Source organism: Rhodococcus sp. 14-2470-1b (assembly GCF_002259415.1).
Taxonomy (GTDB): domain Bacteria; phylum Actinomycetota; class Actinomycetes; order Mycobacteriales; family Mycobacteriaceae; genus Rhodococcoides.
Genome location: NZ_NPFY01000011.1, coordinates 57,672 through 112,979, shown reverse-complemented (window position 1 = coordinate 112,979; position 55,308 = coordinate 57,672). Strand labels below are relative to the sequence as shown.

At 65.2% G+C, this 55,308-nt stretch carries 59 protein-coding genes (2 of these 59 running past the window's edge); 20 read left to right on the top strand and 39 right to left on the bottom strand.

The genetic code is table 11. The features are described 5' to 3' along the window. Nucleotides 1–768 carry the 5' portion of a helix-turn-helix domain-containing protein gene (locus tag CH293_RS07600; protein ID WP_094719855.1) on the bottom strand. 99 nt of this gene lie to the left of the window's left edge, so the window shows 768 of its 867 coding nt (coding positions 1–768); its start codon is at nucleotides 766–768; its stop codon lies beyond the left edge, outside the window. A gap of 90 nt (nucleotides 769–858) precedes the next feature. Beyond that, nucleotides 859–1,308 carry a MarR family winged helix-turn-helix transcriptional regulator gene (locus CH293_RS07595; RefSeq protein WP_037111871.1) on the bottom strand — a complete coding sequence of 150 codons (450 nt, stop codon included), beginning with the start codon at nucleotides 1,306–1,308 and terminating at the stop codon, nucleotides 859–861. Nucleotides 1,309–1,374: 66 nt separating this feature from the next. On the opposite strand from CH293_RS07595, the gene CH293_RS07590 reads away from it, so the two are divergent. Then, nucleotides 1,375–1,962, top strand: a complete 588-nt coding sequence (locus tag CH293_RS07590) for a hypothetical protein (RefSeq protein WP_094719854.1) — start codon at nucleotides 1,375–1,377, stop codon at nucleotides 1,960–1,962. Between the two features lie 40 nt (nucleotides 1,963–2,002). On the opposite strand, the gene CH293_RS07585 is transcribed toward CH293_RS07590, so the two are convergent. Together CH293_RS07585 and CH293_RS07580 are read right to left on the bottom strand one after the other, a co-directional pair. Next, complete coding sequence (locus CH293_RS07585; protein WP_094719853.1) at nucleotides 2,003–3,496, bottom strand: alpha/beta hydrolase; 1,494 nt, start codon at nucleotides 3,494–3,496, stop codon at nucleotides 2,003–2,005. Nucleotides 3,497–3,514: 18 nt separating this feature from the next. Beyond that, a complete protein-coding gene (locus CH293_RS07580) occupies nucleotides 3,515–4,153 on the bottom strand; it encodes a hypothetical protein (RefSeq protein WP_255122757.1) in 639 nt (212 codons plus the stop codon). A gap of 112 nt (nucleotides 4,154–4,265) precedes the next feature. On the opposite strand from CH293_RS07580, the gene CH293_RS07575 reads away from it, so the two are divergent. Continuing rightward, nucleotides 4,266–4,868, top strand: coding sequence for a TetR/AcrR family transcriptional regulator (locus tag CH293_RS07575; RefSeq protein ID WP_094719851.1), 603 nt, complete (start codon nucleotides 4,266–4,268; stop codon nucleotides 4,866–4,868). Between the two features lies 1 nt (nucleotide 4,869). Here the strand turns inward: CH293_RS07575 and CH293_RS07570 are convergent, their stop codons facing one another. The 5 genes from CH293_RS07570 to CH293_RS07550 form a co-directional block, all read right to left on the bottom strand. After that, the gene (locus CH293_RS07570) at nucleotides 4,870–6,297 is read right to left on the bottom strand and encodes an FAD-dependent monooxygenase (protein WP_094719850.1); all 1,428 of its coding nucleotides are present in this window, start codon (nucleotides 6,295–6,297) and stop codon (nucleotides 4,870–4,872) included. Beyond that, nucleotides 6,290–7,261: an arsenic resistance protein gene (locus tag CH293_RS07565; protein ID WP_094719849.1), complete on the bottom strand. Its 972-nt coding sequence runs from the start codon at nucleotides 7,259–7,261 to the stop codon at nucleotides 6,290–6,292. Before CH293_RS07565 ends, CH293_RS07570 begins: the two co-directional genes overlap by 8 nt. 44 nt (nucleotides 7,262–7,305) lie before the next feature. Beyond that, nucleotides 7,306–8,070: an ABC transporter ATP-binding protein gene (locus CH293_RS07560; protein ID WP_019665682.1), complete on the bottom strand. Its 765-nt coding sequence runs from the start codon at nucleotides 8,068–8,070 to the stop codon at nucleotides 7,306–7,308. Next, nucleotides 8,067–9,032: an iron ABC transporter permease gene (locus tag CH293_RS07555; RefSeq protein WP_094720082.1), complete on the bottom strand. Its 966-nt coding sequence runs from the start codon at nucleotides 9,030–9,032 to the stop codon at nucleotides 8,067–8,069. The genes CH293_RS07560 and CH293_RS07555 overlap by 4 nt, the downstream gene beginning before the upstream one ends. A 101-nt stretch (nucleotides 9,033–9,133) precedes the next feature. Beyond that, on the bottom strand, nucleotides 9,134–10,195 hold the full coding sequence (locus tag CH293_RS07550) for an ABC transporter substrate-binding protein (RefSeq protein ID WP_094719848.1): 1,062 nt from the start codon (nucleotides 10,193–10,195) through the stop codon (nucleotides 9,134–9,136). Nucleotides 10,196–10,333: 138 nt separating this feature from the next. On the opposite strand from CH293_RS07550, the gene CH293_RS07545 reads away from it, so the two are divergent. Further along, nucleotides 10,334–11,599, top strand: a complete 1,266-nt coding sequence (locus CH293_RS07545; RefSeq protein ID WP_241483864.1) for an MFS transporter — start codon at nucleotides 10,334–10,336, stop codon at nucleotides 11,597–11,599. A 79-nt stretch (nucleotides 11,600–11,678) separates the two neighbouring features. Here CH293_RS07545 and CH293_RS07540 read toward each other — a convergent pair whose 3' ends face one another. Continuing rightward, nucleotides 11,679–11,984 carry a hypothetical protein gene (locus CH293_RS07540; protein WP_141217156.1) on the bottom strand — a complete coding sequence of 102 codons (306 nt, stop codon included), beginning with the start codon at nucleotides 11,982–11,984 and terminating at the stop codon, nucleotides 11,679–11,681. Between the two features lie 20 nt (nucleotides 11,985–12,004). On the opposite strand from CH293_RS07540, the gene CH293_RS07535 reads away from it, so the two are divergent. Beyond that, a complete protein-coding gene (locus CH293_RS07535) occupies nucleotides 12,005–12,493 on the top strand; it encodes a DUF6226 family protein (RefSeq protein WP_094719846.1) in 489 nt (162 codons plus the stop codon). Nucleotides 12,494–12,497: 4 nt separating this feature from the next. Here the strand turns inward: CH293_RS07535 and CH293_RS07530 are convergent, their stop codons facing one another. The 3 genes from CH293_RS07530 to CH293_RS07520 form a co-directional block, all read right to left on the bottom strand. Beyond that, nucleotides 12,498–13,049 (bottom strand): hypothetical protein, encoded by a 552-nt coding sequence (locus tag CH293_RS07530; RefSeq protein WP_094719845.1) that lies wholly within the window; start codon nucleotides 13,047–13,049, stop codon nucleotides 12,498–12,500. A gap of 141 nt (nucleotides 13,050–13,190) precedes the next feature. Beyond that, nucleotides 13,191–13,964, bottom strand: coding sequence for a hypothetical protein (locus CH293_RS07525; protein WP_094719844.1), 774 nt, complete (start codon nucleotides 13,962–13,964; stop codon nucleotides 13,191–13,193). Between the two features lie 39 nt (nucleotides 13,965–14,003). Continuing rightward, on the bottom strand, nucleotides 14,004–14,987 hold the full coding sequence (locus CH293_RS07520) for an ABC transporter substrate-binding protein (RefSeq protein WP_094719843.1): 984 nt from the start codon (nucleotides 14,985–14,987) through the stop codon (nucleotides 14,004–14,006). A 106-nt stretch (nucleotides 14,988–15,093) separates the two neighbouring features. Here CH293_RS07520 and CH293_RS07515 point away from each other — a divergent pair, with 106 nt between their 5' ends. Next, nucleotides 15,094–15,765: a glycoside hydrolase family 25 protein gene (locus CH293_RS07515; protein WP_255122756.1), complete on the top strand. Its 672-nt coding sequence runs from the start codon at nucleotides 15,094–15,096 to the stop codon at nucleotides 15,763–15,765. Here the strand turns inward: CH293_RS07515 and CH293_RS07510 are convergent. The 3 genes from CH293_RS07510 to CH293_RS07500 all read right to left on the bottom strand — a co-directional run bounded on the left by CH293_RS07510 (nucleotide 15,749) and on the right by CH293_RS07500 (nucleotide 18,733). Continuing rightward, nucleotides 15,749–16,333: a hypothetical protein gene (locus CH293_RS07510; protein WP_255122755.1), complete on the bottom strand. Its 585-nt coding sequence runs from the start codon at nucleotides 16,331–16,333 to the stop codon at nucleotides 15,749–15,751. The genes CH293_RS07515 and CH293_RS07510 overlap by 17 nt on opposite strands. A gap of 30 nt (nucleotides 16,334–16,363) precedes the next feature. After that, nucleotides 16,364–17,626, bottom strand: coding sequence for a hypothetical protein (locus CH293_RS07505; protein WP_255122754.1), 1,263 nt, complete (start codon nucleotides 17,624–17,626; stop codon nucleotides 16,364–16,366). An 87-nt stretch (nucleotides 17,627–17,713) separates the two neighbouring features. Beyond that, a complete protein-coding gene (locus CH293_RS07500; protein ID WP_094719839.1) occupies nucleotides 17,714–18,733 on the bottom strand; it encodes an ABC transporter substrate-binding protein in 1,020 nt (339 codons plus the stop codon). A gap of 112 nt (nucleotides 18,734–18,845) precedes the next feature. On the opposite strand from CH293_RS07500, the gene CH293_RS07495 reads away from it, so the two are divergent. Continuing rightward, nucleotides 18,846–19,310, top strand: coding sequence for an SRPBCC domain-containing protein (locus CH293_RS07495; RefSeq protein ID WP_020110572.1), 465 nt, complete (start codon nucleotides 18,846–18,848; stop codon nucleotides 19,308–19,310). Nucleotides 19,311–19,416: 106 nt separating this feature from the next. On the opposite strand, the gene CH293_RS07490 is transcribed toward CH293_RS07495, so the two are convergent. Next, nucleotides 19,417–19,935 (bottom strand): phenolic acid decarboxylase, encoded by a 519-nt coding sequence (locus tag CH293_RS07490; RefSeq protein WP_037111846.1) that lies wholly within the window; start codon nucleotides 19,933–19,935, stop codon nucleotides 19,417–19,419. A 60-nt stretch (nucleotides 19,936–19,995) separates the two neighbouring features. On the opposite strand from CH293_RS07490, the gene CH293_RS07485 reads away from it, so the two are divergent. After that, on the top strand, nucleotides 19,996–20,433 hold the full coding sequence (locus CH293_RS07485) for a MarR family winged helix-turn-helix transcriptional regulator (RefSeq protein WP_094719838.1): 438 nt from the start codon (nucleotides 19,996–19,998) through the stop codon (nucleotides 20,431–20,433). An 8-nt stretch (nucleotides 20,434–20,441) separates the two neighbouring features. Here CH293_RS07485 and CH293_RS07480 read toward each other — a convergent pair whose 3' ends face one another. Beyond that, a complete protein-coding gene (locus CH293_RS07480) occupies nucleotides 20,442–21,074 on the bottom strand; it encodes a hypothetical protein (RefSeq protein WP_094719837.1) in 633 nt (210 codons plus the stop codon). A 178-nt stretch (nucleotides 21,075–21,252) separates the two neighbouring features. Between CH293_RS07480 and CH293_RS07475 the strand changes: the two genes are divergently transcribed. The 3 genes from CH293_RS07475 (at nucleotide 21,253) to CH293_RS07465 (ending at nucleotide 25,899) form a co-directional block, all read left to right on the top strand. Then, nucleotides 21,253–23,940 carry a LuxR family transcriptional regulator gene (locus CH293_RS07475; protein WP_094719836.1) on the top strand — a complete coding sequence of 896 codons (2,688 nt, stop codon included), beginning with the start codon at nucleotides 21,253–21,255 and terminating at the stop codon, nucleotides 23,938–23,940. Nucleotides 23,941–24,032: 92 nt separating this feature from the next. Further along, nucleotides 24,033–25,439: a carotenoid oxygenase family protein gene (locus CH293_RS07470; protein ID WP_094720081.1), complete on the top strand. Its 1,407-nt coding sequence runs from the start codon at nucleotides 24,033–24,035 to the stop codon at nucleotides 25,437–25,439. A 37-nt stretch (nucleotides 25,440–25,476) separates the two neighbouring features. Then, a complete protein-coding gene (locus CH293_RS07465) occupies nucleotides 25,477–25,899 on the top strand; it encodes a hypothetical protein (RefSeq protein ID WP_094719835.1) in 423 nt (140 codons plus the stop codon). A 10-nt stretch (nucleotides 25,900–25,909) separates the two neighbouring features. Here CH293_RS07465 and CH293_RS28135 read toward each other — a convergent pair whose 3' ends face one another. Both CH293_RS28135 and CH293_RS07460 read right to left on the bottom strand, forming a co-directional pair. Then, a complete protein-coding gene (locus tag CH293_RS28135) occupies nucleotides 25,910–26,065 on the bottom strand; it encodes a hypothetical protein (protein WP_167336912.1) in 156 nt (51 codons plus the stop codon). A 99-nt stretch (nucleotides 26,066–26,164) separates the two neighbouring features. Then, nucleotides 26,165–27,370, bottom strand: a complete 1,206-nt coding sequence (locus CH293_RS07460) for a citrate synthase (RefSeq protein ID WP_255122753.1) — start codon at nucleotides 27,368–27,370, stop codon at nucleotides 26,165–26,167. 102 nt (nucleotides 27,371–27,472) lie between these two features. On the opposite strand from CH293_RS07460, the gene CH293_RS07455 reads away from it, so the two are divergent. The 5 genes from CH293_RS07455 (at nucleotide 27,473) to CH293_RS07435 (ending at nucleotide 33,163) form a co-directional block, all read left to right on the top strand. Next, the gene (locus tag CH293_RS07455) at nucleotides 27,473–28,603 is read left to right on the top strand and encodes a citrate/2-methylcitrate synthase (RefSeq protein ID WP_094719833.1); all 1,131 of its coding nucleotides are present in this window, start codon (nucleotides 27,473–27,475) and stop codon (nucleotides 28,601–28,603) included. A 54-nt stretch (nucleotides 28,604–28,657) separates the two neighbouring features. Continuing rightward, entirely contained in the window at nucleotides 28,658–29,317 is a 660-nt protein-coding gene (locus CH293_RS07450; protein ID WP_037111834.1) for a response regulator transcription factor, read from the top strand. Between the two features lie 13 nt (nucleotides 29,318–29,330). Further along, entirely contained in the window at nucleotides 29,331–30,713 is a 1,383-nt protein-coding gene (locus tag CH293_RS07445; RefSeq protein ID WP_037112215.1) for a HAMP domain-containing sensor histidine kinase, read from the top strand. 121 nt (nucleotides 30,714–30,834) lie between these two features. Continuing rightward, entirely contained in the window at nucleotides 30,835–32,196 is a 1,362-nt protein-coding gene (locus tag CH293_RS07440) for an MFS transporter (RefSeq protein ID WP_094719832.1), read from the top strand. Nucleotides 32,197–32,221: 25 nt separating this feature from the next. Beyond that, nucleotides 32,222–33,163 (top strand): TAXI family TRAP transporter solute-binding subunit, encoded by a 942-nt coding sequence (locus CH293_RS07435; RefSeq protein ID WP_094719831.1) that lies wholly within the window; start codon nucleotides 32,222–32,224, stop codon nucleotides 33,161–33,163. Between the two features lie 44 nt (nucleotides 33,164–33,207). On the opposite strand, the gene CH293_RS07430 is transcribed toward CH293_RS07435, so the two are convergent. From CH293_RS07430 to CH293_RS07415, 4 genes are all read right to left on the bottom strand, one after another. Continuing rightward, nucleotides 33,208–33,432 carry a hypothetical protein gene (locus tag CH293_RS07430; protein WP_094719830.1) on the bottom strand — a complete coding sequence of 75 codons (225 nt, stop codon included), beginning with the start codon at nucleotides 33,430–33,432 and terminating at the stop codon, nucleotides 33,208–33,210. Then, the gene (locus tag CH293_RS07425) at nucleotides 33,399–33,602 is read right to left on the bottom strand and encodes a zinc-ribbon domain-containing protein (protein WP_037111830.1); all 204 of its coding nucleotides are present in this window, start codon (nucleotides 33,600–33,602) and stop codon (nucleotides 33,399–33,401) included. The genes CH293_RS07430 and CH293_RS07425 overlap by 34 nt, the downstream gene beginning before the upstream one ends. Before the next feature lie 66 nt (nucleotides 33,603–33,668). Then, nucleotides 33,669–35,111, bottom strand: coding sequence for an HNH endonuclease signature motif containing protein (locus CH293_RS07420; protein WP_094719829.1), 1,443 nt, complete (start codon nucleotides 35,109–35,111; stop codon nucleotides 33,669–33,671). 46 nt (nucleotides 35,112–35,157) lie between these two features. Then, on the bottom strand, nucleotides 35,158–37,098 hold the full coding sequence (locus tag CH293_RS07415) for a heavy metal translocating P-type ATPase (protein WP_255122752.1): 1,941 nt from the start codon (nucleotides 37,096–37,098) through the stop codon (nucleotides 35,158–35,160). Nucleotides 37,099–37,159: 61 nt separating this feature from the next. Between CH293_RS07415 and CH293_RS07410 the strand changes: the two genes are divergently transcribed. Beyond that, the gene (locus CH293_RS07410; protein ID WP_037111825.1) at nucleotides 37,160–37,537 is read left to right on the top strand and encodes a metalloregulator ArsR/SmtB family transcription factor; all 378 of its coding nucleotides are present in this window, start codon (nucleotides 37,160–37,162) and stop codon (nucleotides 37,535–37,537) included. Here the strand turns inward: CH293_RS07410 and CH293_RS07405 are convergent. From CH293_RS07405 to CH293_RS07370, 8 genes are all read right to left on the bottom strand, one after another. Then, on the bottom strand, nucleotides 37,520–38,857 hold the full coding sequence (locus tag CH293_RS07405) for an FAD-dependent oxidoreductase (RefSeq protein ID WP_037111824.1): 1,338 nt from the start codon (nucleotides 38,855–38,857) through the stop codon (nucleotides 37,520–37,522). The two genes, CH293_RS07410 and CH293_RS07405, sit on opposite strands and share 18 nt — an antisense overlap. A 25-nt stretch (nucleotides 38,858–38,882) precedes the next feature. After that, entirely contained in the window at nucleotides 38,883–39,284 is a 402-nt protein-coding gene (locus CH293_RS07400; protein WP_037111821.1) for a low molecular weight phosphatase family protein, read from the bottom strand. Then, on the bottom strand, nucleotides 39,281–40,342 hold the full coding sequence (gene arsB, locus CH293_RS07395) for an ACR3 family arsenite efflux transporter (RefSeq protein WP_037111819.1): 1,062 nt from the start codon (nucleotides 40,340–40,342) through the stop codon (nucleotides 39,281–39,283). The genes CH293_RS07400 and arsB overlap by 4 nt, the downstream gene beginning before the upstream one ends. Then, nucleotides 40,339–40,707, bottom strand: coding sequence for a helix-turn-helix transcriptional regulator (locus CH293_RS07390; protein WP_094628667.1), 369 nt, complete (start codon nucleotides 40,705–40,707; stop codon nucleotides 40,339–40,341). Before CH293_RS07390 ends, arsB begins: the two co-directional genes overlap by 4 nt. A gap of 49 nt (nucleotides 40,708–40,756) precedes the next feature. After that, nucleotides 40,757–41,026, bottom strand: a complete 270-nt coding sequence (locus tag CH293_RS07385) for a metal-sensitive transcriptional regulator (RefSeq protein WP_019665717.1) — start codon at nucleotides 41,024–41,026, stop codon at nucleotides 40,757–40,759. A 43-nt stretch (nucleotides 41,027–41,069) separates the two neighbouring features. Continuing rightward, a complete protein-coding gene (locus CH293_RS07380) occupies nucleotides 41,070–41,483 on the bottom strand; it encodes a DUF302 domain-containing protein (RefSeq protein ID WP_020110588.1) in 414 nt (137 codons plus the stop codon). Between the two features lie 26 nt (nucleotides 41,484–41,509). Continuing rightward, nucleotides 41,510–43,666 carry an MMPL family transporter gene (locus tag CH293_RS07375; RefSeq protein ID WP_094719828.1) on the bottom strand — a complete coding sequence of 719 codons (2,157 nt, stop codon included), beginning with the start codon at nucleotides 43,664–43,666 and terminating at the stop codon, nucleotides 41,510–41,512. Between the two features lie 189 nt (nucleotides 43,667–43,855). Beyond that, the gene (locus CH293_RS07370; protein WP_094719827.1) at nucleotides 43,856–45,217 is read right to left on the bottom strand and encodes a serine/threonine-protein kinase; all 1,362 of its coding nucleotides are present in this window, start codon (nucleotides 45,215–45,217) and stop codon (nucleotides 43,856–43,858) included. Between the two features lie 147 nt (nucleotides 45,218–45,364). Between CH293_RS07370 and CH293_RS07365 the strand changes: the two genes are divergently transcribed. Then, entirely contained in the window at nucleotides 45,365–46,627 is a 1,263-nt protein-coding gene (locus CH293_RS07365; protein ID WP_255122751.1) for an EAL domain-containing protein, read from the top strand. Between the two features lie 22 nt (nucleotides 46,628–46,649). Here CH293_RS07365 and CH293_RS07360 read toward each other — a convergent pair whose 3' ends face one another. From CH293_RS07360 to CH293_RS07335, 6 genes are all read right to left on the bottom strand, one after another. Further along, nucleotides 46,650–47,117: an NUDIX domain-containing protein gene (locus CH293_RS07360; protein ID WP_094719826.1), complete on the bottom strand. Its 468-nt coding sequence runs from the start codon at nucleotides 47,115–47,117 to the stop codon at nucleotides 46,650–46,652. A 31-nt stretch (nucleotides 47,118–47,148) separates the two neighbouring features. Next, nucleotides 47,149–47,445, bottom strand: coding sequence for a WhiB family transcriptional regulator (locus tag CH293_RS07355; protein WP_094720079.1), 297 nt, complete (start codon nucleotides 47,443–47,445; stop codon nucleotides 47,149–47,151). An 81-nt stretch (nucleotides 47,446–47,526) separates the two neighbouring features. Continuing rightward, entirely contained in the window at nucleotides 47,527–48,765 is a 1,239-nt protein-coding gene (locus CH293_RS07350) for an MFS transporter (RefSeq protein ID WP_141217155.1), read from the bottom strand. A gap of 83 nt (nucleotides 48,766–48,848) precedes the next feature. Next, nucleotides 48,849–49,736: a fumarylacetoacetate hydrolase family protein gene (locus CH293_RS07345; RefSeq protein ID WP_094719825.1), complete on the bottom strand. Its 888-nt coding sequence runs from the start codon at nucleotides 49,734–49,736 to the stop codon at nucleotides 48,849–48,851. A gap of 4 nt (nucleotides 49,737–49,740) precedes the next feature. Continuing rightward, entirely contained in the window at nucleotides 49,741–50,484 is a 744-nt protein-coding gene (locus CH293_RS07340) for a DUF4286 family protein (protein ID WP_094719824.1), read from the bottom strand. Next, nucleotides 50,484–51,539, bottom strand: a complete 1,056-nt coding sequence (locus CH293_RS07335) for an NAD(P)-dependent oxidoreductase (protein WP_217900747.1) — start codon at nucleotides 51,537–51,539, stop codon at nucleotides 50,484–50,486. Before CH293_RS07335 ends, CH293_RS07340 begins: the two co-directional genes overlap by 1 nt. A gap of 123 nt (nucleotides 51,540–51,662) precedes the next feature. Here CH293_RS07335 and CH293_RS07330 point away from each other — a divergent pair, with 123 nt between their 5' ends. The 3 genes from CH293_RS07330 to CH293_RS07320 all read left to right on the top strand — a co-directional run bounded on the left by CH293_RS07330 (nucleotide 51,663) and on the right by CH293_RS07320 (nucleotide 54,338). Next, a complete protein-coding gene (locus tag CH293_RS07330; RefSeq protein ID WP_141217154.1) occupies nucleotides 51,663–52,805 on the top strand; it encodes a CdaR family transcriptional regulator in 1,143 nt (380 codons plus the stop codon). A 44-nt stretch (nucleotides 52,806–52,849) separates the two neighbouring features. Continuing rightward, complete coding sequence (locus tag CH293_RS07325; RefSeq protein ID WP_094719823.1) at nucleotides 52,850–53,182, top strand: hypothetical protein; 333 nt, start codon at nucleotides 52,850–52,852, stop codon at nucleotides 53,180–53,182. A 91-nt stretch (nucleotides 53,183–53,273) separates the two neighbouring features. Beyond that, the gene (locus CH293_RS07320) at nucleotides 53,274–54,338 is read left to right on the top strand and encodes an ABC transporter substrate-binding protein (protein WP_094719822.1); all 1,065 of its coding nucleotides are present in this window, start codon (nucleotides 53,274–53,276) and stop codon (nucleotides 54,336–54,338) included. On the opposite strand, the gene CH293_RS07315 is transcribed toward CH293_RS07320, so the two are convergent. After that, nucleotides 54,335–55,308, bottom strand: the 3' portion of a protein-coding gene (locus CH293_RS07315; RefSeq protein ID WP_255122750.1) for an APC family permease. It continues 397 nt past the right edge of the window; 974 of the gene's 1,371 nt are visible here — the last part of the coding sequence; its start codon lies off the right edge, out of view; the stop codon is at nucleotides 54,335–54,337. The genes CH293_RS07320 and CH293_RS07315 overlap by 4 nt on opposite strands.

The following is a 55,308-nucleotide window of genomic DNA, read 5'->3' as shown; positions in this document are numbered from 1 at the left end:
GTAGGGGTTGGAAGGGAACCATTCGCTGAACGCATCGGCCCAGAGTTGTTGCAGTGCAGACTGAAAGTTCTCCGACGCCTGCGCCTCGAACACCACCCATTTCGACGGCGCCACCCGGAGCGAGTCCCACTCCGGATGGTGCGTCGACGACGCCACCGCGAAGTAGTAGTCGAACAGGCTCCCGTCTTCTCGATCCGGCTCGAATCCGTCACTGACGAACAAGATCTCGGGTAACTCCGGGACGTCGGCGACCGCTTCGAGCGCCTGCCCGGTTCCGGGTTTCAGGCTCTGGTGGAACTCCGTCATCGCAGTGTTCTCGCCCTGATACTTCAAGGGGATTCGCGTTTTTCTACCGACGATGTGGAATTCCGGCAGGTCGACTATTCGGTATCGCATGGTGCTCCGTCCTTCGATGGTCAGGTGAAATGTCACCGCTTGCTGCGAACGAAGGACTGCACCCGGCCTGCGTGCCGCCGATGGCGTCAGGCCGTTCATCTGGCGGAACGCCCGAGTGAAGGCGTCCGACGACGAGTATCCGTACTTGGATGCGACGTCGAGAATTCCGACACCGTCGAGAATCTCCGCCGTTGCCAACGTCATTCGGCGGGCTCGGATGTAGTGCGACAGCGGCATGCCTGCCAGCGCCGAGAAGACGCGTCGGAAGTGATACTGCGAGGTGAGCGTGATCCGCGCAAGCTCCGTCGCGTCGATCTCACCCGCCAAGTTGTCCTCGATGTAACCGAGAGCATCGTTCCACCGACCGAGCATGCCGTCCTGCCTTCCTTCGTTCTGACCGAAACGATAGGAGTGCTCCCAGTGTGGATTCTCGACTTTCCGTGCCGTGAACTGTCGGTGATGCTACCAATGCCAGGCGTCACCGCCGACGTTCTCGATGGTCTGCTGCAGCACTCGAATGGTCGTCGCGAAGTCCTCCGGGCTGACCCCCTGCATCCGTTCGGTGTGTAGGTCGCGTTGGACGTCGGCGGCGTCGCGGAACTTGTCGGCGCCCGCGTCGGTGAACGTCAGCCTGGTGTCTGTTTGCGTCACCCACCCCTTGTGCGTTGCGGAGTCGATGGCGTCGACGATCGCCTGTGGGGTGTCATTGTGGCCGATCAGCTCGATTGTCGCATCACGATCGACGCCTCCCGGGTGCAGAGAAAGTTGGTGCAGAAGCCACCATTCGGGTTGTGCCACATCGATGTCGCGGAGCGCGCCCTGGGTCCGGGTGCGGATCGCTTCACCTGCGCGGACGGTCCAGAATCCTATGGGTTGCTTTTCCGGCGGTTGCATGTCCCGTGTCGTGTTCATGTAGTCGACGGTAGAAGCTCGAGTGCACTCGAGGTCAAACGCTGCGTCAGGATGCATACTCGTGAGATGGCAGACGAGTTCACGTGGTCGCAGTTCTCGTCGATCGTGCTGATTTTCGTCTGTGTGCCGACCGTGATCGGCGGTTGTGCGGTGTGGTCAGCGCTGTGGTCGGAGAGGGCACGATTCGCCGGGCAGACGGGTAGTGGACGAGTGGGAGTGTGGGGCACCGGTTCGATTGCGTTCGTCGGTGGGTTCGTGGCGTGCACCGGATGGCTGAGCTGGTCGGCCGACTACAGGGGAGAGATCCGAGGGCCCGGATTGCCCGCGCCGAACCAGTTTCCGACGTGGCAGGTAGTAGCCTGCGGCGCAACGGTTGTCGGAGTGTGTTTCGGCGCAGCACGGCTCTCCAGGTGGGCCCGTGCCGGCGGGTTGGTCGCTGCCCTGGGCACCGCAGGGGGATTCACGACTGCATTTGCGGTCAGCGCGAGCACCGATTCGACAGGGCAGGCAGGCGTGGGAGTGTTGCTGTCCCAGGTCGGCTGGCTTGCGGCGCTGGTGGTTCTGATGCTGGTTCGCGCGAAGATCCTGACGCGCAATTCACGTACGCACCAGGGACCTACGCGTCGCACCGGTACCAGTGGGTGCGACGCGTAGGTCGGGTCCGCGAATCGAGCGTGGGGATTCGTAGCCCGAGTCAGCAGCTGACGTCGTCGTTCGGCATGACCCCGTCGACCAGGTAGTCGGTGATGACGTCCTGGGCGCATTGGTTCTGCCCGAGAGCGTAGACGCCATGGCCGCTGCCGTCGGCGGTGAGCAGTCGTGAGCGGTCGCCGAACATCTCGTTGATTCGTTCGCCGTTGCTGAACGGGGTGACCGGGTCACGCTGGTGCTGTGCGACGAGGATGTTCGTCGGACCGTCGGCCTCCACGGGTACGGGTGGTTCGGTGTGCTCGAGCTGCCAGTACGCGCAGGGCATGATGTTCGCGGCTGCGGCGCCGAACAGTGGGTTCTTCTCGCGGTCTTCTTCGATTGCCTGCTTGTAGACCTCCGGGTCGCGGGGCCATTCGACGTCGTTGCAGGTGACCGCCAGGAAGACCGACCAGGTGTTGTCGAATGCGGACGCTCCTTGTCCGACGGGTGGGCCCTCGGAGGGGAGTGTGTCCAGCGCTGTCCTCCACATCTGCGCCGTCGCGTCGTACGAGGCCGGGTTGTACAGCGCCACGAACATTCCGAGCCGGAAGCTGCGGCCGTCGAGTCCCTCGACAGGTTCGCGATCCAGCTTGTCGGCGATGGTGAAGTACGTCTGCCGTACTTCCTCCGGCGTACTGCCCAATCGGTACTGCTCGTTGCGCTCCGCTGCCCACTTCGCGAAATCGGGGAAGGTGTCCTCCATGCCTTCGGAGTAACTACGCATACCGTCGCGGTCGAGGTGTGTGTCACCGATGTTGCTGTCCAACACTATTCGGTCGGTCTTGTCCGGGAACAACGATGCGTACGCACCCCCGAGGGCGGATCCGTAGGAGTACCCGAGGAAATTGCCTTTCTCGTCTCCGAGTGCTTGGCGGATGCTGTCGAGGTCGCGCGCCATGTTGGCCGTTGTCACGTGCTTCATGCGGCCGTCGTCGCCTTCGGCGCAGTTCTCGGCGACGCGCCTCGCTACGGTGTTCTGTTCTTCGAATGCGCTGTCGTCGTAGGCATACGGTGGAACTGCCCCGCGATACTGGATGTCGTCGGTTATTCCGCAGTTGATGGGCGACGAGTGTCCGACTCCGCGTGTGTCGATGCCGATGAGGTCGTAACTGTCCAGTGTCTCCTGTGGTATTCCGCGTTCGACGAGGAACTTGGGTTGGTCCAGTCCGGTGCCGCCGGGCCCGCCGGGATTGAGCATGAGCGAGCCGCGTCGCTCGTCGGGATTCGTCGACGCGAGCTTGGAGATGGTGAGGTCGATCCGTTCGCCGTCCGGGTCATCGTAGTCGAGAGGTACGGGCACTGTCGCGCACTGCAATCCGGTGCTGTCGAAGCCGTCGGGGCAGGCCGCCCACGTGATCGGTTCGTTCTGTGCAGTCCAGTCGTATGAGGCCGAGGCGGGAGGTGGGAGTGCGTCCGTGTCCGGGGTGGAGGACGCCGAACAACCGGCGATCACCGCTCCGGACGCCGCGAGGATCAATGCTGGGCGAATCACTTTCATGGTGTGTTTCCTTTCGGTTCAGTTGGCCGCTGCGTCGAGCAGCCAGTGGTAGCGCAGGCGAAGGCCGCGCTCGATGCTGGCGACGGCGGTGGCAAGGGTGAGCGTGATGTTCAGCCACACCGGCAAGCTGACGGGTGAGGTGAAGACTCCGAGGGAGTCGGCGATGGGCGGTACCTTCGACACCGCGTCGGCGAGCTGCAGGAGCAGTAGCACGACTCCGACGATCAGCATCGTTGCCGATACCACCCCGATGGCGCGGCTGGCGGTCGGGTGGTGGCGGTCGAGGCGCGCCCGACGACCCTCTGCCGACGCGGGGTCCGGCACGAGCTGCTTCTCGGTACCGTCGTCGGCGATGAAGTGGCAGCGTTTGAGGCCGAAGCCGCTCATCGCGACGTCGATGATGCCGTCGTCGACGGTGAACGCCGCCGGCAGTTTCGATTCTGCGAGGTGGCGCCCGTCCCGGTAGAGGTCTGCCTTGACGTCTCCCGAGCTCTGGTTCTGCCAGTGCCTGACGTCGATCGCGTACTCCGTGTTCTCGCGCTTCAGGTAGAACAGCGCGCGGCCGGGCAGTTGCCACCAGCGAAATGGCTGTAGTCCGCGTCCGTCGCCCACTCGCACCCGGCGGGTGGCCCGGTGCTGTTTCCATTCGTCGAACACTGCTCTTCCTTTCCTGGTGAAAGCACTAGCACGCTGTACTGTCGTAAGCGATGAGCCGACACTAGCACACTGTGCTAGCACGGCGTGCTAGTCGAGTGGAAAGAGGGAGACGATGGCAGAGGTGCTCGATACGCGAGCGAAGATCATCATCGCGGCGTGCGAGATGATCGGCGAGGATCAGGCGTCGACGCTGAGCGTGCGCTCGGTGGCCGCGCGCGCCGGAGTGAGCATGGGGTCGCTACGGCACCACTTCCCGACGCAGCGCGCGCTTCGTGATGCTGTTCTCGAGACCATCTACGACGTGGTGACGACGGACGACCAGGTCATTCACGACGAGACAGTGCCGGCGCGCGACCGCTTGGTGCAGTGCCTGCGTCTGATTCTGAGCCCGCTCGTCGGCGACAAGGCGCGGGAGGCTTGGTTGAACTTCATGGCATCGTTCGTGGAACCCGAACCCACCGACCGGCTTCGCGCCTCGTACGCCGCGATCACCGACGAGGGTAGGCGGAGGGTCGAACACTGGTTGGGCGTCCTGGACAAGGAGGGAGCCCGCGCCGACGGCGACCTGGGTCAGCAGGCAATGTTCCTCAACACCGTCGTCACCGGCCTGTCGCTGGATCGGGCGGTGCCCATCGACCATTCGGTTCTGCACACCGAAACCGCCACACTGTATTTCGCAGTGGACGCGGTGCTGAAGGCCGCCTCCGGCGGGTGAGTCAGCCGGGGAGAATCCCCCCGAACCAGGTGGTCAGTGCGGCGGACAATCCGTCGTCGGTGCCCTCTCCCACCCAGGCGACGTAACCGTCCGGCCGCACGAGTATGGCTGTCGGCGCCGGAACTTCGCCGATCACGGGCAGTTCCCACGGCCCGTCGCATTGCGCGCGCACTCCGTTCACCGACGGCCCGGAGAATTCGAGTAGTACCGGCGCGGCAGAGTGCAGCAATTCGAACACCCTGGTCGGCCCGGTATCGGTGACGAGGTCCAGGTCCGGCATGCGCCGCCCCAGAAGCGGATGTCCGACGCCCATCTCGTAGGTCACGTCGAGCCCGGAGATCAACGCTGCCATACGAGTTGCCCCATCGCCGACGACTATCTCGTCGAGCAGATCCTTCATTGCCTCTTGCCGCGGGTCGGCTTTCTGGAAGAGCGATTGCGCCATCGTGTATTTCAATGCTCGTGCGCCGGCGGGGTGCCGTTCGGAATGGTAGGTGTCCAGCAGTGCGTCGCTGCTGGTGCCCCGCACTACCTGAGCCAGCTTCCACCCGAGATTCACTGCGTCCTGCAGTCCGAGACCGATGCCTTGGCCTCCCGTCGGCGAATGCACGTGTGCGGCATCGCCGGCGAGCAGGATTCGACCTTTCCGGTACGACGCCGCCTGGCGCGTGGCGTCGGTGAATCGGGACAGCCAGGTGGGTGAGTGAACGCCAAAATCGGTGCCGAACACCTCCACGAGACCGCGCCGGAGATCGTCGAGCGAGGGCTCGGTGCCTCGCTGTAGCTCCTTCTCGGTCAGTACCACTCTCACCGTGCCGTCGCCCATGGCGTGCAGGCCGTGAACACCGCGTTCGTCGATCTTCCCGGCAGTGGGAAGTTCTTCGGTGACGGATACGTCGGCGATCAGACTGCTGCGGGTGGCGTCGGGTCCGACAAAGTCGATTCCGGACTCCCGACGTACGACGCTCCGGCCGCCATCGGCGCCGACGACGTACTGCGCGTCCAGTCTCTCGCCTGAATCGAGAACGACTGCAGCGTTGTCGACGGCTGAACAGTCGACCGAGGTGACCTCGCTGGTACGTCTGATGGTCACGCCGAGTTCGAGGGCGTGTTCCAGCAGTAAACGCTCGATGTGATTCTGGAACAGCGCAAGGGTGTACGGATGGCGGGTGGGTAGCTGTCCGATGTCCAGCCGCGTACCGGCGAACGACGCCACCTGTACGGTAGTGCCCTCGTCGAGGAACCGTTGGGCTATGCCTCGCTGATCGAGTAGTTCGATTGTGCGGGAGTGTATTCCGCCGCCTCGGGAACCCACGAGGTCCTGGGACGAGCGTCGATCCAGGAGAAGGGCGTCCACCCCGGCCGATTTCAGTTCGGCGGCGAGCATCAACCCCGTCGGACCGCTGCCGACGATCACCACTTCATACACGACGACCTCGCTTTCGGGAGGGTACGAGTAGCGGGACGAGTCGAACGTACGCCACCATGCCGACCAACTCCACCAACGTCTGCGTCACCACGACCACCGCGGCTACCGACAGAGAATCCGGCAGAGCGAGCGCCAACGGCAGCACGACGAGCGAGTTACGGGTAGCGCCGGAGAAGACGAGCGCACGCGTCGCAGGTACGTCCTGGCGAGCGATCCGTCCCGCAGCCAGACCGACGAACGCCATGACCACCAGAAACGCGATGAATACGGCTGCGGCGGAAACAAGTTCCGTTCCGCGGTCACGAACCGAGTCGATCTGCGACGCGACCACCACCAGCAGCGTGGCCATCATCAACGGAACCATCGCTTTCGCTGCGGTGTCCATAATTGTCCGGCCGATCGCGTGCCGGCGTGCCACGGCCTGTGTCGCAGCCGCCGATCCGAGCGGAACGACGATGAGTAGGAAGAACGCGTGGACGAACGGCGTCACATCGATGACAGCCACGACGTCGGAGCCGACGAAAATCCACAGATACAGTGGCAGAAACGCGATTTGAAGCAGCATCAAGAGCGGTGCGGCGGCGAGCAGACGCTGTGAAGCGGCTCCCGCCAGTCCGCTGAACACGATGACGTAGTCGATGCACGGTGCGAGCAGCACCAGCAAGATCCCGACGAGAACGGCCTCGTTGCCGGAGACGAACCGCGTCAGAGCGAACACCACGACCGGTACTGCCACGAAATTCAGTACTACCGCAGCTGTCAGGAACCTACTGTCCTTCAACGCGTTTCCGATCGACGCGAACGGGACTGCGAGGAACGTCGCGTACAACAGCACGATCAGGACCGGGTTGATGGCGTGTTCGAACACCGGCGCCGACTGCGGTGACGCCAACCCCACCACGGCTCCCACCGTCAAAGCAGCCAGATACAGAGCGATCTGGTGCTTCTCGAGCCAGGTGTGCATATTCGTCACAGTAGTGGGCCGCGTCGTGTTCCGGTGTTCGGCTCCTACCGGTAGTCGAAACGGATGAACACTGTGTCGTTCGGCCCGTGGGTGCTCACGTGGGCTCGCACCTGATACACCTCCCAGATCAAATCCTCGGTCAGTACCGCAGCCGGGGTGCCCGCAGCGACCACTCTGCCCTGCGACAACACCACCATGTGGGTGCAGAACATCGCTGCGAGGTTGAGATCGTGCAACGCAACGACGCTGGTGATGGGCAGCCGGGAAACGAGGGACAGCAATTCGAGCTGGTGATGGATGTCGAGGTGATTGGTCGGTTCGTCGAGCAGAAGCTCGCGCGGTTCCTGGGCGAGGGCGCGCGCGATCTGTGCCCTCTGCCGCTCGCCACCGGACAGTTGGTGCCACAATCGGTGCGCCTTGTCGGTCAACCCGGTGTGTTTCAACGCAGCGTCGACTGCCTTCTGGTCCGCCGACGCATTACCGCCGAACGCGCCACGGTGCGGGATGCGGCCGAGCCGAACGACGTCTGCGACGGTGATGTCGAAATCCGTGTCGGCGTGCTGACTCACCACGGCAACGGCTTTCGCGATGTCGCGTCGACGCATGCCGGCCAGTTCCGCGTCGTCGAGCGTGACGACGCCGGACGTCGGCTTGACGGCGCCGTTCATCAGTTGCAGCAGTGAGGATTTGCCGGATCCGTTGGGGCCGAGCAGTCCGACGGTATCGCCGGGCGCCGGTGTCAGGGTCACCCCGTCGACGACGAGAGCACCCCCACGCTGCCACCGCACGTCGGACGCTGCGAGTGTCATGCGGACTTCTTCCGTCTGGCCAGGATGGCGATGAATGCAGGAACTCCCACCAGCGCCGTGCCGACGCCGACGGGCAGAGGCGTCGGCGCGAAGGCGACGCGGGAGACGGCGTCGACCCAGACCATGAATACCGCGCCCATCAGCGCGGTCACGGGGATCAGCCGGTTGTGTCGTGATCCGATGAGAAACCGTGCGGCGTGCGGCAGTACGAGGCCGACGAATCCGATGGCGCCTGCGACACTGACGAGCGTCGCGGTGATCAGCGCGGTGACGACGAGCAGTGCAGTACGTGCTGCGCGCACGTTGATTCCGAGGGAGGACGCCACCTCGTTCCCGAAGCTGAAGGCGTCGAGGACGAAGGCGTAATAGAAGCAGAGCGCGACTCCGACGGCGACCACCGCGACGCACAGGGCGACGTCGTCCCAGCGAACGCCTTCGAGTGATCCGAGCAGCCAGAACATGACGCCGCGGGTCTCGTCGGAATCGGCGAACGCGAATATCACGAGCGACGTCAACGCCGAGAAGAGTTGTGTGCTGGCCACACCCGCGAGGATGACCCGGTCGTTGTTTCCGCCCGACAGGTGGGCGAGCAGTAGGACGAGTCCGAACGCGACGAGGGCGCCGACGAACGCTCCACCGGACAGCCCCAGTGCGGCACCACCGATTCCGAGGATGCCGACGACGACAGCGCCTGTCGAGGCTCCCGAGCTGATACCGAGAACGAACGGGTCCGCCAGCGGGTTTCGCAGCAGCGACTGCATGATGACACCGCAGATGCCCAGACCACTCCCACAGGCGGCGGCGACGAGGCTGCGAGGTAGTCGCTCCTCCCACACGATCGCGTTCTTGGACACCTTCACCGGAATGTCGGTCAGACCCAGATGATTGGTGACGACATCGCGCACGTTGACCAGTGACACACTCGCAGGCCCCAGCGTCATCGCGATGGCGACCGATGCCACGAGCAGGGCGAGGCCGCCCACCAGAACGGCGGGCAGACCCAGCTTGCGACGTGCGGCAGGCGCCGTGGTGTTCAGGACTGTGGTGTTCAGGACTGTGGTGTTCAGGACTGCGGGCCCATCTCGCGCAGGCCCGCGGCGACTTTCTCGACACCGTCGACGAGCCTGATGGACGGGTTCATCTCGGCTCCGTGGAGGGAGATGTAGCGCTTGTCCTGCACAGCCTGCATGGTGTTGGTGACCGGGTCCGATTCCAGGAACGCGATCTTGTCGGCGAGGAGGTCGCCGGGGAAGCGCGCACGAAGCAGATCGCCGAGCACGAGCACGGACGGGCTGCGGTCGACCATCGTCTCCCACCCGACGGCAGGCCAGTCGTCGTCCAGGTCGGAGTAGACGTTGGTGGCCCCGACTGTCGTCGCGATCAGGTTGGCGGAGCCGAGTCCGCCGGCGACGTAGGGACTCTTGGTGTCGGCGAACCAGAACGCCATGGTCTCACCGGTCTCGGCCAGTTCGGCGGTCGCGGCGGTCATGCGATCCTGCAGTTCGGTGACCAGGGCGGCGCCGCGGTCCTGCACGTCGAAGATCTCGGCGAGCTCGGTGATCTCCTGGTAGAGCGCATCGACTGTCAAGGGGTTGGTTCTGGTGTTGCCGCCGTTGATGCTGAGGCCGTTGTCGCAGTCGGTCGGCGACAGGTAGGTCTCGGCGCCGGTCTCGGCGAAGCGGGCACGCTCGGCGACGCCGCCCTCCTTGAAGTGACGGCCGAACGACGCGGTGACGAAGTCGGGGTCGGCGTCGAGCACCACCTCGTAGGTGGGTGCGTTGTCGGCGAGGCGGGGGACGTCGGAGTTCGCCGCTTCGAGGTTCTCTCGCACCGGGTCGGTCCACGACGCGGTGCCGACCATGCGGTCCTGCAGGCCGAGAGACAACAGGATCTCGGTCGAATTCTGGTCCAACGACACCACGCGCTGCGGGGGAGCATCGACGGTGACCGACTCGCCGCAGTTGTCGAGGACGAGTGGGTAGGCCGTGTCGCCGTTGCCGCCGACGGCGTCGGAATCGGTGACGGCCTCGGATTCACCGCACGCGGTGAGAAGTCCAGCGACGACGGCCATGGCGCCGACGCGCCTGAGCAATGCACTCACGATGAACACTTTCTGGGACGGCACAATGCGTGAGTGGACGCGCCATGTCTGCGCGATCCACTCGCGCAGAACGTACGAGGCGACGAACGCGGATAGGCTAACCTATGCCGATCCCCGAAGTCATATCGCGCTGGGACTATTGAACGAACGAGGGGATTGATCGTGGCGGCGGGCGTCGACGGCCGACATTCGAGATGGCGCTGGTCGTTCATCACCGAGTTGGCGGGGGCAACCCCGACGATCCGGCTTCTCGTGCTGACCCAGATGACGTTCAACATTGGATTCTTCATGGTGCTGCCGTACCTGTCGGTGCACTTGACGTCCGATCTGGGGCTCGGTGCGGCGGTGGTGGGTGTGGTCCTCGGCATCCGCACGTTCTCTCAGCAGGGGCTGTTCTTCATCGGCGGCACCCTGGCGGACCGATGGGGTATCAAGCCGGTCGTTCTCGTCGGCTGCGGCATCCGGGTGCTCGGATTCCTCGGAATGGCGGTCGCAGGTTCACTGGCCGGTGTGGTCGTGGCGACGGTGGCCATCGGCTTCGCAGCCGCATTGTTCTCGCCCGCCGTCGAGTCCGCGATCGCCATCGAGGCGGGAAGAAGTGAGCGCGACGACGGGCCCAGCCGGGTCGAGACGTTCGCGCTGCTGTCGGTGTGCAATCAAATCGGCTCGTTCACCGGCCCGCTGATCGGATCGGTACTGCTGGTCGTCGACTTCCGTGTCGCCTGCACGGTCGCTGCCGTGATTTTCGTCGGCGTCATCGGAGCACACCTGAGATGGCTGCCGAACGAACCGGGCGAGCACCGAGGCGAGTCGTGGCTCTCCGGGTGGAACGACGTGGTGCGCAACAAGACTTTCGTGTTGTTCGCGGTCGCGATGAGCAGCCAACTGGTGGCGTACAACCAGCTGTATCTGCTGCTGCCCCTGGAGGTCGAACGGGCATGGGGATCGCAGGCAGTGCTGGGGTGGTTCTTCGCGATCTCCGCGGTGTTCGTGGTGTCCTCGCAGATGGGCATCACCCGCATGGTCGGCGCACGATCACCCCGGGTCACGTTGCCGGCCGGATTGGCAGTCATGGCACTGTCGTTCGTGGTCGTGGCACTGACGACTCCCCTCGGGCTCAGCGGGTTCGTCGGCCTGCTCCCGGCGGCAGGTTTCGTTGCCCTGCTCGCACTCGGGCAGATGATCGCCATGCCGCAGGCCCGTGACATCGTCCCGCGATTGGCCGGTGAGCGCAGACTGGGTGCCTACTACGGCTTCATGGCATCACTCGGAGGCATCGGCGTTCTGATCGGTTCGGTCGCAATCGGGGCAGTCATCGACGCGGCTCCATCGACTGGGTGGGGGTCGAGCACGCCCTGGCTCGTGGCCGCCGTCTTCCCCCTCGCCGGCGTCGTGGGTATCCGCTTGGTGCTGAGGAGCCTCCCTTGAGGGCTCGGGACCGGGCCTGAAGCTCCACTATTCGGTGCTGAAGGGCAGATCCAGGCATATGACGCAACAAATTGGAGCGTCAGGCACCCCTGGTAAGCCGGAATCCGAATCGGTACGCGATGATCCCTGCGACAGCCCCGAGCGCCGCACCTATCAGAGGGGCGAACCAGACGGCCCGTCGCAGGAACAGCCCCGATCGAACCTGGAACGAGATGTCCTGCGAGGTCTCGTAGGCGTCGTTCATCTGCACTCCCCGCATTGGTTCGTACACACCGTTGTACTCGACCTCGGAGGCGAAGTATGCCTGCTGAACGAGCTCGAGAACCGCAGGGAGAAGACCGACAACAGCACCGGTAAGGCTCAGCAGCAGCACGAGTGAACGCACGGTGCGTATCGTAACGAGTCGTGTCGGACGAGGCGTACGGACGGGTGACCGATCCAGAGCGGTTCGCGCCGCTGGTGACTGCGGCGAAAGAATTTGCGGACGATGTGGCGACACGGTTCGACGTCGATGTCACTTGTGTGGCCGGTGACCCGGGTTCGCAGGTGGTCGAGGCCGTTCACTTCGTACCAGCGCAGGACGATCAGGCGCCGTTGATCGTCTCGTTCACGTCGTTTCCCGGAGTGCTTCTCGATGTGGGTGCATCACAGCGAATCGCGTTGCCCGCGTGTGGGTGCGATGCGTGCGAAGAGGATGTCGAGAATCTGATCGGCCACCTGAACAGGTACCTCTCCGCTCTCGTCTCGGGGCAGTTTTACGAGCGCATTGTCGATTCGATGGTCGAGCACGTGTGGGAAGGCGGTAATTGGCGCAATTCGGGTCGTGGCCCGATTCCCGAGTTACGTGTCGCGATGCCCGAGGATGGGCGATGGAAGCGGTGGTCTCCGAAGTGACCGGTCAGAAGTCCTGCTCGAATCGGTACCAGTCTCCGTCGAAGTCGTAGAACTCGATGGCCTCGTCGTACTGTGGCCGGCCCGGCGCCGGGGGACCGTCGGGGAGGTAGCCGAATCCGATGGAGCCGCCCAGTCCGCTGTCGACGAAGACAAGGCACCCCGTCCCCAGTGGGCGGACGGCCACCACGGTGTAGACGCCGATTCGTTGACCCCCGGATGCGGAACGGCATTGCGAGACAGTCTCCGTCAGCGCGTCCTCGGATACTGCGAATGCAACGGTCCGGGGCAGCGACAACGCCACCGCGCCGACGGTGAGTAGTACGAGAACGGGTGCGACGACACTCCACCCCCGTGCCCGGTACTTGGACCAGCCGATGAGGGCGAATGCCGACCACAGCACCGCGATCACCACGAGCGGGACCACCGCGAGACCGAGGTACAGGCCGTTGGGACTGGGAGGCGTGAAGGCCCACAGAACGAGGCCACACCCGAGCGCTACCAGCACCGTGGTGACGGCGGACGCCCAGTTCCACCAGGTCCGATCGGATGCAGGCATGGTCGCCGACCCTACTTGATTCCACTCCGCGCGAAGGCCATAGGCGCTGTTGGACTCGGGTCCACATGTAGATCGACCCGCTTCGGTGCGGTGCAGGCCCCCGCTGTGGCAGGCGGCTGAACTTCGGTCGAGAGGTTCGATCTAGGGCCCGAACATTTCGAGGAACTGCTCGAGGGTGGGTACCGCGGGAGGTGCCGTGATTTCCGGGGACAGGTCGATGCCGCCGAGGGCGCCGAGGACGTCGTCGGTCTGGGCTGCGGCCGAGCCGTAGGTGTTGGCGGCGATCGAGAAGCCGTCGCCGATGGATGCGGAGGCGACGACGCTGGATGCGTCGTCGGCCCAGCCCCATTTGGTTCCGGTCACATCGACGAGCTCGCCTGTGCCCCAGTCCTGCTGGGTGCCGTCGGTGGCGACGGGACTCGATGAGTTCATCCATCCCAGGATCGGGCTGGCCGGGTCGGTTCTTTTCTTCGCTTCCAGGAAGCGGACGGTATCTGCAGTGCTGGTGTAGGAACTACCCCAGAAACCTCCGCGCGAGGTCGACGGCAATCCGAACTCACCGGCGGTGGCGTCGATGGCGTTCGGGTACTTCGAGTCCAGTGCGGACGCGGCGCCGTCGTCGCTGGATTGGATCATCCGTGCTGCGAGATCGCGGTCACCGGCCGACCCGTCTCCGTGTCGTAGTGCGTAGTCCGCCAGGTACAGCTTGACCGTCGACAACCCTGGTCGGGCGTCGTTCTCGTTGGCGGTTCCCAAGCGCAGTCCGCTGGGCGAGTGCGAGAAGGAGATCGAGGTCCGAGCAGGTACGTCGGCGAAGTTCTCGGGACCGGGGAGCGCCGACGCCGGTGCCGCCGCTGCGAATGCGCAGGCGACGGCGGCGAGGGGCGCGAGGGACAGGTGTCGTAGCGACGGCATGCACGGTGGTACCCCGTTATGGAACCGGTCAATCCGGACTCAGCGAAGAGCGTCCGCGATGCGGGGAACCAGAGTGTCGATGGCGTACGGAATCGACAGCACCGAGTTGTAGGTGATCGCGCCGCGCTGGTCGAGGGTGGCGGGAATGATCGCTCCGTTGCGGCCGGCGGTGGTGTTGGCGAACGAAGCGTTCTCGGCGACGATGTCGAATGTCTCGTCGGGTCCGAGGACGAGCAGGACGTCGGCGTCGAGCATGTTGACGTTCTCGGCCGAGAATTCGACGTAGAACGTGTCGCCGGTGTCGCCGTCGAGTACGGGCTGCGGCGTCGCGAACCCGAGGGAGGTGAGGAACTGTCCGCGTCCGTCTCCGGGGAGGAAGCCTGCGTACACGCCGCTGTAGGACATGACGGCGACGCCGGTCTTGCCTGCGAACTCGGGATGCGCGGCGACGGTGTCGGCGATCAGAGCGTCGGTCTCCTCGTTGAGCCGTACCCCTTCTTCCTTCATTCCCATTGCGGTGGCGATGGTTTCGGTTGCAGCAGCGCGAGGCACCGCATACGCCGCCGTACCCTCCGGCCGCGCGACGGTGGGTGCGATCTCGCTGAGCTTGTTGTACGTCGCCTCGTCGAACCCGGCGTTGAGGCCGAGAATCAGGTCGGGTGCGAGCTCGGCGATCTGCTCGAGGTTGGGTTCCGAGTCCGACTCGATGCGGGTGAGTTCGGCGTCGCCGACTTGTTCCTGCGCCCACGGGCCGAGCCCGGTTTCATAGAACGCGAAACCACTGTTTCCGACGGGAACGTGGCCGAGGGCGAGTACGACGTCGGCATCGGAGACCCCGAGGGTGACGATTCGTTCAGGCGTCGACGGCACTTCGGTGCTTCCGAAGACATGCTCGATGGTCACGGGGAACTCGCCGGTGGGAGCGGTGGACGTCGTCTCGCTTTCCGAGTTGGAACACCCTGTCAGAACGCCTGCGAGCAGCATCGCGCCGGCTATCGCTGCACCGATTTTCATCGAACTCATCAACCCGATCTGTGATTCCGCCTATTTGGTCAGGCAACCCTAACCCAGTCGTCGACAAGGATGAGCTCGAGGGTTCGTGTCGTAGCCATGTGGCACCGTGGTCGGTGTGACACTGTTCGGTATCGACGTCAGCAATCATCAGGGCAACTTCGATTTCGCCGCGGCCAAGGCCGAAGGGTTCGCGTTCGCGACGCACAAGATCACCGAGGGGTCCGGGTATCGCGATCCGTTCTGGCCGCGGGCCGCTGCGGAGATGGCGACGTATTTTCCCGGACGGTGGGGCGGGTACGTGTTCTGTCGAACGAACACCGACCCGGCTTCCGAAGCGGAGACGCTTCGCAATCACGCTGGTGGCGTTGATTTTCCGCTACAGGTGGATTACGAGGACACGACGAACGGCGGGTCGGTGAACGATCTTCTCCGGCGGTTCGACGCCTACCGCGCGGTGGGGTTCCAGCAGTTTCTCCCGGTGTATCTTCCGCGTTGGTTCTGGGAAACCCGGATGGGCAGTGCGCCTCTGGAGCGATTGCCGGTGGGGGTCTGGAACAGCGATTACGTGACCGGGCGTGACTTCGCTTCCCGGTTGTATCCCGGGGACAACTGGGCACCGGCTCGTGGTGGTGGTGGCAGTTTCGGAGGCTGGGCGGACATGGGGGGCAAGCCAGTGCAGATCCTGCAGTTCTCCGAGAGTGCCTCGGTAGCCGGTCAATTCATCGACGCCAACGCTTTTCGGGGCGACGACGCGGCGCTGGCCGAGCTGTTCAGAACACCTGCGTGAACTGGTACCAATCACCGTCGTAATGGGAGTACTCGATGTCCGGTCGTCCGGCATAGTGGGTGTACGTGTTCGGGATTCCCAGCGGGAGGTAGGCCAGGCCCACGCCGTCGACTCGGCCACCGCCCCGCACGTACAGCACGCAGCCGCCGTGCCCTGCCGCATCTGGATCGACCGGCATCGTGTGCCACACGCGGTACAGCCCCACCCGTCGTTCGGCGGTGTCGACGTCGGGGCACTCTTCGGCGGTCGCAGTCAGGGCGCCTTCGGACACGGCGAAGGCAAAGGCCGACGGTATGGACAACGACACGAGGACGGCGGTGACCAGCGCAAACACAGGCGCGATCGCCGTCAGCCGTAGCGTCCGATACTTCGCCCACCCGACCAGGCCCAGCAGCAGCCACACCGCGGCCACGGCGAGCACGGCACCCTGCGCGATGCCGAAGTACAGGTAGTTACGTTCGGGCGGTACGTACGCCCACAGCACGAGCAGGCACACGAGAGCGGCGAGTGCCGCCACCACGATCGTCAGTCCAACCCACCACGGCGCCCCCCTGGGCCTGTCGGTCATCCACGACACTGTGCCACGTCGGCGCCGAGTTCACGCGCGTTTCGGCGGGGGCACCGTGATGGAGGCGATGAGTGCCGCGTTGGCGGGGTCGTCCCAGGCGCTGGGCGTGATGTTTCGCACCTGCCCATCAACCACCCCTCGGTTCAGGTCGATCCGCGTCGTCGTTCCCGCCTCGAAGTCGAGCTTCAGCAACTCGTCGGTGCCGTGTACCTGCCATTCGATTCCGTGCGGGCCGTAGGCGCGATCTGCTCGGGAGAACGTCATGTCGGGCCGATCCTGCTCTGCAACATCGACTGTGCGCCGGCGGTGCTCGTCGAGGACCCGGACCTTCGTGCTCGGCCAGGTTCGGATCACCCCGTGTCGACGGTCGTCGGTCATGTGTGATCCGGACGCGTCGATCAGATAGAGGGACCCGCCGACCACGGCCGACGCGCTGGAGCCCGTCGTGGCGTACCGGTCGATGATCACGGAGTTCTCGTCGACGACAGTGCATCGGTGGACGTCGTGTTCGGACGTGATCCAACACCCGCCGGGCACGGCGTGGAGGCGTCGGGTCCAGCGGTTGTCGGTGGGTTCGATGGTGAGCGGCAACAGAAACCGGGTAATCGCGGAAACGGCGCCTGCTGTCTGTACACGCAACAGGACGGGGTCCGACGCATGCATGACCCAGACGTCGCTGCCGTCGACCGACACGGCTCCGGCGACGAAAGGCGTTGGCGGTGAGAGTACGTCGAGATCGAGGTCGACGAGGATGCCTGTCGTGAGCGTGTGGCCGTCCTCGGTGGGCTCGGGGTCCCACCAAGGATTTTCCGTGGGGACGGCGTCGATCTCGTCGAGGCGTTCGGTTCCGTCGACTCCGTGCCAGCCGCCGTCGATATTCTCGACTTGCTTGTGCACGAGGTGCATTCGTTCGATTCGACCGTGCACCCGCGCGGGTCGGTCGATCGCTCGGTCGTCGAGGACCGCACTGAGCCTCCCGTCGAGCATCACCGACCCGTTCGTGGGGTAATCCGCCCACCACTGCCCGCTCCAGCCGTCGCCGTAGACGAGGTGCAACCACCGGAGTTCTCCGTCCCGCCCTCGGGGACCGGCTCCGAAGGCGGGACGGGCTGTGGCCCTGCGTTTGTCGTCGAGCACCGAGCGGACGGGGCCCGCCGAGTGGTGCTCGAGGGCGACGTCGACCACGTCGCCCACCGATGCACGTGGGAACGACCCGTCTTGAATGACCCAGCCTGCGACGAATATGCGCAGAGCCTTCGGTCGTTCCGCGGGCTCCACTCCTGGCTTGCTCATGTCAGTCCCGACGCACTAGGGGAACCGTGCGGCGAAGCGTCACGGGCGTCGGGTCACCGTGCGAGTAACCGTACACCCGCGGCTGCGTCAGCTACCAGCGACTGCTGTTGCGCCTCCCAGACCGTCGATGAGGGTCGGGAGGAAGAAGGGGATGGACAGCGCCGTCGGACCGATTGCGGAACCGGCCTCCTGGCCGACGAATCCGGCGACGGCGCCCTTCGCGACGGCCGGAATCTGCCGCGACACGTCCGAGGTCAGGAACTCCTGCAACGCCTGGTCGGTGTCGACCTGGGTGAACACGATGTCCGCGTCGATCTTCGAGATGTTCTCCGCCGAGACGGTGGTGGAGAACGGCGATTCACCGTTCGAGAGGGACGTCACCGATTCGGGCGTGGTGAATCCGAGATTCTCGAGCAGCTCGACGCGAGGATCCGTCGGCAAGAGCAGGTAGTAGACGTCTGCTGCCTCGGACACGTAGGCGATGGATCGACCGTCGAATTCGGGGTGCTGATCGCCGGCGTCGGTGACCTGTCGATCGAGGTCGGCGACGAGGTCGCGGGCTGCGTCGGCGCGGCCGAGGACCTCCCCGGTGGTGGTGATGACGTCACGCCACGGCGTCGACCACAGTTCTTCCGGCGGTGCGACGACGGGGATGCCTGCCGCGGTCACTGCGTCGTACTCGGCCTGGGTGAGGCCGGAGTGCGGTGCCATCAGCACGTCCGGGTCGGTGGCGAGGAGTTGTTCGACGGGGAGTTCGTACGCCGAGTTGTCGAGTAGTACCGGGGTCGGCCCGCCGAGGTCCTCGATGGCGTCGGACACCCACGGGTACATCAGGTCGTCGCCTCCGCCGTATTCGGCCGACGGGATGGCGACAGGTACGACGCCGAGGGCGAGGACTGCGTCGGTGGTGCCGAATCCCCAGGTTGCGACGCGTTCCGGTAGTGCTTCTACTGTTGTCTCGCCGTACATGTGGTCGACGGTGACCGGGAAGGAACCCTCGGCTGCTGCTGTGGCAGCCGAGTTGTCGGCGGGGTCGGAGGCGCTGCATCCGGCCAGTGCGAGGGACGCGATTGCAGCAACGGCGACTGCGGTGATGTGTAGCTTCATGAAGATCCTGTACGTCGAACGATGCGGACCTTCAGGTTAGCCTTCGCTTACTTGAGGGTGCGGATCGGCCGGGGAACGTTTAGGCAGACTCATCGTCGGGCACCGTAGTTGTATGAGCGACACAACGAAGGTCACCGTAGAACGCACCATCGAAGCTCCCGTCGACGCGGTGTTCGATGTGCTCTCCAACCCCGAGCGGCATCAGAAGATCGACGCCTCCGGCTTCATTCGCGGCGTGGATCATGCCGATCGCATTCAGAAGGTCGGTGAGGTGTTCACGATGAACATGGCCGGCGATCACATGGGCGGCGAGTACCAGACCGACAACCATGTCACCGGTTACGCCAAGGACAAACTGCTCGCGTGGACCACCGCGCCTGCGGGCACCGAGCCTCCCGGGTGGGAATGGTTGTGGGAGCTGGAATCTCAGGGTCCCAACGAGACGCTGGTGCGCCACACGTACGACTGGTCGAAGGTGACGGACAAGAAGCTTCTCGAGAAGGTGAAGTTCCCGCTGGTCACGGAAGATCAGTTGAACAGCACGCTGTCCTTGTTGGACGCGGAAGCGACAACCTGATCGGCCCCAGCCCGACGTAGTCCTCAGCCCGACGTAGTCCTGACTCCGCCGCGCTCACTGCCCTCGTATCGAGACGGGTGGTGGGCGCGGCGTTGTCGTGCGCGGGTCAGTTGACGCGGTCGGCGAATCCGGCGGGCAGGTCCGACGGCGCGGCGGAGATGATCGTGTCGTCGTCGGCCCCGACGTTCTCGAACAGAGTGATCTTCGCGAATTCCGGCACGACGTAGATGGGGTAGGTAGGCCCTGCGTCGCGGTAGGCACGCATTTCGTCGAGGTGATCGTTCTGGTAGAGAACGGTTTTGGTGCCGTCGAGCTCGATCCACTGTGGGAAGAAGATGGTGCCGTGCAGGCGTCGCTTGCCCGGCAGAACGTTGACGACGACGGAGGTTCCTGTCGGCTCGTTCCACGAGACCTTGTAGACGTCGTCGTCGAGCTGCACCAGGTCGACGGCTTGATCCTTGACCCATCGTCCGCCGACCATGCCGGTGTGGATGCGGTAGTCGATGGTGGTGGCGTTCTTGACGTACATCTCGTATTGCCAATTGTTGGCGTAGGTGTAGATGAAGCGGTGTCCGACGATTCCGCTGAGATCCTGTGGGGGAATGGGATTCTGCACTGTGGTCATACTTTGATTTTGCCACAAAACTAGTATGGTCACAAAACTATCCTGTGGGAGCATGGTCACATGACGTCAGATGCGAGCGAACTCGCTCGTCGGCTCGGCCCGCTGCGACGCGCCCTGTTGCGCGCGACCCGGACCGCTGCCGACCTGCCCGACATCCCCGATGCCCAGATCGAAGTCCTCCGCGCGTTGGTCGAGGATCCGTCGTCGACGCCGGGTGGGCTGGCGACCCGTCTCGATCTGGCGCGATCGACGGTCAGCAACCTGGTGAAGGCGATGGTGACCAACGGGCTCGTCGAGCGGACCGCGGCGACGACGGATCTACGGAGTGCGCAGCTCTGCGCGTCGCCGAAGGCGGTCGAGTTGCTGGCGCGGTACGACAGGTCGAGCTCGCAAGTGCTGTCCGACGCCCTCGCGACGCTCCCCGAGCGCGATCGGCGTGCGGTGGCAGCGGCGTTACCCGCGTTGGCGGCGATCACGCAGGTGCTCCAGCGGCCGTGATCGACGGCCTAGGTGGCCTGAGGCGTCGCGCTGTTAGGCGCAGCGGAGTGATCGCCCGCGATCCTGCCGGTGCGCTTGACCGCCCAGACGATCAACGCGATGGGAACGACCCAGTTGAGCAGGAGGTTGCCCGGGTGGTTGTTGGTCATCTCGGTGGACGACGCCAGTGCACCGGCGATGACGTGGCAGACGGCCATCGCGAACACGACGCCCGCCCACATCGCGCTGATGGACTTGTTCTTCTCGTGGAATCGCGGGGTGCCCCAGTACTGCGGGTCCACCGAGTCGCGGGCGTACTGCTCGGTGAACGGCACCGTCACGACCGAGACGGCCATGACGGCGGCCAGCACGAACGTCGCGCCGCCGCGGCCGAAGTCGGCCAGGGCGTCGTTCAGGCCGCTGTTGCCGAGGAACCCGAGCAACGCGATGATCCCGAAGGTCACGATGCCGGCCGCGTCGATGATCTTGATGCCGCCGTTGCCCCTGGCCACGGACTTGCTGCGGCCGACGAACGCCAGCGCGAGCGAACTCACGCACGCCAGCAGTGCGGCGATCCCGACTGCGCTCGCGCCCATTCTCTCGGTCAGGATGGCGAACAGCGCCCAGGGCGCCAGGCCGAGGATCATCATTTTGCCGTTCATGGTGGGAGCCTTTCGACAGCACTGCGCCGGACTAGCGGAATTCGATGAGATCAGCTTCCAACGATCGGCGTGGCAGATCATCGGTGTAGGCACGCACGATTCGCTGCCACTCACCCGATATGTATGAATCGACGCGTTCCGCCGAGGTCGGCGCTGCCTCGGCGTTACCGTCGTATGCATGAAGTTGCCGTCCACCGGGGCGCGCAGGTCGATCGTCGACGAGATCGACTCCGCGCTGGACCTGGCGATGAACGGCATCGGTCCGCGGACGCTGGTGGTCACCGCCGGGCCGGGCAGTGGCAAGTCGCATACGCTGCGTCGACTCGTGTCCGGCCGGGGCATCGAAACGCGGTGGGCGACGGCCGACGAGTTGTCCTGGCGTCAGCCCTATGCGGTGGCCGCGGCTCTCATCGGCGTCGCCGTGCCGACGACGGCCCCGGCCGGGTTCGACACCGAGCTCTATGCAGCGGTCGACTCGCTGTGCGCGGTTCGGCCGCAGCTGCTGGTCGTCGACGATGCGCACAACGCGGACGCGGGCAGCCTGGAAGTGTTGTCCCACCTCGCCGCGGCGGCGAAGGATCTGCCGTTGGTGGTGCTCGTCGCGCGGCGTCACCTGCCCACCCGTGAGCTGTTGACTCGGATGCTGGCCCGTCCGACCGTCCGCGAGTGGAATCTGCCGGCAATGGACGCCGCGGATCTCGAGGTGCTGGCCCACGAGGTACTCGGTGCGTGGCCGGATGCCGCGTTGTCGACACTTCTGGCGCGGTCGGGTGGTAACCCGATGCACGCGTTGACGATGCTGACGGAGCTGCGTGCGCAGGGCACCGTCGTCGTGAAGGACGGCAGGGCAACCGCGCCGAGCATGCTCGACGCGTCGGCGTCCAGCAGCTTGGAATCCGCCATTGCGGAACAGCTTTCGCTGCTCGACGCATCCTCACGTGATCTCGTTCGCAAGCTCGCGGTGTGGGGCGGGCCTGCCACACTGGCCGAGCTGGCCGACCTCGGAGACACGTCGGCCGCGGTGATGGTCGGGGCGGCGCAGACGGTGATCGACGCGGGCATGGTCGACGCGTCGCCGAGCGGGGAGTTGACGTTCACGCACGACGTCTATGCCGACGTGGCGTACGACGGTCTGGCGCCGCCGCTTCGGGCGATCCTGCACACGGAGGTCGCGCGTCACCACGAGGCCGCGGGCAACCGACAGATGGTGGCGCATCACCTGCTCGCGGCGGGCGGGGACGAGTCGGTTCTCGGTGTGGCGGTGAGCCGGGCTCAGGAGGAATTGCAGTACGTTCCCGCGGTCGCCGTCGACCTGTTGGGGACGGCGACGGCAACCGTGGCAGGGTCGTTCGAGCTGGACCTGGCGACGGCACTGGCGCGCAGCGGCCAGCTCGCCCGATCGGCCGAGGTTGCGACACAGGGTCTGTCGAACGCGACCGATCCCGCCGTCGTGCCGTTGCTGTACCGAACGCTGCTGTTCACCTCGATCGCGCAAGGAAAGTCGCAGCACGCGCTCGGGTTGATCTCGTCGACGCTGCAGATGCCCGTCGACGACGCCACCCGCGCGGGTCTGCTGGACACGCAGCGGTACGTCTCGCTGTTGGAGGGCGTCACCCCGGTGCCCGGCGGGGAGCTGGGGGCCGTCCAGGGACCGGTCAGTGTGTTGGTCACCGAGGCGCTGCGACGGTTTCTCTCCGGCGCTGTCGACAGTGGGTTGAACCTGGCGCTCGAAGCGTCCCAGCAGGAAGGTGCGGTGGGCACAGGCTTTCAGCTCAGCACGTCGGCGGACGTGTGGCCGCCGTTCATCGAGCTGTACGCGCACGGGCCTGTCGCGGCGGAAGCGCTGATGGACCGCGCTCAGCAGCTGCGGACCGACCGCGGCGCGGCGTGGATGACGGCGTACCAGGACTTCACCCGCGGAGGCATCGCGATGAAGAGAGGCCGGCTCGACGACGCGGCCGCGCACATCGACGCCGGGTTGGAACGCGCGGGCTCGGCGGACATGGGGTGGACGTCGATCGCGGAGGGCACCCGCGCTCAGATCGACGTGTACCGAGGCGACGTGGAGGCGGCGCTCGCGCGGCTGGATGCGTTCGAGAGCTCGGGCCAGCCGCATCAGTTCGGACTCCCGATCTGCGGGATGACGCGGGTGTCGTTGCTCGAGTCCGGCCGCAAGTTGTTGCCTGCGGTGGCCGCGGCCCGCAGGTATTGGGGTGGGGCCAGGGCGTTGGGGATCTACGGGTGGCTTCCGTCGTTCGCCGTCGATTGCGCTCGCCTGGCTCGGCGGACCGACGACGGTGAGTTCGCCGCGGAGATCGTCGACACCCTCGCGGAGATTTCCGATCCACTGCCCGTCGCGAGCGTCGGACCGGTCGCACTCGCCCGGGCACTGTGCGCGGGTGATTCGGAGGCCGTCGTCGCGCAGGCCGTTCGGAGCGCGGAGAACGCTCGCCGGGAAGGAAACGTCATCGCCGAGGCCGCAGCCTGGGAAGAAGCAGCGTGCGAGCTCGCGGCGTCGGGCGACAAGACCACTGCACGTGAACATGCACGGACCGCGCTGCTGATCACCCAGAACATGGGCGCCACCGCGTTGTCCTCGCGAATCGCCATGCGCCTGCGCCCGCTGGGCGTGCGGTTGGATCCACGGACCGTCCGAGAGCGACCACGGACGGGATGGGACAGCCTCACCCGGACGGAGACGACCATCGCGGACATGGTGGCGAGCGGTCGAAGCGGCCCGGAGATCGCGCAGAGCCTGTTCATCTCCCAGCGCACCGTGCAGACGCACGTCTCGCACGCACTGACCAAGCTGGGCCTGCGTACCCGAGTGGAACTCGCCGCCCTCGTCGCCGGCCGCCGGGAGTGACTGGCAGGGATATCTACGTGCTCTGACCGATGTTCCTCCACGGTGCCGAAGACCAGGATCGAAGCATCGCACCGACGAACGGGAGTCCCCTCATGACGAACGACACGCTCACCACCGACCCGCACCGGCCGGCGCCCGTCGACGTCGTCCACCACACTCACCTGAACGGTGTGTTCGCCCCGCAGCGCGAGGAGGTGGACGTCGTGGATCTGCCTGTCGTCGGCGAGATCCCGGCCGACCTGAAGGGCAGTTACCTGCGGAACGGACCCAATCCGCGTTTCGACCCGATCGGATCGTTCGTCTTTCCGCTCGACGGCGACGGGATGGTTCACCGGGTCAGCATCGCCGACGGCCGAGCGTCGTACACCAATCGATTCGTTCGGACGCCGATGGTCGAGCTCGAAGAGCAACGCGGAGAGGCGATCTGGTCCGGTGTGATGGACGGGTACACGCCGCCGGCGTCGGTCGTCGGCGATGCTCTCGCCGGCACCACCCGTCAGCTACCGGACATCAACATCGTCGATCACGCGGGCAAGCTCCTGGCGATGGCAGAAGGCGACCGGCCGTACCTGCTGGACCGCGAGAAGCTCGCGACGCTCGCGCAGGAGGACTGCGACGGTGCGATGCGGGTCGGCAGCACGGCGCACCCCAAGATCGATCCGCACACCGGTGAGATGGTGCTGTTCAACTATTCGCTGGAAGCGCCGTATCTGACGTGGTCGATCGTCGGCGCCGACGGCAGGGTGTTGCTGTCGCCGACTCCCGTCGACGGTCTCGACAAGCCCTACATGATTCACGACATGGCGCTGACGCAGAAGTACGTGGTGCTGTTCGTCAATCCGTTGGTGTTCGACCTCGCCGCCGCGATGACCGGTGGAGCGCTGCTGTCGTGGCAGCCGGAGCGGGGCACCCGCATCGCGCTGATTCCTCGGGACGGTAGTGCAATTCGGTGGATCGACACGGAGGCGTTCTGGGTGTGGCACTTCGCCAACGCCTTCGACAATCCCGACGGCACCGTCACCGTCGACTACGTCGAGCATCTCTTTCCCGGCGGACTCACGAAGCCGACGGGCGTCAACAACCCGGCGTTGACGCGGGCACTGCTGAATCCTGCCACCGGTGCGGTGAGCCGTACGCAGATCAGTGACCGGTTCGGTATCGAATTCCCGCGCGTCGACGACAGGTTGCTGACGCTCGATCACGGCCGCATCGCCACCGTCGGAAAATCCGAGGTCGACGACGGATTCCTCGAATCACTGTTCTTCCACGACGTGCACTCCGGGCGCGACGAGGTGTGGTCTCCCGGAGTGGCGATCGGCGAGCCCATCTACATTCCGGGTGAGACACACGATTACTGGGGTGCGATCGGCACCGACCCCGAGGATCTGACATCCCGCTTCTACATCCTGGACGCCGACAATCCAGCGGACGGGCCGCTGGCGACGATCGAGCTGCCCATCCGTGTTCCCGCGGGGTTGCACGGCATTTGGGTCCAATAAGGCGCGCAGTACCGTCATCGGGTGGAGGATCGAACCCATGAAGACGTTCGTACGGAAACTGACGGTGTGTGGGGCAGTGGTGATCGGTGCGGTTCTCGGTCCGGTGGCAGTCGCGTCCGCGGAGGTCACGGTGCCGTTCCAGATCGACCCGGCGCCGTACGGAAACACCAACGGCAGCTTCGATTCGCCCGAGGTCCGCTGCGTGGCGGTACTCGGCGAACAACCGGGGGTCGCCAGGATCACCAGCCCGGCCGACGGCAGGCCTGGGTGCTATCAGGTCGCCGACGTGCGCTGGCTGAACCTCTCCACCGGGGCGTCAGGTACGGCCCGCATGTCCGACGGATTGGGCGGCGCACAACGCGAGGCAGTACTCACGACCGGGCCGGGGCAGGTCGCTGTTGTCGCCGTTCCGGCCTACGCCACGACGGTTCCCGGGTTCGCCACCTTCTACGTTCCCTAGTTCGGTCGAGCTAGCCCGTCGACTCGTCGTCGCGTGGTGGGTGTGGCACGTTCTCGTCGTCGACGTGTGCGCCCACGGCAGTGTTCTCGTCGGCCGGGTGGTCGCGGGGGCCGTCGTTGGTGCCGTGGGATTCCACTGCGGCGTCGGCGTCGCTGGGCATCGTCATGAGATCTCCTGGGGTTCGAAGCTCGGTCTAGCGCCGCGGACGCGGTCGAGGAGAGTGTGCCCGTTTCGGCGGAAACTACACAGGACTCGAGGGAGCTGATCAGGTGCGCGGCCGGATACCTGTGTAGATACCGGGCACTCGAAAGCGAAGGGGCGGTTCGTCGTACTCCTCGAGGGCGTGCGCGGTCCACCCGGCGATACGGGAGAAGGCGAACAGTGCCTCCGGGGTATCGGGCCGGAGACCGAAGGCGCACGTGAACGTGGCGAGCGCAAAATCGGAGTTGGGGAACGTGTCGAACCGATCGCGCATCTCGTCGATCACGATGTCCGCGGCTGCCACCACGGCGGGGTCCGCGCCGCTAGCCGGGTCGCGCAGCAGTCGGAGCAACTCCTGGGCGCGCGGGTCCCGGTCGGTGTAGATCACGTGGCCGAACCCCGGCACCCGCTCGCCGGATCGAAGGTGTTGTGCGAGTGCGGAAATCGGGTCGACGCGTGCAGACATCATGAACCGGTACGCCGGCTCGGCCGCGGATCCGTGCAGCGGTCCGTCGATGCACCCCAAGCCTGCGGCGACGACCGAGTAGAGGTGGGCGCGCGTGCTGGCCGCGACCCGCACGGCGAGCGTCGACGCCGCCAGGCTGTGATCGAGCATCAGCACGAGGGCGGATCGCAGTACGCCCAGCCCGCGAGGGTCTGATGTCTCCGATCGCACTGCAGCCCACATCGACTCCGCGACGGAGGTGGCGGGCGCACGCTCGGTGAGCGAGGCGGCGACGGTCGCCAACAATTGGCCGGCCTCGGAGACAACCGATTTCGGACTGATGTCGACTCGCATCGGGCGGTGGGTCGCGGCGACGTCGACGGCGAGGCGGATGCGGTCGATGAACCGGCACTCCGGCGACAGTGAGGCAGCGGCATCTCGGCATTTCTGTGCCACAACGGAATCGACGCGGAAAGACCACTCCGAGTCCAGTTGTCCCGTCCACACGAAGTGCGCTACCGACTCGAACGAGTAGGCGGTCAGGTCGACGGCGTTGCGGCCGCGGTAGTACAGGTGATCGTCGTCCAGCAGGGTGATCCGAGTTCTGATCCGTTCCACCGTCCCGATGTCGGTGCGGCGTGCGGTGTCGCGACCGGCGAGTGCTTCGACTTCCTCGACGTCGAAGACGCTGCCCCTGACGCCGGGGAGGCGACTACTGGTCAGCAACCCGCGGCTGACGTAGGCGTAGACAGTTTCGGGTTTGACCCCCAACCGGGCGGCGGCCTGGGCGGTGGTGAGGAGATCTCGGCCGTCGGGGGATGGCATGTTCGCCTCTCGGTTCGGCGTGCTGAACATTGACTCTATCAACATTGACAACGATCAATGTTAACGCGGATCGTGGTGGGTGACCAGCAGAGGAGAGATGTCATGAGCGTTCTCGACGCCCCGCGTGGGCTACACAATGTCGTCGTCACGTCCACGTCGATCGGTGACGTCCGAGGCGACGAGGGTTTCTATCACTACCGTCAGTATTCGGCGATCGACATCGCGGAGAGCCGCACTTTCGAGGATGCGTGGTTCCTGATGGTGGAGGGTCGTCTGCCGAACCTGTCCGAGCGAGCAGAGTTCAGCCGTACGGTCGCGCCGCTGCGGGTCCTGTCGGCCCAGGTGCGCGAGGCCGTGGCGTCGGTCGCCGCGACCGGCCCGGAGCAGCCGCTTCTGGCGCTGCGCACGGTTCTGTCCGGCATGCCCGGCGCTGTTCCGCTGTACGAATCCACCGAGGCCGACAAACGAGCGACGGCGTTGCGTCTGTGTGCGGTGACGCCCACCGTTCTGGCTGCGGTCCATCGCCTTCGGTCGGGTCAGGAGCCGATCGAACCGCGGCAGGATCTGACGACGGCGCAGAACTGGCTGTTCATGATCAGTGGCGACGTTCCGAGCGACGCTCATGCCAGGGCGGTCGACCGGTACCTGACGGCGACCATCGATCACGGGTTCAATGCGTCGACGTTCACGGCGCGAGTGGTCGCGTCGACGGGGTCGGACATCGCCTCCGCCGTGTGTGCGGCGATCGGCGCGTTCGCCGGTCCGCTGCACGGAGGTGCGCCGGATCGGGCGTTGGACGGGCTGGATCAGATTGCCGACCTGGCGGACGCGGATTCCTGGGCTCGCACGAAAATCACTGCGGGTGAACGCATCATGGGGTTCGGTCACCCGGTGTATCGCACCGAGGACCCCAGGTCGGTGATGCTCCGCGAAACGGCGCAGCAGCTGGGAGGCGAACTGATCGACAAGGCCGCGCAGGTGGAGAAGGTGATCGCCGCGGCGCTGGCGGATCTGAAACCGGACCGGAAGCTCTACGCGAACGTCGAGTACTACGCGGGCGTGCTGATGGAGCTGTGCGGGATACCCAGGTCCATGTTCACGCCGACCTTCGCGTGCAGCCGGATCGTGGGGTGGTGCGCCAACATCGTCGAGCAGTCCGCGGACAGCAAGATCATCCGGCCCATCGCCCGGTACGACGGTCCCGAGGCACCCCAGGCGCTTCCTGCGCTGTGACGTGTTCGGGTGTCCCGGGGCCGCCGCGCCGGCGTCGGATATATCTTGTGGTGGATGCGTATCGCGGTGGTGGAGGACAACGACGGACTCGGTGAGGCGCTGGTCGAGGCGCTGACCGAAGTCGGCCACGCGCCCGTTCGGATGCGCCGCGGAGCGGATGTACTGCTCGGCTACCACGACATGGACGTCGTGTTGCTCGACCTCGGGCTGCCGGACATGGACGGGCTCGAGGTGCTGCGCAAGCTCCGAACTCTCAGCCCGGTGCCGGTGGTGGTGCTGACGGCGCGGGACGACGAGCGGTCGGTGGTGCGGGCGCTGCGCGGCGGTGCCGACGATTACGTCGTCAAGCCCGCTCGGCTCGGTGAACTGCATGCGCGGCTGGAGGTGGCGGCGAGGCGTCGCAGTGCGGCGGCGGAGTCCTCGGCGGACCGAGTGGTGCTCGGCGATGTCGTGGTCGATCTCGTGGGCCGCGGCGTCGAAGTCGACGGCACGGACATCGGGCTGACGACCAAGGAGTTCGACCTGTTGGCTCACCTCGTGACGAGGCGGGGTGAAGCCGTGAGCCGCGAGCAGTTGATGGACGCCATCTGGGGTGATGCGTACGTGGCGATCTCGCGCACGCTCGATGTTCACATGACGGCGCTGCGGGCCAAGCTCGGGCGCCCCGGGGCGATCGTCACCATCCGCGGCTTCGGTTACCGCTGGGACACCTGACGTGCGACGCCGGGTGCTGGTCGTGTTGATGATCTACTCCATCGTCGTCGTGCTCGCGCTTGCGGTGCCTCTGGCGGTGTTGGTGGGGCGGGAACGTGTGCAGAGGTTCGGCGAGAACCGTGCTGCGGCAGCGACGTTCTTCGCGGAGTTGTCCTCGCGGGAGGACGAGTCCGGGGTTCCGAGACTACGAGAGTCCGTGCAGCGCTACCACTCTCTGTACGGCGAGGGGCTCGCCATCGTCGACCGGGGCGGTGTGGTGCGTGCGTCGGCGGGTATCGACGTCGGCCGGCCCGACGTGCAGGAGGCCGTGTCGGGAGCACTACGTAACCAACGCGGCGACGTCCCTTCGAGTTTGACGCCGTGGGCCCAGTCCGAGGTGTTGGTCGCGGCTCCCGTCGGCGGTGGAACACAGGTGGACGGTGCGGTGGTGATCGATGCGTCGACCGATGCGGCGCGTAGAGACGTGGCGGTGGCGTGGGTGGTCATCGGCGCAGGTGCGCTGCTGATCCTGGTGTCCGTGGCAGTGATCGCTGCTGCGTTGTCGCGCTGGGTGGTTCGGCCGTTGACGGCGTTGTCGTCGCGTGTGCAGTCGTTCGGAGACAAGTTCCACGCCGAGCTGCCGGCGGAGGAGACGCCGAGGCCGGAGTCGACCGAGTACGTCGGGCCGCCGGAAGTGCGTGAGCTGTCCGGTGCGTTCGACGCCATGGCCGACGACGTGGAGGCGGCCACTGCGGCTCAGCGCCGACTGGTCGCGGACACCGCCCATGCTTTGCGTAATCCGTTGGCTGCGCTGCGTATTCGACTGGATGTGCTGGGTATGAGGGTGCCGGAGTCGGCATCCGAGGCACACCTGAAGACGACTCTGGAGGTGGACCGACTGAGCACCGTCGTCGAGGATCTTCTCGTCCTGGCGGCTGCCGAGACGCCGGCGAGCGCGCGGACGACAGGGTGCGACGCCGGGGCGGCGATACTGGGTCGCGTCGAATTCTGGTCGACCACATTGGCCGTCGCGGGGATGTCCTTCTCGCTCGCCGTCGCCGACGATGTGCCGTGCGCAGCGTTGCCGGAGGACGACATGATCAGGATTCTCGATGCGCTGCTGAGCAACGTCACGAAGTATGCAGGCGCGGGTTCGTCCGTCGAGATCGGGTGCCGAGAGAGCGACGGCCACGTGCTCGTGTGGGTGGCGGACTCGGGAGGGGGAGTACCCACGGGTGAGTTGCCGAAGGTGGTCGACCGGTTCTATCGGGCGCCGGGGGTCGGGGGTGAGGGCACGGGGCTCGGCCTGTCGATCGTCCACGCCTTGACCGAGCGAGCAGGAGGGTCCTTGCAGGTCAGTGCGGGTGTGCCGTCGGGTCTGCGCGTCGAGCTGGCAGTACCGGCGGTCCTTTCCTAAGAGAGTGTTAGGAAATCGGAAACGGTTTTGTTCGGGGCTGTGCCTGGGGTCACAGTAGGGGCAGACGGTTGCCGTACACCTCGCGGCGACCAGCACGAGCCCCTGTGTGGAAGGACTGCCCATGGCCAACGAGGCCACCTCGACCGCTGACTCACCGCGGTCCGCACCCGTTTCGTCTCCCGCGGCGACCCGGCGTGCGGTGTTCAACACGCTCCGCGGGTCGTCGGGCAACCTCGTCGAGTGGTACGACGTGTACGTCTACACGGTGTTCGCGACGTACTTCGAGAATCAGTTCTTCGATTCGGCGGACAAGAACTCGACCGTGTACGTGTACGCGATCTTCGCCGTCACGTTCCTCATGCGTCCGGTGGGTTCGTGGTTCTTCGGCCGCTACGCCGACCGGAACGGCCGACGTGCTGCGCTGACGTTCAGCGTTTCGATGATGGCTGCGTGCTCGCTGGTCATCGCGTTGACGCCGGGACGCGAGAGCATCGGTGTGTGGGCAGCGGTCATTCTGATCCTGTGCCGTCTGGTGCAGGGCTTCGCGACGGGCGGCGAGTACGGCGCGTCGGCGACGTACATGTCCGAGGCCGCGACGCGGGAGCGTCGGGGATTCTTCTCGTCGTTCCAGTACGTCACCCTCGTCGGTGGACATGTGCTCGCGCAGGTGACGCTGCTGATCATGCAGGCGTTCCTGGACCGGGGGCAGATCGAGGAGTTCGGTTGGCGCATCGCCTTCTTCATCGGCGGTGTTGCTGCGGTGGTGGTGTTCTGGCTGCGTCGCAGCATGGACGAATCGCTGACGAAGGATCAGCTGGCGGCCGTGCGCAGCGGTGCCGACCGTGCGTCGGGCTCGATGAAGGAGCTGGTGCTGAACCATTGGCGCCCGCTGCTGGTGTGCTTCATGGTCACGATCGGCGGCACCATCGCGTTCTACACGTACAGCGTCAACGCTCCGTCGATGATCAAGACGGCGTACGAGGACCGCGGCATGACCGGCACGTGGATCAATCTCTTCGGCCTGATCTTCCTGATGTTGCTGCAGCCGATCGGCGGAATGATCAGCGACAAGGTCGGTCGCAAGCCGCTGCTCGTGTTCTTCGGTATCGGCGGTGTCCTGTACACCTACGTACTCATCACCTATCTGCCGTCCGCGACGTCGGTGGTGGAGTCGCTCGCACTGGTGTGCGTGGGTTACGTCATCCTGACCGGTTACACCTCGATCAACGCGATCGTGAAGGCGGAGCTGTTTCCGTCGCACGTGCGTGCGCTGGGCGTCGGCCTCGGGTATGCGCTGGCGAACTCGGCGTTCGGTGGCACTGCGCCGCTCATCTACCAGGCCGCGAAGAACGGTGGCCACGTCCCGTGGTTCATCCTCTACGTGACGGTGGTGATCGCGGTGTCGCTGGTGGTCTACATCTTCGTTCTGCGGAACAAGTCCGAGACTGTTCTGGACCGGGAACAGGGTCGCGCTTTCCAGTAAGCGACCTCGTCTTAGGGTGAGAACCATGGCCCAGCCCGCAGCGCTGTTCTCGAGAAGAGCAGTTCTGCGGGCTGTCGGCGTAGTTGCCGCCGGTTCGGTGGCAGGGTCATCTGTGTCGTGCTCGTCGGAGCCGTCGCCTCGGGTGCGTCTCGCGGCCGGTGAGATCGGCGGGTTCTTCTGGGAGTTCGGCGGACTGCTCGCCGACGCGGCCGCGGGTGCCGGAGCAGCCGACCTCGTCCCGCTGACGACCGAGGGCTCCGTCGACAACCTCGATGCGCTGCAGGCCGGGCGAGCCGAGTTGGCGATGACGCTCGCGGACGCGGCCTACGACTACCCCGCTCGGGATCTGACGGCGGTGGGGTGTGTGTACGAGAACTACTTCCAGGTCGCTGTGCGCGCCGATTCGGGGATCGAGTCCATCGACGACCTGCGGGGGCTGTCCGTCAGCATCGGCGCTCCTGGTTCCGGCGCGACACTGGTGTCCCGCCGGGTGCTCGATGCGGCCGGGCTGCCCGGCGCTGTTCGCGAGGTGCAGTTGTCGATGAACGAGGCTGCAGATGCGTTGTACGCCGGCGACGTCGACGCGGTGATGTGGGCGGGTGGGTTGCCGACGCCTGCGTTCGCCGATCCTCCGACACCGGTGCGGCTACTCGATCTGGGCGGAGTGGTCGCGGGTCTGAGGAGCGAGTTCGGGACCGCGTACGAGGCGGTACCGGTGCCGGCAGGTGTGTACGGCGAGCACCCCGAGGTGACGACGGTAGGCATCTCGAATCTGCTGCTGGTCCGCCCGGATGTGCCGGACGAGACGGTCGCAGCGCTGGTGAGCGTGCTGCTGGACAGCTCGTCGGCGTTGGTTCCTCGCCAGGCGATCGGCAGTCAGTTCCTCGACGCCCGGTCGCTCGTCATGACCGGTGCGATCCCGCTCCACCCGGGCGCCGAGGCGGAGTACCGCCGCAGGCACGGGTGAAGGCGCGTTCGTCCGTGAGCCCATGAGCAAGGGCTCCCGGGGAGTCAGTGGGGTCCACCGGTGACCTTGTGCCCGAGGACGGTCGGGGTGCTGAAGTAGGGGTCGAACTGCCACATGAACTCCTCGATCGGGAAGGTCGAGTTCTGATCGAGCGGTCCGATGTCGGTGCGCGGCTCGTCGATGCGTTCGGTGCGAGCGACGGCGATGTAGGTGCATCCGGCGCCGAAAGGGGTGGTCAGGCCTCGACGGAGGCGCCGCAGATGCTGCACTGTTCGAGTTGCCGGCGGCTCCACCGCGCGACAGGGATGAAGAACACCGTGAACTGTGTGTAGGTCCGGATCCGCGACCACTGGGTGGTGTTGTTGCACCGGGGACACGTTCGGGTCTGGCCTGCGCCGAGGTGTTTTTGCTTGCTGCCGTAACCGAAGAGGAAGAACACCCGGCCAGCCTAGCGATTTTTGCTCGGACGCCGCGGTGCTTGCGCAACACCTCTGGGCTTGGCCGACTAGGCAGCGGGGCGGCGTTGTCGGTGGAAGCTGGGTATCGGTTTTCGTTGGGGGTCGATGGCGGCGGGTGGGATGACGCGGGGGTGGCCGTCGGCGCCGAAGTCGATGTCCCAGCCGTGATTGTGAACGAGGCGGTGGCAGTCGCCGCAGATCAGGACCAGATTGGTGAGGTCGGTCGGCCCGCCGTCCTCCCAGAAGACGATGTGGTGCACTTGGCACCACTGCGCGGGGAGGCCGCATCGGACGCAGCATCTGTCGCGGACGGCCACGGCTGCGCGTTGCTCAGGAGTGGCGAGCCGGACTTCGTTCCCCATCGACAGGGGAACGTCGTTGTTGTCCAGGATAATTGGGTTGAGGTTCGCGTCGCAGGCGAGAAGGCGTGCGAGGCTGCGACTCAAGGGCCCTGTCCATTCGAGCTGGAACGGCCAGTCCGGGTCGCCCATCTTCGGCGACCTGTGTGTGGCGCCGGAAGTGTCTGTGCCACTCGTGGTGTCCGGTGATGCCGAACGGGCTCTGTCGGCGAGAAGGTCACTGAGGTTCACGGTGACGTTGACCGTCGCCGGTGGTGTTCCCGGCCCGGTGGAACGCGTGCCGCCACCGACGATGTCGAGGAGCCGCGACAACCCGTCGGCCTGACGCCTGGATGCATTGCGGGGATCACGGGTGCCGTCGGGTTGAGGTTGTGGCCGCGAGAGCGGGGACAGTGCTGACCGGAGCTTCTCGCCGAGAACCTTGTCCACGTCCCCCTTGAAGCCCAGGCGTCCGTTGGCCAGGAGGAACAGCTCGAGCTTGTTGAGCGTAGTGTTCTCCGATACCGGTTGTGGCGGAGGGTTGTTCAACACATCGGTGTCAGGGTCGGGATCATCCCCAGCATCGTCGTCGGGCAGGGGCTGTCCTTGCTCTTCTGCTTCGCGTTCTTTCTGTTTGCGTGCTTCTTGTCGTCTGAGTGCGCTGTCGTATCGGGCGCGGGCGTCGTCGATGACTGCGTGCACCAAGACCTGAGCGCGCTGCTTGACCTGGTGGGCTGTGCCGTCCATGGCGGTCGCGAGTAGGTCTGCGACGGCTGCGGCCAGGCTTTCCTCGGAGAGCGTGGAGTCCGCGCCGCTGATGTTGGTGTAGCCGTCGTGGATTTCCTTGACGTGGTCGACGAAGATGTCGCTGGTGGCGAGGGCCTCGGTCACCGAAGGCCATCGGCTGAGCCAGTTGGCAGTGACGAACTGCCGGGTCGAGTTGGCGAGGGTGACACGGGTGCCCGAGGCGATGTAATGCTGTGGCGTCGAATGCCCTGTCTTCAGGTTCAGGCCACGCCGGGCGAACTCGTCGAGCAGAACGTATTTACGTGCGGCAGTCTGATTCTGGGCGTGGGTGAGCTCGGTGATGGCGGCGATGACGTCTCTGTCCGAGAGTTCCGCTGCGGTGCTCGAGTCCCCCAACTTCTGCATAGGGGGAAAGGTACCGCGACCCACCGACAGGTTTTGGATTCGGCCGTCAACCAGGGTGTTTCGTCCCTCGCCACGCACGTGAGGACAGAAGTCTCATGCCGTTGAGAGCGACCAGCACGGTGGAGCTCTCGTGCCCGGCGACACCGATGGGCAGGGGCAGGGTTCCGATCAGGTCCCAGGCCACGAGCACGACGATGAACGTGCCGGCGATGACGAGGTTGGCGACGACGATGCGGTGGGCTCGACGCGACAGTTCGATCACCTTGGCGAGCGCGGCGACGTCGTCGCGCACCAGGACGGCGTCGGCGGTGTCGAGTGCGAGGTCGGAACCTTTGCGGCCCATGGCAACCCCGGTGTCGGCGGCAGCGAGAGCAGGTGCGTCGTTGATGCCGTCGCCGAGGACGAGGACCCGCTGTTCGCGTGCTTGCAGTCCACGCACGGCGTCGACCTTGCCCTCCGGCAGCAATCCGGCTCGCACGTCGGAGATTCCGGCGCGGCGGGCGATGTCCTGCGCCGATCCGAGGTTGTCGCCGGTGATCAGCACCGACGGGGCGCCCGTCAGACGCTCGAGCTCGGACACGGCGCCGTCCACCCCGGGGCGGATGGTGTCGACCAGAGCGATCACTCCGGCGGGAACGTCGTCGACGGTGACGACGGCGGCGGTCGTTCCGTGCGTTCGGATGTCCGACGGGAACGAAGACGTGTGAGAGGCATCGGGTTTGGACACCCTGATGTGCCGTCCGTCGACCTGTGCGCGCACGCCGACGCCCGGTGTCGATTCGAAATCCGATGCCGGAGGTAGCGTAAGCCCGCGGTTACGGGCGTGGTCGACTATTGCGACTCCTACCGGGTGCTCGCTTCCCACTTCGGCGGCCGCGGCCCATCGCAGGACGTCGGTGTGATCGAATCCGCCCAGTGCGTCGACCCGTTCGACGCGAGGTGTTCCCTCGGTGAGGGTTCCGGTCTTGTCGAAGGCGACGACGTCGGTCAGGCGCAGCTGTTCCATCACGACGGCCGACTTGACGAGGACTCCGTTGCGGCCGGCGGTTGCCATCGCGGCGAGCAGGGGCGGCATGGTCGCGAGGACGACCGCGCACGGCGACGCCACGATCATGAAGGTCATCGCGCGCAGCAACGCCGACTGCAGGTCGCTGCCGAGCAGTAGTGGAATCGTGAACACCGCTGCCGTGGCGGCCACGACACCGGTCGAGTAGTACTGCTCCACCTTCTCGACGAACAGCTGCTTCTTCGCTTTGGTCTCGGATGCGCGCTCGACCATCGTGACGATTCGCGCGATGACGGTGTCCGACGGGTCGACGTCGACTCGGACTCGCAGCACGCCCGTGCCGTTGATGGTCCCGGCGAACACGTCGTCGCCGACCGTCTTGAAGGCCGGGACGGCTTCGCCGGTGATCGAGGACTGGTCGATGTCGGATCCACCGTCGACGACGGTTCCGTCACCGGGGAGGCGCTCGCCGGGACGGACGACGACGATGTCTCCGACGGTCAGATCCGTCGCGTCGATTCGGTGTTCGGTGCCGCCGGCGTCGAGCCGGACCGCGGTGTCGGGCGTCAGGCCCAACAGGCTTCGGACGGAGTCCGCGGTTCGCTCGGTGAGGACCGCCTCCAGCGCGCCGGACGTCGCGAAGATGACGATGAGCAGTGCCCCGTCGAACACCTGCCCTATCGACGCAGCCCCGATGGCGGCGACGATCATCAGCAGGTCGACGTCGAGCGTCTTGTTGCGAAGCGCGCGTAGGCCTTCGAGCGCCGATTCCCAGCCGCCGACGGCGTAGCACGCCAGGTACAGCGCCCAGTAGAGCCACGTCGGCCCGCCGGTGATCTGCACGAGCAGCCCTGCCGCGAACAGTGCGGTGGCGGCGAGTGCCCACCGGACTTCGGCGACTGCGAGCAACCGGGTGCGGGTGGCGGTCCCGGTCCGAGCGCTGTCGATCGACGGAGACGGGGCGGTCCCGATGAAAGTCATGACGTCACGCTACCTCATCACATGAAGACCTATACATGTGAACATAAACTATGATCGTCGAATGGGACATGGAGTCGAGGGACGCACCACTCCTCCGGCGCAGCTCGATGCGGAGTCTGCCGCGACGGTGGCAGCGACGCTTCAGGCGTTGGCGACGCCGAGTCGGCTACGCATTCTCACCCAGCTCCGGCAGGGGCCCAGCGGCGTCAACGACCTCGCCGACGCCGTCGAGATGGAGCAGTCCGCTGTCTCCCATCAACTCCGACTGCTCCGAGCGATGGGGTTGGTGACCGGCGCGCGATCCGGCCGCAGCGTCATCTATCGCTTGTACGACAATCACGTCGCCATGCTGCTCGACGAGGCGGTTTATCACATCGAGCATCTCGGCATGTCCGCGCCCGACATCGACTCCGACGCGGACTCAGCGACCGGATCCTGACCCGAGTCCGACGCTGACGGGTCCTGGCGTGCCGCAGCATCCGCCCACTACCGAGGCGTCGGCTTCGGGATCGTCGAACAACCCTGCTCCGCCGCAGACGCCGGTATCCGGTAAACGTAGTTCGACGGTGCGAGCGCTCTCGGGGTCGCCGGACAGTTCGGCGGCGATGCTGCGGACCTGTTCGTAGCCGGTCATCGCCAGGAACGTCGGTGCCCGGCCGTAGCTCTTCATGCCGACCAGGTACAGCCCGGGCTCGGGTTGGGTGAGCTCGTCCACGCCGTGCGGGTAGACGGTGCCGCAGGAGTGGACGTTGGGATCGATCAACGGCGCCAACGACCGTGGTGCCTGCAGTGTCGGGTCGAGGTCCAGACGAACTTCGGACAGCCAGCTCAGGTCGGGTCGGAACCCCGTCAGCGCGACGACGTGGTCGACGCCGTCGATCCGGGTTCCGTTGTCGCCGACGAGCGCGAGTCTGCCGTCGTCGTGCAGGATCGTCTCTGTCCGGAAACCGGAGACGACCTGCAGGAGGCCGTCGTCGACGGCTTTCTTCGCGCGGAGGCCGAGCGCACCGCGAGCGGCGAGCTCGTCGGATTCGCCTCCGCCGAAGACCGATTCGGTGACCGCGCGCCGCACGGCCCACGTCAGCGTCGTGCCGGGGTTGGCCGCAGCCAGGTCGGCGAACGCGATAATCGCGGTCAGAGCGGAATGGCCACTTCCGGCGATGACGACGTGTGTGCCGGCGAAGAGTCTGCGTACCGACTCGTCCGAGAGGTCGGGGACGCGATACGAAATACGATCGGCGGCAGCATGTTCCCCGACGGCGGGGAGTCCCTCGGACCCGAGCGGATTCGGGCTTACCCATGTTCCCGATGCGTCGATGACTGCGCTGGCGAGGATGCGTTCCTCGGTGCCGTCGGTTCTTCCGATGTGAACGGTGAGAGGTTCGGTGTCACGACCGGCGTCGACGACACGGTCGCGCCCGCGGCGGGCGACGCCGACGACCTCGGAGCCGAACCGCACCGAATGGCCGAGAACTGCGGCCAGCGGTACGAGGTACTTCTCGACCCACTCGCGCCCCGTTGCGTACGCGCTACCGTCCGGTGCGCGCCATCCAGTGGGTTCGAGGAGGCGTGCGGCGGCCGGGTCGACGATTTCCGACCACGGCGAGAACAATCTTACGTGATTCCATTGTGCAACAGCAGAACCGGCCGAGTGTCCACGTTCGAGGACCAGGACGGGAGTGCCGGCTTCGGTGAGGTGAGCTGCGGCGGCAAGACCGATGGGTCCTGCTCCGATGACGACTACTGGGTGAGCGGACATGACGGTGACGTCCTTTCGTCGAGGCCTAACGGAGTATGCGTCGGGCGAGATCGTCGACGCGGGTGGCGATGTCGTCGCGCACGAGTCTCATGCGTTCGATACCGTCGATTCCGCGTTCCGACGGCTCGTCCGTGTCCCAGTTCTCGAACGTCGGTCCTTCCACGGCGTCGACTTTCGCTTCGGTGCCGAGGGTGACGACGTAGTCCATCCGGGCGAGGAGTTCGGGGTCGATGGGCTTGGGGCGTTCGCCGGTGAGGTCGACGCCTACTTCCAGCAACGACTGCGCAGACAGAGGATTGACAGTACTTCCGGGCGCAGTTCCGCCGGAGTGGATCTCGACGGAATCGCCGACGGCTTTGCGCATCAGTCCGGCAGCCATCTGCGACTTGCCGCCGTTCTTCACGCATACGAACAGCACGCTCGTCATGGGTACGTCCTTTCGAGTGTGAACCGCTTGCGTAGAGCCAGGGACACGTACACCAGTCCGACGAGGACCGGTACTTCGATGAGTGGTCCGACCACGCCGGCGAGTGCTTGCCCGGACGTGGCGCCGTAGGTGGCGATCGCGACGGCGATGGCGAGCTCGAAGTTGTTGCCCGCAGCGGTGAATGCGAGTGTGGTGGTGCGTTGGTACCCCAGGCCCATCGCGGCGCCGAGGGCGTAGCCGCCGCCCCACATCACCGCGAAGTAGACCAACAGCGGAAGTGCGATGCGTACGACGTCGAGAGGCTGTGACGTGATCCGATCACCCTGCAGCGCAAAGAGAACGACGATGGTGAACAGCAAGCCGTACAGCGCCCACGGTCCGATCCTGGGAATGAACGTCGACTCGTACCACTCCCTGCCCTTGGCGCGTTCGCCGAAGTAGCGCGATGCGAAGCCCGCGACCAACGGGATGCCGAGGAAGATCAGCACCGACTTCGCGATCTGCCACGGTGACGCCTCGATGGTGGTCTGCTCGAGCCCGAGCCATCCGGGAAGGACCGACAGGTAGAACCATCCGAGAACGGCGAACATGATCACCTGGAACACCGAGTTGATCGCGACCAACACGGCGGCGGCTTCACGGTCTCCGCACGCGAGGTCGTTCCAGATGATGACCATGGCGATGCAGCGGGCGAGGCCGACGATGATGAGTCCGGTTCGGTACTCCGGCAGATCGGGCAGGAAGATCCACGCCAGAGCGAACATCAGTGCCGGACCCAGGATCCAGTTCAGTACAAGCGAACCGACGAGAAGCTTCCGGTCGCCGGTGACGGTGTCGAGCCGGTCGTAGCGCACCTTCGCCAGCACCGGATACATCATGATCAGCAAGCCGACCGCGATGGGCAGCGAGACGCCGTCGATCGACACGGCCGCCAGAGCGTCGTTCAATCCGGGAATCGACCGTCCCAACAGCAGACCGACGACCATGGCCACGCCGATCCAGACCGGGAGGAACCGGTCCAGCGTCGAGAGCTTCCCTACGACGGTCGTGGTGCTCACGAGGTCACCGACGTCGTTGTGCCGAGGACGGTCGACAGTTCTTCCAGTGCAGTCGGAACGACCCAGTAGTACACCCAGGTTCCGCGTCGCTCGCAGTCGAGCAGTCCGCACTCCCGCAACACTTTCAAGTGGTGGGAAATCGTAGGTTGCGACAGGTCGAAGTGTGGCGAGATGTCGCAGACGCATGCCTCGCCGCCGTCGTGGCTGGCGACCAGGCTGAGCAAGCGCAACCGCACCGGGTCACCCAAGGCTTTGAACATGCGAGCCAGGTCTACCGACCGATCGACCGTCAGCGGCTCGCGAACCAGTGGCGAGCAGCATTCTCCTGCGGAGACGTCTTCGATCGGCAAGGTCTGGTTCGACATCCGTCTATATTGACTCTTGTCGAATCAGGCGTCAAGGCCCGAGTGAAACCTAGGCCAATGCGAGGAAGAGTTTTTCCAGTTCGGCTTCGGTCATCGGCTCTCTGTTGTCGGCGGTCTCACCGGTCATGCATTCGCGAAGACCCGTTGCGACGATCTTGAAGCCTGCCTTGTCGAGCGCGCGGGATACGGCGGCAAGTTGGGTGACGACATCTTTGCAGTCGCGCCCGTTCTCGATCATGCCGATCACGCCGGCGAGTTGTCCGTGGGCGCGGCGCAGGCGGTTCAGTACCAGTGCGATGCTGTCTTCGTCGCCGATCATGGTGAGGCTCCTCGTGGTGCGGTGTAGCGAAGTGCGTCCCAGGTTACCCCCGGGGGCATGCCCCCAGTGCATCGATTGCTGCTTGCAACTTGGTGGTGGCTTCGGCGGCGACATCGGCGAGCCCGGGTTCGCCGGTGGCCTGAACCATGATGTCCGGGTTCATTGCCTCGACGATCACCGATCCTGGCGTTGCGGTGTCGGCGCGGACGACCACGTTGCACGGCAGGAGCAAACCGATCTGTGGCATGACTCCGACGGCGCGGTGCGCGAGTGTCGGATTGCACGCACCGAGGATCAGGTACTGCTCCATGTCTTCGCCGAGCTTGGCTTTCAAGGTGGCTTGCATGTCGATTTCGGTCAGTACGCCGAATCCTTGGTCGGACAGTGCTGCCTTGACTGATTGGACGACGGTGCCGAAGTCGGTGTCGGCCAACGTGGTGGACAGTGCGATGCTCATGGCTGAGATTCCTTTCGAGTACGTGTTCAGTGCGAGAAGTGGATCGACGGCAGGACCCTGCGGAGCCACGAGGGTGACCACCAGGCGGCGTGGCCGCTCAGCCGCAACAGGACCGGGAGCAGGATCAGCCTGATCAAGAACGCGTCCAGCAGAACCGCGACCCCGAGGATGATGCCCATCTCCTTCGGTGGGAGTGGATCGGAGAGCGCGAAGGTGAAGAATACTGCGACCATGACCGCGGCGGCGGCGAATATGACACGTCCGGAGTGAGCGAGACCGTCGACCTGGGCCTTCTTCGGGTCGCCGGAACGTTCGTAATGCTCCTTGGCGGTAGCGAGCAAGAACACGGTGTAGTCCATGGCGATCGCGAAAATCATCGCGAAGAAGAACACAGGTCCCCAGCCGTCGAGAAAGCCCTGCGGCGTGAAACCGAGTAGCGACGCGCCGTGCCCGTCCTGGAATATCGACTTCGCGACGCCGAATGCCGCAGCGGTCGAGAGAAGGCTGACTCCGGTGCCGAGGATCGCGATCAGTGGTGCCTGCAAAGCAGCGAGCAGCAGGAGGAAGCCGAGCACGAGGATGATCCCGATGACGAGCGGGAGGTAGGTGTTCAGGGCATGTTGTAGGTCCAGGTTCTCCGCCGGTGCGCCGCCGACGAGCGCGGAGTCCGGCAGGTGTGCGCGGAGGTCGCCGAGGATCGTGCCCATGGCAGCGTCGGAGGGGTCCACGTCGGGAAGAGCTTGGAGTAGTGCGTAATCGGAGTCGTCCGCTGCGAGCTGAGGTGGAGTGACCATCGAGATCCCGTCCACCTCGCTCGCTGTGGCCGCCGTCGTGGCTGCGTCGGTGGTCGGGACGACGATCTGCAGTGCACCGGGTGCGCCGTTGCCGAACTGCGCTTGCACCAGTTCGTACCCTTGCCTGACCGGTGCGTCTTCGGGGACGACAGCGATCGACGGCATCGCGACCTTCAGTCCCAGCACCGGCAGTGCGAGGGCAACAAGGATGCCGACGGAGACGAGTGCGAAGGGCCAGGGGTGTTTGTGGAGCAGTTCGCCCCATGCAGCGAATTTCGGGGAGCGATGGTGTTGACGCTTGGCAAACGGCAACGAGGCGGAGTTGACCTTGGTGCCGAGCGCGCCCAGTGTGGCGGGCAGCAGTGTCATGGTCGCGACCAGGACGAAGCCGACGGCGAGCATGATTCCCACGGCCATGGTGCGGACGGCCGGCGCGGGAACGAGCAACACTGCCGAGAGGCTGACCAGCACGGTCAGTCCGGAGAGGACCACTGCTTTGCCTGCGGTGTCCATGGTCTCGGCGACCGCGGCGCGTGGGTCGCCCGCACGTAGAGCGTCGCGGAAACGGGCGACGATGAACAGGGCGTAGTCGATACCGAGTGCGAGCGCGAACATCATCGCGAAGTTCATCGCCCACACCGAAATGGGCGTCACCTCGTTGAGGAGCACCAATCCGCCTGCGGAGGCGACGAGACCGGCGACGGTGAGCAGCAGTGGCAAACCTGCGGCGACGAGCGAGCCGAAGGCGAGCACCATAATCGCCAATGTGACCGGCCACGAGAACAATTCGGCTTGAATCATCGCATCGTGGTTGGCTTTGTTGAAGTCCGACCAGAGCGCTGAGGATCCGGTGGGGTAGACCTCGATACCGTCCCGGGACAGTGCAGTGAGCTGCATTTTGACGTCGTCGACGGCTTTCACCATATCGTCGGTGCTCGCGTTGGCGCCGGCGATGAGTATCGCGGTGTGCCCGTCGGGGCTGATGGTCATCCCCGGCTGTGGGGCGATGACGTCGCCGAAGCGGGTGTCGCCGTCGAACACAGCCGCAACGTCGGTGAGTGTCTGCTGCACCGCGGGGTCATCGATGGCTGCGGTGTCGGAGTGAACGACGACCTGGACCGCGGCGGAGGAGTTTCCGCCGAAATGGTGCTGGGCGAGTTCACGGACCTGAACCGACTCGGACCCGTTGGCCTGCCAACCGGCACCTGCGAGCGACGAAAAGACGGACGGCGCTGCAGAACCCAGTGCGACGAGCGCGATGAGCCAGATCCCGAACACCCATCGGCGGCGTGTAACCATGACGCTTCCGAGGCGACCGAGCGCACCGAGGGTGCGGGCTCGATCAGGGGCGACGCGGCTGGGCGCCGGCGCGGTGTCGAACTCGGCCATGATTTCTCCTGATACGGGTGGGGGTATACACATGGGCCCACTTGTCTCTCGGGTGGGTGAGCCGCGAGGGTTGGGGCGACATGCTCTGCCGATGCCCACTGTGACACATACCTAGGGGGGTATGCAAGTACCCCGGGGGGTATCCAAGTCTTCGGGTCGGTGGACCCCCGTCATGCGACGAGGAATCGGTCAGTTCCTGCCGTTTCCAGAGTTGCCGTTGCCGTTGCTGTTGCCCGAGTTTCCGTTGCTCGAGTTGCCGTTCCCGGAGTTTCCGTTGCCGTTCCCATTTCCGTTGTTGCCGTTACCGTTGCCGTTCTGCGCGGGAGGAACGACGGGTGCCTGAGGTTGGGGAGCGGGTGCGGGTGTGACTGCGGCCGGTGGCGTGGTGATCGGCAGTTCCGGAGGAACGGTTGTCGGGGGCGGCGTCGGCTCGGTGGATGTCACAGGGGATGGCGCGGTGGGAGTTTGTGTCGATGTCTGCACGGCGTCGGGCACAGGGGTGTCGTCGCTACCGAAGCTCGACCATGCAACGGCAACGGCAACGGCAACGGCAACGGCAAGTGCGGTCATTGCGGCAGCGATCGGTATCCAGAGCTTGCGTCGTCGGGTGGTCATTGGCTGGACTGGCATCTGGTCGGTGGTCACCGAGGCCGTCAGGAACTGCGGGTCCAGTGCGGCGGTGGCCCCAGCTGCGGGTCCGGTGCGGGTGAGGTCCTGCAGTCGCGACCTGAGTTGGGCGGCGTCGGGACGGTTCTGGGGGTCGCGTGCCGTCATGGCGGTGAGCAGCGCCGCCCACTCGGGTCCGACAGCGTCGGGAACCACCGGGTCGCGGTGCAGGCGTGCGATCGCGGCGGCGACGGCGCTGCCTTCGAAGGCCATGCGTCCGGTGAGGCATTCGATGAGGACCAGTCCGAGGCTGTAGATGTCGGTTGCCGGTCCGGCGGCGGTGCCGGTTGCCTGTTCGGGGCTCATGTAATGACCGGTTCCGACGGTGGTGCCGTGGTCGGTCAGGCGGATGCCGTCGACGATGCGAGCGATTCCGAAGTCGGTGAGTTTGGTGAACTGGTTGTCGTCCGGGCCGTCGGGACTTGCGATCAGGATGTTGGCTGGCTTGATGTCGCGGTGCACGATGCCGCGGCTGTGGATATAGGTCAGCGCGGAGGCCAACTCGGCGCCGATTCGGGCTACGACCTGCGGCGGCAGTGCGCGGCCGTATCGGAATGCGGACAGGGTGGGGCCGTCGACGAGTTCCATCACCAGGTACGGAACGACCACGCCGCCGGGATCTGCTGCCTCGCCCGCGTCGTACAGCGCGACGAGGTTCGGGTGGGTGAGCGAGGCCAGTGTGCGCTTCTCGGCGTCGATGCGTCCCGACGTGTCCTGCGGCCCGGCGTGGGCGAAGATCTTCACTGCCACCGATCGGCCCAGCACGTCGTCGACGGCCGTGACCACCTCGGCCATGCCGCCGCGGCCGAGAACCTCGCCGAGTCGATACCGCCCGGCGAACAGGAACTGCTCGTCCGATGGACGGTGCCGATCCGATCCAACCATCGATGTGTCCGTCCGATCCGAGTGTGCGATTACGTCGAACCATATCGTCGTGTCTTCGCCCCGCACCCGGTGCCCAGGCGACGCGCAGGGCATGATGAAGGCCGGGTGGGGTGGATTTCGTCGGGTTTCAGCAAGGAGGACGGGCACGTGCGCCACCACGACACGGCTGCGGCCTCACCGCTCACGGTCGACATCGATTCGGTGTATCAGCCGATCGTTGCCCTCGACAGCAACTGCATCGTCGGGTTCGAGGCCCTCACCCGGGCAGGCCCCGGTAGTCCCTGGCCGACGACGCCAGGTTTGCTGTCGGCAGCGGAATCGTACGACGTGATTGCCGACTTCGATTGGCGATGCCGATTGACGGCTCTGCGCGGAGCTCTCGACGCAGGTCTGCCGGATGGGTTGATGCTGTTCGTAAATGCCGAGCCCGTCGCGCTCGAGAGTTCGCCGCCTCGTCAGTCGTCGACACTGCTCGCTCAGGCCCGTGGGATGTCGATCGTCATCGAGATCACCGAGCGGAACCTCCTCCGAGATCCTGCGCGTCTGCTGCGAGCCGTCGAACACGCGAGGCACCTGGGTTGGCGCGTGGCCGTCGACGACGTCGGTGCGGACTCGTCGAGCCTGGCGCTGCTGCCGTTCCTCCGACCGGACGTGATCAAGCTCGACATGGGGCTCGTGCAGAGCCGGCCTACGGCGCACACCGCAGCTGTCGTGTCGGCGGTCGCGGCGGAAGCCGATCGGACCGGTGCGCGGATCGTCGCGGAGGGCATCGAAACCGAGCAACACCTGCGGACGGCACTGAACATGGGCGCCAGCTGGGGTCAGGGTTATCTGTTCGGCCCGCCCGCGCCGCTTCCGGCGTTCGGCGGTGGGGCGAGGAGTGTGGATCCGGAAGCGCGCGACGTCGCGGTGACCGTCCGCGCCCCGGCGGCAGTGACCCCGTACGGAGTGGTCAGTGCGGCAACGCGGTCGCGGCGTGCGGACGAAGCTCTCGTCGGCGCACTCGGATCGGGATTGCTGCTCAGCGCCATGACGGCGGGACCGTCGACGATCGTCCTTGTGACGACCGGATCGTCGCTCTCTCTCAACCGAATTCACGCCGCCGAAGTGAACGACGTTGCGGCGAACAGTGCGTTGACGGTCGTCTTCGGCACACGAGATCCGGAGTCGGTTCGTCCCGATACCGGCGATGCCCGTCATCGCTTTCGCGAGGTAGCCGTCGGACCCGATGAGCCACTTGCCGAAGAACATTCGATCGTGGTGGTTTCGCCCGTGTTGACCGTCGCGCTCGTTGCCCTTCCCGTCGGCGCGGCACCCGACGGTACTTGCATGTACGACTACCGACTGACCTACGACCGCGATGTGGTCCTCGACGCCGCCACCACCCTGCTCCAGCGGACCGGTTCTTAGGCAAGGAGTCGCACGTACCGCGTCAGATGGGCAAATACCTCAGCAGCTCGGCGAGGATCGGGCGGTGGCCTTTGAGCAGTTTGGCTTCGGCTTCGTCGGAGGTGAACCATTCGTGCCTGTCGATTTCCGGGAATGTCTTGATGTTTCCCGATCCCTTCGGCCATTCCATTTCGAAGGTGTTGCTCTGTGCGCCGGCCGCATCGAGGTCGCCGTCGACGCCGAAGGCCGTCACGATTTTTCCACTGGGCTGCTTGACGGGTGTGAGCCGTATCGGGTCTGTGCCCGCCGGCACCGGTGAGCCGGTTTCTTCGAGGAATTCGCGCTGAGCTGCGGCCCAGGGATCTTCGTCGTCCTCGTACTCACCCTTGATGATCGACCACGCGCCTGCGTCCTTCTTCGCCCAGAACGGCCCTCCTGGGTGGCCGAGGAGGACTTCGACCTCACCGTTCACCGTTCTGTACAAAATGATTCCAGCGCTCAGCTTGGCCATGGTGTCCTTCTCCTCGGGTGAGTCGATTCCTCTATCCTGCCGGAGAAGACACACATGGGGGATTCCCTCGCGTGCGACAGTCCACCTGCCTCGTACGTTCGACTTCGGTCGTCCCGCCCCAAATCCCGTGAGCCTCGAACTGTGCGAGAGCGTAGCGTCGACACCTCTCGATCACCGGGCATCCGTCACACAGGCGCTTCGCTTGGCTTTCCCGGCGGATTCGGTCGGCTCGCGACTCGTATTCGACGCCGAAGAAGAGGTAGCCGAACCCGCGGCATCGAGCGTGTCGGCGCCAGTACCGATCGACGGATGGTTTGGTGTGGATCATCGCTGGCTCCTCTGATGGAACGGCGGCCGTGGTGACCATCATGATGGTCACCACGGCTCGCGTGCTGCTGATGGCTGCTGGTCAGTCCGTAGTCGTGATGACCTTTCCGCGAGTTTCCGGGACCAGGAGGCATCCGAGCATCCCGACAAGCGCACCCGCGACTCCGAATCCCATTGCCTTGTGGATGTTCCCGTCTGCGAGCATCAGTGCGAACAGAGGGAACAGTCCCGATCCGATTCCGCGGGCGACGTAGTACGTCGCACCGGAGCCGAAAGCGCGGTAGCGGGTGGGGTAGAACTCGGAGATCCACGTACCTATTACCCCGAACCCGGCATATCCGATTGCGGTGCCGGCCAGGGCGATCGTTGCCGCCGATACGATCGATCCTGACCCAGCGGCCGTCTCGGTGTCCGATCCGATCCACAGAAACAAGCCGAACCCGACGACGCCGACTGCGCACGACCAGAAGGTGGAACCGCGTCGACCGATCGCGTCGGACACCGCGCCGAAGGTGATGTACGAGGCTATGCCGAGCACTGTTCCGACGGTGAGAACCACGGTCGCCCATCCGAGCGACAAGCCGGCGTACTCGCGAAGGTAGGTCGGACCGAAAGTGATGTAGCAGTAGCTGGCCGCGAAAATTCCGGTTGTGGCGATGGTGAGGAAGATGCCGCCGACAATCGTTCGCTTCCGCTCCTGTGCGCTGACGGGTTCGTGAGCGGCGTCGTCGACGGTGGGCTGTGACGTGCCGTCTCGAGCTGCACGCCACACTTTGGATTCAGGCAGCATCTTGAAGGCGACGAGTCCCACCGCCACACTCATCGCACCGATGACGACGAATCCGGTGCGCCAGCCGGAGTCCGAACCGAGAGTTGTGATGGTGGAGAACAGGATTGCCTGCGTGATCAATGTGCCGCAGATGAACATTCCCTGCAGAACGCTTCCCATGAGGCCGCGGTTCTTCGTTTTCCAGGTCTCGGTGAACATCGCGAAGATGACGCCGAAGGCACCTCCCATGGCGACCCCGGCAAGAACTCTGGTGACGGTGAACGCCTCGAAGCTGTTCAGGAATGCGCCGACCACCGCGAGTACTCCGTAGATCGAGGTGAACGCGACATACGTGGGGCGCCGGCCCCATCGGTCGGCGATCCAGCCGAACAGGAAGCCGCCGGCGATCGAGGCGATCGACTGCATCGTGATGACACCGACGACGGCCTGCGTCGAGACGGCGAACGAATCGGACAGGTCGCGGAGCGGATAACTCAGCAGGTTCAGTTCCATGCTCTCGATCAGCGCGCCGACGATAGCGAAAGTCAGCACCACCTTGCGTTCCCTGGGGGAGTACGCGTTCTCGGCGTTCAGCTGCTTGGAGGCGGATGAAACTCTAGAGGCGTCCGGGGCACTCACAATGCACCTACGTCCACGGCGGGGCGGGATGTCACTCGTTGCGGCGCAGTGACCTTGTTCGTCATCGTTCCGATTCCGCCGATCTCGCTGGTGATGATGTCTCCGTCCGCCAGGTACCTCTGCGGGGTCCGGCCCAACCCGACGCCCGCGGGGGTTCCGGTGAAGATCAGGTCCCCTGGAAAGAGGGTCACCTTCGCGGAGATGTATTCGATCAGCTCGGCGACCGAGAACACCAGATCCGAGGAGGTGCCGTCCTGCATCAGTTCGTCGCCGATCCAGCACTTCAGGGTCAGTTCGTTCGGGTCGTCGAATTCGTCGGGTGTCACGAGTGCCGGGCCGATCGGTGCGAAATTGGCAAACGACTTCCCGAAGCTGAATTGTGCTGTCTTACCCTGCAGCTGAACGTCTCGATCCGACACGTCCTGTCCAACAGTGAGCCCTGCGACGTGACTCCAGGCGTCGCTCCCGGATACGTTCGAAGCTTCTCGTCCGATGACGACGACGAGCTCGACCTCCCAGTCGACACTCGGGCCGGAGAGTTCGATGACTGCGTCGGGCCCGGCGATGGAGGACGGGAACTTGGTGAAGATCAACGGAACCTCGGGCAAGGGTGAACCGGCTTCGCGTGCATGATCGACGTAGTTGAGCCCTATGCCGAAGATCTGCCGAGGTCGCGGGCTGATCGGCCCGACTGTCGCGATCGGGTGCTCTCGGTGACCAGGAGCATCGGATTCGCACGTTCGACTCCAGTCGACGAATTCCTCCCATCGGTCGTAGATTGCCTCGACGCGATGGTCGAACAGACCGTCGCTCGCGCGGGCGACATCGATTGCGCCGTGTCGGGTCAGCATCGTCAGCCGGCCATCGTGATTAGCGATTCGCATCTTTTCAGTCCTGTTCTGCGTGGGAGGTCTGGTCGGACACCAGCCGGTACATCGACCAGCGAACAGAAGCACCGATCTGCTCGACTGCGGTGCAGAGGCTCTGCGTCCGTGGTGGATTCACGGAACCGTGGAGATCCACTACCAGAAACAGTGAACCTGGGCCGTCCTCGGCCGAACCGGTGAGCCCAGCCGTCCGACCCTCGGCGGTGTTGTCCTTTGCGGACGTGGCACGCGCGTCGGACTCGTACAAGGCAACACCTTCCGCGCCTCCGTCGGCGATTACTGCGTGGGCGACCTTGGACAGGTGCTCGATCAGATCGTCGAGGTGCTCGCGGTGAGAGGTGATCCGCGCAAGAGCGATGGTGCCGGTCCGGCCCGTTCCTGCTCGAAGGATCAAACTTCCCACCGTGCGTTCGTTTTCGCGAAACAGGCCGACGCTCGTAGTCGTGCGGGGAGTGGGCGAGTCGAGTGCGGCGAGGTACTCGTCGCTGGTGAGTGTGTCGGTCGAATCCGTCTCGTAGATCGAGAAGTACTCGACGCGGTCCGCCCCGCGATCCGGATGTTCGACGAATCGACGTGCGTTTCGAAAGCCGCCTACCGCCAGACGTTCGGGGAAGTGTTCTCTCGAGTACCAGTCGTCGAACTCGGCTACGTCCTCGCGATCGACTGCGATGACGTTCATCAAGGAACCTTCTCTCACCTCGGTGTCCGGCCGGTTCTGGCTGTTGGTGCGGGCGAACGTCGTCATCAGAACTTGCCCTGACGCTGTTGGAACTTCGTGGGCTTGCCGAGCGTCTCGCCATCGGCCGCCACCCACGCCGCGACGGAGTCGATCATGGTGGACAGTGTCGTCGACGGGAAGCCGAACTCCGACTGGATGGAAGAACCGTCCATCACGTACGAGGTGCCGGTTTCGGTGCCCGTGAAGCGAGGTTCTTTGCCCAGGATCCGGCCGAATTTGTGAGCGAGCCATCTGATCGACACGATCTCGGGTCCTGTGATGTTGAGACGGCGCGGTGGTGAGGTGGCCAAGGTGAGGGATCGGATGGCGTAATCAGCAACATCACGCTGCCAGATGACGCTTGCGTGGCCCATCTCCAACGGAATTTCGATGCCGTCCTGCACTGCTTGCGCGATCTCCTGCAGGACGCCGTAGCGCGTCTCGATCGAGTAACCCAGCCGAAAGATCAGCAGTGGTGTACCGAATTTCAGCGAGTGATGCTCGAAGACTCGTTCGCGCCCGACGCATGACGCTGCGTACTCCCCGATCGGGCCCACAGGGTCGATCTCACGTGAACCGCCGGTGGCGACGTCGGCCAGGGGGTATGCGACGAGCGTCGAGAACGCGACGATGCGGCTGTCGCGGAACCTGTTCGCTACCCGTCCCGGAAGGTAGGAATTCATGGCCCAGGTGAAGGACTCGTTGCCAGTGGTTCCGAACTTGTTGCCGGCCATGAAGATGACGTTCGACGCGGACGGCAGCGCCGCGAGTTGGTCGTCATCGGTGAGATCAGCGGCCACGCATTCGACCCCGTTCTGTTCCAGGAATGCGCGGCTGTGTGGGTCGCTGAAGCGCGCGACACCGTAGATCTTCTTGTCGACGCCTGCCGCTTCCGCCGCCCTCTTGGCCATCACCGCGACGCTGGGTCCGACCTTGCCGCCGACTCCCAGGACGGCGATGTCACCCGTGATCGATGGCATCGCGTCGATCAGGCCCTGCGTTGGTTCGGCAAGCGCGTTCTCGATGGCGTCGACGCCGTCGTAAGTCGTCCGAGTTCGCGGTGTGTCGTGCACGATGCTCACTGAGTTTTCCTTTCGTTGTGACGTACGACATACATGTTGTTACACATCGACGCGGCGCAAAACCAGGCGATTCCCTAGTCGTATCGCTGGAGGACTGTGGGAATCCCACAGTATGGTGGTGTTGTGGCGTTGAACGAGCAGCTCATCGAGGGTCTGGTGGACGAGGCCGTGGCTCTGATCTGGAACACGTACCGCGGGTACACGAGCGAGGTGTTCGACCGAGGTGAGCTCACTCATTTCGTGCGGATGAACGTCGTCGTGGTGCTGGAGTGCGTCGATCGGGAAAGTCCGCTCGGCACCGACCAACTCGAGCACGCTCGTGAGCTGGGAGAGCAACGCGCGCAGCAGGGTGTTCCGCTCGAGTCGGTCATCCAGGCGTTTCGATCCACCGAAAGGGTCATGTTGCTGCATGTCCTTCATGCTCACCGAGGTGGCTCAGGGGCCGGTGCGACCGAGTTGGCATTGTCCTGTTTCGACGCCCTCACCAACGCGATGATCGACGCGTATCGCGAGGCATCGTCTGCAATCGCGGCTGTCAGTCGTCGAGCCGAGAACGAGTTGTCGACAGCGCTCACCAACGGTTGGGAACTCGAACCCGCGGACGCCGAACGTTGGGCCGGAGTCCTCGGTGTCGATCAGAACCTTCCCCACATCAGCGCCATCTTTGCCTTGTCCAAGAGGTCGGATCCGCTTCTCAGTCAACGCCTTCGACGTCGTGTCATCACCGATCTGGCCGCGGCGGGAATCGAGCCGGTCATCTGTTGGGAGGGGGACGGCAGCGTCACTGTGTTCATTCCGGTGGTGACGAGTGCATCGCTGACGAGAATCGACGCATGCCTCTCTTCGTTGCTGAGGTCGAGTGGGGACTGCGCGGGGATCTTCATCGGAGACGAAGTGCAGACGCTGCGTGCCGGACACCGCTCCTACGTTCAGGCACTGGCTGTACAGAACGTCGCGGCTCGCAATCACATCGGCGACTCCGTGTTGCGCTACAGCGATGTGTTGCTCGATGTGTTGATCGGTAACGACGCCGCTGTGCGCGAGCGCTTCGTCGACTCCCGCGTGGGGGCGATTGCAGGTCTGGATCATCTGATGGACACCGTCGCGGCGTTGGCGACGTGCAACATGTCCCAATCCAGAGCTGCGAAGGAGCTGTACGTACACGTGAACACAGTTGCGCTGCGAGCCCGAAAGATTCACGAGCTGACCGGGCGCAACCCTCTTGTTTTCACCGATCTGGTGGAGCTGTATCTCGCATCGAGGTAACAGATCGGCGGTGCTGTTCCGTCTGCGCCGGTACCGTGGGTGATATGGCCAGCAGAACCATCGACGACGGTTCGCGCTACGGCGCGGGCGGGTGGCGATGGAACGCGGGCGACGTCAGGCTGGTCGTCACTGCTCTGCTGGTGGCCGTCATGGCCTTGGGCCTGGTTCTGCGGTTCTGGTTGTTGTTCGGTGCGGTTGCGATCCTGGCCGTCGCGCTGTGGTTGATTCAGGACAGTGCGGTTCAACGTCAGGCTCGACGCGAGCTCGAGGAGCGCCGTCGCGCGGATCTCCGGTCGCGCGCCGACGCCGAGCATCAGGCGTTCCTGCGTGGTGAGCCTCGCGGGTTGTACGGCCAGTACGAGCCACCCGAGGTCTGACTCCGACAATCTGGACAGCTAAGGAAGGTTAGTCTAACCTCCCTCTCGGGCGCCGCTGTGGCGTTCGACGAGTCCGGAGGATCCCACCACGATGAACGTTTCCACCAGGATGTCTGCTGCCCTTCGTGGTGTCGCGGTCGCGTCGATTACCGTGATCGCTCTTGCGGGGTGCTCCGGGAACAGCGACTTGGCGGCGGAATCCACCGCGGCTGCGGACTCTTTGCTGCCGGCGCCGGAGGGCAAGACCGAGTATCCGCTCACCGTGGACACTGCGACCGGTCCGGCAGTGATCGAGGAGCGTCCCGAGCGCGTGGTGATGGCAAGTTCCTGGGACGCGGACCTGTTTGCTGCACTGGGTGTTACGCCGGTGGGGACCGACGAGCAGATCGACTTCTATCCGTGGGCGGTCGAGAAGATCCCGGGTGAGATCGAGACGGTCTGGCCCATCGGCGACACCGCGTATCCGGCGGAACAGGTAGCCAACACCACGCCTGACCTCGTCGTCGACACCCTGGCGGCGGACCCCGTGGACACCGAGCAGTTGGCCGACATCGCACCTGTCGTCGGCGCACCGGCCGGCATCGAGGCACCCCTGTGGGAAGACCGGCTTCGTCTTCTGGGTGAAGCTCTGGACCTGTCCGACCGCGCTGAGCAGTTCATCGACGAATACAGCACCACCTTCGAGAACATCCGCGCCGAGCACCCCGAGTTCGAGGGCAAGACCGTCGACTACCTCGTGTACTGGGGAGGCGGCAGTGGCACCGGCTTCATGAACACCGTCGACAGTGAGCCCGAGGCGCTGCTGACCTCCTTCGGATTTGCGGAGAACACCAACGCCGCAGTGCTGCCGCAGGACGGAGAACTGAGCGACGAGCTGCTGGGCTCGTTGACCGGCGACGTTCTCGTGATCTCCAATCAGGCTGCCGACCAGGCGGAGTTCGACGCCTGGTATTCGAGCCCCCTGCTCCAGCGATTGCCCAGCGTGCAGGAGGACCGGACCGTCGTCCTGAACCTGGCGGCCGACAACACTGTCACCTACAACGGTGAGCGTCAGGACTTCACGGGTCACTTCGGTCGAGCGTGGTCCGTCGGCCCTCTCGCGCACGAAGAGCTCGCCGACTTGCTGGTGCCCAAGCTGTCTGCGGTTCTGACCTAGACCCGCTCGGCGGGAACGCCCTTCGTCGTCGAGTTGGTGGTGAACCGGCGAACGACGTACAGCAGGACGCCTACGGCCAGGAGTAGTGCTGCGCGAAGCCAGGTTTCGGCGGATTGCTGGGTGGCCAATACTCCGCAGGTCACGAGCGCGAGGATCGGCAGGATCGTCGGCGCGCGGAAGTGGTCCTCGCCGGTGTGGTCGTGACGCAGGACGAGGACGGCGACGTTGGTGCTGACGAACACGAACAGCAACAGCAGCACGACGGTTTCCGCCAGGGCTGCTACCGATCCCGTGAGGCAGAGTCCCATCGCGACGACGGTGGTGGCGATGATTGCCGTCCACGGCGTGCGGCGTCCGGGAAGGACCTTGGCGAGGACGGAGGGGAGCAGGCCGTCGCGAGCCATTCCGAAGGTCAGCCGTGAGGCCATGATCATGGTCAACAACGCTCCGTTCGCCACGGCGACGAGTGCGATGAGACTGAAGAACCACGCGGGGATGCCGGCGTCGGCGGCGTCGACCACTTCCAGGAGAGGCCCGCTCGACGCGGCGAGGGCCTCCGGCGGTACGACGGTGGTGACGGCGAGGCCGACCAGTGCGTACACGGCTCCGGCCGCGGCGAGTGCCCCGAAGAGTGCCCGCGGATAGACGCGACGGACATCCTTCACTTCCTCGGCGATGTTGGCGGAGGTCTCGAATCCGACGAACGAGTAGAACGCCAGCAACGCTGCACCGAGCACCGCCAGGGCGGGCGTGGAGCTGTCGTCGAACTCGAGAACGCGGGACGGGTCGCCGTCGCCGCGCCCGAGCACCAGTCCTGCAAGCGCGATGATCAGGACCAAGCCGGACACCTCGACCACCGTCATGACGAGGTTGGCGCGGAGAGACTCGGTGATGCCGCGTGCATTGAGGAGGGCGACGATGACCAGGAATGCCAGTGCTGCGGGCACGGTGGGAACGCCCACGAAGACCT

Excerpts from the sequence above, each read along its gene's own strand:
- CH293_RS07595 (WP_037111871.1), bottom strand. The coding sequence starts at position 1,308 with ATGAACACGACACGGGACATGCAACCGCCGGAAAAGCAACCCATAGGA.
- CH293_RS07590 (WP_094719854.1), top strand. The coding sequence starts at position 1,375 with ATGGCAGACGAGTTCACGTGGTCGCAGTTCTCGTCGATCGTGCTGATT.
- CH293_RS07585 (WP_094719853.1), bottom strand. The coding sequence starts at position 3,496 with ATGAAAGTGATTCGCCCAGCATTGATCCTCGCGGCGTCCGGAGCGGTG.
- CH293_RS07575 (WP_094719851.1), top strand. The coding sequence starts at position 4,266 with ATGGCAGAGGTGCTCGATACGCGAGCGAAGATCATCATCGCGGCGTGC.
- CH293_RS07565 (WP_094719849.1), bottom strand. The coding sequence starts at position 7,261 with ATGCACACCTGGCTCGAGAAGCACCAGATCGCTCTGTATCTGGCTGCT.
- CH293_RS07560 (WP_019665682.1), bottom strand. The coding sequence starts at position 8,070 with ATGACACTCGCAGCGTCCGACGTGCGGTGGCAGCGTGGGGGTGCTCTC.
- CH293_RS07530 (WP_094719845.1), bottom strand. The coding sequence starts at position 13,049 with ATGCCTGCATCCGATCGGACCTGGTGGAACTGGGCGTCCGCCGTCACC.
- CH293_RS07525 (WP_094719844.1), bottom strand. The coding sequence starts at position 13,964 with ATGCCGTCGCTACGACACCTGTCCCTCGCGCCCCTCGCCGCCGTCGCC.
- CH293_RS07520 (WP_094719843.1), bottom strand. The coding sequence starts at position 14,987 with ATGAGTTCGATGAAAATCGGTGCAGCGATAGCCGGCGCGATGCTGCTC.
- CH293_RS07510 (WP_255122755.1), bottom strand. The coding sequence starts at position 16,333 with ATGACCGACAGGCCCAGGGGGGCGCCGTGGTGGGTTGGACTGACGATC.
- CH293_RS07505 (WP_255122754.1), bottom strand. The coding sequence starts at position 17,626 with ATGAGCAAGCCAGGAGTGGAGCCCGCGGAACGACCGAAGGCTCTGCGC.
- CH293_RS07500 (WP_094719839.1), bottom strand. The coding sequence starts at position 18,733 with ATGAAGCTACACATCACCGCAGTCGCCGTTGCTGCAATCGCGTCCCTC.
- CH293_RS07495 (WP_020110572.1), top strand. The coding sequence starts at position 18,846 with ATGAGCGACACAACGAAGGTCACCGTAGAACGCACCATCGAAGCTCCC.
- CH293_RS07490 (WP_037111846.1), bottom strand. The coding sequence starts at position 19,935 with ATGACCACAGTGCAGAATCCCATTCCCCCACAGGATCTCAGCGGAATC.
- CH293_RS07485 (WP_094719838.1), top strand. The coding sequence starts at position 19,996 with ATGACGTCAGATGCGAGCGAACTCGCTCGTCGGCTCGGCCCGCTGCGA.
- CH293_RS07480 (WP_094719837.1), bottom strand. The coding sequence starts at position 21,074 with ATGAACGGCAAAATGATGATCCTCGGCCTGGCGCCCTGGGCGCTGTTC.
- CH293_RS07475 (WP_094719836.1), top strand. The coding sequence starts at position 21,253 with ATGAAGTTGCCGTCCACCGGGGCGCGCAGGTCGATCGTCGACGAGATC.
- CH293_RS07470 (WP_094720081.1), top strand. The coding sequence starts at position 24,033 with ATGACGAACGACACGCTCACCACCGACCCGCACCGGCCGGCGCCCGTC.
- CH293_RS07465 (WP_094719835.1), top strand. The coding sequence starts at position 25,477 with ATGAAGACGTTCGTACGGAAACTGACGGTGTGTGGGGCAGTGGTGATC.
- CH293_RS28135 (WP_167336912.1), bottom strand. The coding sequence starts at position 26,065 with ATGACGATGCCCAGCGACGCCGACGCCGCAGTGGAATCCCACGGCACC.
- CH293_RS07460 (WP_255122753.1), bottom strand. The coding sequence starts at position 27,370 with ATGCCATCCCCCGACGGCCGAGATCTCCTCACCACCGCCCAGGCCGCC.
- CH293_RS07455 (WP_094719833.1), top strand. The coding sequence starts at position 27,473 with ATGAGCGTTCTCGACGCCCCGCGTGGGCTACACAATGTCGTCGTCACG.
- CH293_RS07450 (WP_037111834.1), top strand. The coding sequence starts at position 28,658 with ATGCGTATCGCGGTGGTGGAGGACAACGACGGACTCGGTGAGGCGCTG.
- CH293_RS07440 (WP_094719832.1), top strand. The coding sequence starts at position 30,835 with ATGGCCAACGAGGCCACCTCGACCGCTGACTCACCGCGGTCCGCACCC.
- CH293_RS07435 (WP_094719831.1), top strand. The coding sequence starts at position 32,222 with ATGGCCCAGCCCGCAGCGCTGTTCTCGAGAAGAGCAGTTCTGCGGGCT.
- CH293_RS07420 (WP_094719829.1), bottom strand. The coding sequence starts at position 35,111 with ATGCAGAAGTTGGGGGACTCGAGCACCGCAGCGGAACTCTCGGACAGA.
- CH293_RS07415 (WP_255122752.1), bottom strand. The coding sequence starts at position 37,098 with ATGACTTTCATCGGGACCGCCCCGTCTCCGTCGATCGACAGCGCTCGG.
- CH293_RS07410 (WP_037111825.1), top strand. The coding sequence starts at position 37,160 with ATGGGACATGGAGTCGAGGGACGCACCACTCCTCCGGCGCAGCTCGAT.
- CH293_RS07405 (WP_037111824.1), bottom strand. The coding sequence starts at position 38,857 with ATGTCCGCTCACCCAGTAGTCGTCATCGGAGCAGGACCCATCGGTCTT.
- CH293_RS07400 (WP_037111821.1), bottom strand. The coding sequence starts at position 39,284 with ATGACGAGCGTGCTGTTCGTATGCGTGAAGAACGGCGGCAAGTCGCAG.
- CH293_RS07390 (WP_094628667.1), bottom strand. The coding sequence starts at position 40,707 with ATGTCGAACCAGACCTTGCCGATCGAAGACGTCTCCGCAGGAGAATGC.
- CH293_RS07385 (WP_019665717.1), bottom strand. The coding sequence starts at position 41,026 with ATGATCGGCGACGAAGACAGCATCGCACTGGTACTGAACCGCCTGCGC.
- CH293_RS07380 (WP_020110588.1), bottom strand. The coding sequence starts at position 41,483 with ATGAGCATCGCACTGTCCACCACGTTGGCCGACACCGACTTCGGCACC.
- CH293_RS07375 (WP_094719828.1), bottom strand. The coding sequence starts at position 43,666 with ATGGCCGAGTTCGACACCGCGCCGGCGCCCAGCCGCGTCGCCCCTGAT.
- CH293_RS07370 (WP_094719827.1), bottom strand. The coding sequence starts at position 45,217 with ATGGTTGGATCGGATCGGCACCGTCCATCGGACGAGCAGTTCCTGTTC.
- CH293_RS07360 (WP_094719826.1), bottom strand. The coding sequence starts at position 47,117 with ATGGCCAAGCTGAGCGCTGGAATCATTTTGTACAGAACGGTGAACGGT.
- CH293_RS07355 (WP_094720079.1), bottom strand. The coding sequence starts at position 47,445 with ATGATCCACACCAAACCATCCGTCGATCGGTACTGGCGCCGACACGCT.
- CH293_RS07345 (WP_094719825.1), bottom strand. The coding sequence starts at position 49,736 with ATGCGAATCGCTAATCACGATGGCCGGCTGACGATGCTGACCCGACAC.
- CH293_RS07340 (WP_094719824.1), bottom strand. The coding sequence starts at position 50,484 with ATGACGACGTTCGCCCGCACCAACAGCCAGAACCGGCCGGACACCGAG.
- CH293_RS07325 (WP_094719823.1), top strand. The coding sequence starts at position 52,850 with ATGGCCAGCAGAACCATCGACGACGGTTCGCGCTACGGCGCGGGCGGG.
- CH293_RS07320 (WP_094719822.1), top strand. The coding sequence starts at position 53,274 with ATGAACGTTTCCACCAGGATGTCTGCTGCCCTTCGTGGTGTCGCGGTC.